Source organism: Deltaproteobacteria bacterium (assembly GCA_016875225.1).
In the GTDB taxonomy this organism is placed as follows: Bacteria; Myxococcota_A; UBA9160; order SZUA-336; family SZUA-336; genus VGRW01.
The window spans coordinates 56,540-99,505 of record VGRW01000004.1; the positions used below are offsets into that span (position 1 = coordinate 56,540).

At 70.5% G+C, this 42,966-nt stretch carries 38 protein-coding genes (1 of these 38 running past the window's edge); 20 read left to right on the forward strand and 18 right to left on the reverse strand.

The window, feature by feature from the left end:
• Nucleotides 1-134 carry the 3' end of an outer membrane lipoprotein-sorting protein gene (locus FJ108_02115; GenBank protein MBM4334695.1) on the forward strand. The gene continues 721 nt to the left of window position 1, outside the view, so only the last 134 of its 855 coding nucleotides appear in the window; the start codon falls outside the window, past its left edge; it ends in the stop codon at nucleotides 132-134.
• Here FJ108_02115 and FJ108_02120 read toward each other — a convergent pair.
• A complete protein-coding gene (locus tag FJ108_02120) occupies nucleotides 111-2,489 on the reverse strand; it encodes a hypothetical protein (protein MBM4334696.1) in 2,379 nt (792 codons plus the stop codon). The two genes, FJ108_02115 and FJ108_02120, sit on opposite strands and share 24 nt — an antisense overlap.
• Before the next feature lie 72 nt (nucleotides 2,490-2,561).
• Between FJ108_02120 and FJ108_02125 the strand changes: the two genes are divergently transcribed.
• The 4 genes from FJ108_02125 (at nucleotide 2,562) to FJ108_02140 (ending at nucleotide 6,095) form a co-directional block, all read left to right on the forward strand.
• The gene (locus FJ108_02125) at nucleotides 2,562-3,332 is read left to right on the forward strand and encodes a crotonase/enoyl-CoA hydratase family protein (protein MBM4334697.1); all 771 of its coding nucleotides are present in this window, start codon (nucleotides 2,562-2,564) and stop codon (nucleotides 3,330-3,332) included.
• Nucleotides 3,333-3,410: 78 nt separating this feature from the next.
• Nucleotides 3,411-3,833, forward strand: a complete 423-nt coding sequence (locus FJ108_02130) for a hypothetical protein (GenBank protein ID MBM4334698.1) — start codon at nucleotides 3,411-3,413, stop codon at nucleotides 3,831-3,833.
• A gap of 8 nt (nucleotides 3,834-3,841) precedes the next feature.
• Nucleotides 3,842-4,924, forward strand: coding sequence for a hypothetical protein (locus tag FJ108_02135; protein ID MBM4334699.1), 1,083 nt, complete (start codon nucleotides 3,842-3,844; stop codon nucleotides 4,922-4,924).
• A gap of 19 nt (nucleotides 4,925-4,943) precedes the next feature.
• Complete coding sequence (locus FJ108_02140; protein ID MBM4334700.1) at nucleotides 4,944-6,095, forward strand: ferritin-like domain-containing protein; 1,152 nt, start codon at nucleotides 4,944-4,946, stop codon at nucleotides 6,093-6,095.
• Here the strand turns inward: FJ108_02140 and FJ108_02145 are convergent.
• On the reverse strand, nucleotides 6,088-6,936 hold the full coding sequence (locus FJ108_02145; GenBank protein MBM4334701.1) for an SDR family oxidoreductase: 849 nt from the start codon (nucleotides 6,934-6,936) through the stop codon (nucleotides 6,088-6,090). The two genes, FJ108_02140 and FJ108_02145, sit on opposite strands and share 8 nt — an antisense overlap.
• Before the next feature lie 38 nt (nucleotides 6,937-6,974).
• On the opposite strand from FJ108_02145, the gene FJ108_02150 reads away from it, so the two are divergent.
• Nucleotides 6,975-7,616, forward strand: a complete 642-nt coding sequence (locus tag FJ108_02150) for a nitroreductase family protein (protein MBM4334702.1) — start codon at nucleotides 6,975-6,977, stop codon at nucleotides 7,614-7,616.
• Nucleotides 7,613-8,227 carry a class I SAM-dependent methyltransferase gene (locus FJ108_02155; protein MBM4334703.1) on the forward strand — a complete coding sequence of 205 codons (615 nt, stop codon included), beginning with the start codon at nucleotides 7,613-7,615 and terminating at the stop codon, nucleotides 8,225-8,227. The genes FJ108_02150 and FJ108_02155 overlap by 4 nt, the downstream gene beginning before the upstream one ends.
• A gap of 3 nt (nucleotides 8,228-8,230) precedes the next feature.
• On the opposite strand, the gene FJ108_02160 is transcribed toward FJ108_02155, so the two are convergent.
• Together FJ108_02160 and FJ108_02165 are read right to left on the reverse strand one after the other, a co-directional pair.
• Nucleotides 8,231-9,022: a methyltransferase domain-containing protein gene (locus FJ108_02160; GenBank protein MBM4334704.1), complete on the reverse strand. Its 792-nt coding sequence runs from the start codon at nucleotides 9,020-9,022 to the stop codon at nucleotides 8,231-8,233.
• A 24-nt stretch (nucleotides 9,023-9,046) separates the two neighbouring features.
• Entirely contained in the window at nucleotides 9,047-10,477 is a 1,431-nt protein-coding gene (locus FJ108_02165; protein ID MBM4334705.1) for an MATE family efflux transporter, read from the reverse strand.
• A 69-nt stretch (nucleotides 10,478-10,546) separates the two neighbouring features.
• Between FJ108_02165 and crcB the strand changes: the two genes are divergently transcribed.
• Together crcB and FJ108_02175 are read left to right on the forward strand one after the other, a co-directional pair.
• Entirely contained in the window at nucleotides 10,547-10,927 is a 381-nt protein-coding gene (gene crcB, locus FJ108_02170; GenBank protein MBM4334706.1) for a fluoride efflux transporter CrcB, read from the forward strand.
• A gap of 54 nt (nucleotides 10,928-10,981) precedes the next feature.
• The gene (locus FJ108_02175; protein ID MBM4334707.1) at nucleotides 10,982-11,383 is read left to right on the forward strand and encodes a hypothetical protein; all 402 of its coding nucleotides are present in this window, start codon (nucleotides 10,982-10,984) and stop codon (nucleotides 11,381-11,383) included.
• On the opposite strand, the gene FJ108_02180 is transcribed toward FJ108_02175, so the two are convergent.
• From FJ108_02180 to FJ108_02195, 4 genes are all read right to left on the reverse strand, one after another.
• The gene (locus tag FJ108_02180) at nucleotides 11,380-12,054 is read right to left on the reverse strand and encodes an alpha/beta hydrolase (protein ID MBM4334708.1); all 675 of its coding nucleotides are present in this window, start codon (nucleotides 12,052-12,054) and stop codon (nucleotides 11,380-11,382) included. The genes FJ108_02175 and FJ108_02180 overlap by 4 nt on opposite strands.
• The gene (locus tag FJ108_02185) at nucleotides 12,051-12,959 is read right to left on the reverse strand and encodes an alpha/beta hydrolase (protein ID MBM4334709.1); all 909 of its coding nucleotides are present in this window, start codon (nucleotides 12,957-12,959) and stop codon (nucleotides 12,051-12,053) included. Before FJ108_02185 ends, FJ108_02180 begins: the two co-directional genes overlap by 4 nt.
• A gap of 12 nt (nucleotides 12,960-12,971) precedes the next feature.
• Nucleotides 12,972-13,817 (reverse strand): MBL fold metallo-hydrolase, encoded by an 846-nt coding sequence (locus FJ108_02190; GenBank protein MBM4334710.1) that lies wholly within the window; start codon nucleotides 13,815-13,817, stop codon nucleotides 12,972-12,974.
• Between the two features lie 89 nt (nucleotides 13,818-13,906).
• On the reverse strand, nucleotides 13,907-15,337 hold the full coding sequence (locus FJ108_02195) for an MFS transporter (GenBank protein ID MBM4334711.1): 1,431 nt from the start codon (nucleotides 15,335-15,337) through the stop codon (nucleotides 13,907-13,909).
• An 88-nt stretch (nucleotides 15,338-15,425) separates the two neighbouring features.
• Here FJ108_02195 and asnS point away from each other — a divergent pair, with 88 nt between their 5' ends.
• Genes asnS through FJ108_02215 form a run of 4 tightly spaced genes read left to right on the forward strand, consistent with a single transcriptional unit; the run spans nucleotide 15,426 to nucleotide 19,912 of the window.
• Complete coding sequence (gene asnS / locus FJ108_02200) at nucleotides 15,426-16,775, forward strand: asparagine--tRNA ligase (protein ID MBM4334712.1); 1,350 nt, start codon at nucleotides 15,426-15,428, stop codon at nucleotides 16,773-16,775.
• A complete protein-coding gene (locus tag FJ108_02205) occupies nucleotides 16,775-17,542 on the forward strand; it encodes an SDR family oxidoreductase (protein ID MBM4334713.1) in 768 nt (255 codons plus the stop codon). Before asnS ends, FJ108_02205 begins: the two co-directional genes overlap by 1 nt.
• A 7-nt stretch (nucleotides 17,543-17,549) precedes the next feature.
• Complete coding sequence (locus tag FJ108_02210) at nucleotides 17,550-18,743, forward strand: NADH:flavin oxidoreductase (GenBank protein MBM4334714.1); 1,194 nt, start codon at nucleotides 17,550-17,552, stop codon at nucleotides 18,741-18,743.
• The gene (locus tag FJ108_02215; protein ID MBM4334715.1) at nucleotides 18,209-19,912 is read left to right on the forward strand and encodes an NnrS family protein; all 1,704 of its coding nucleotides are present in this window, start codon (nucleotides 18,209-18,211) and stop codon (nucleotides 19,910-19,912) included. The genes FJ108_02210 and FJ108_02215 overlap by 535 nt, the downstream gene beginning before the upstream one ends.
• A gap of 18 nt (nucleotides 19,913-19,930) precedes the next feature.
• Here the strand turns inward: FJ108_02215 and FJ108_02220 are convergent, their stop codons facing one another.
• A complete protein-coding gene (locus tag FJ108_02220; GenBank protein MBM4334716.1) occupies nucleotides 19,931-21,229 on the reverse strand; it encodes a cation:proton antiporter in 1,299 nt (432 codons plus the stop codon).
• 67 nt (nucleotides 21,230-21,296) lie between these two features.
• On the opposite strand from FJ108_02220, the gene FJ108_02225 reads away from it, so the two are divergent.
• Both FJ108_02225 and FJ108_02230 read left to right on the forward strand, forming a co-directional pair.
• The gene (locus tag FJ108_02225; protein ID MBM4334717.1) at nucleotides 21,297-22,757 is read left to right on the forward strand and encodes an NAD(P)/FAD-dependent oxidoreductase; all 1,461 of its coding nucleotides are present in this window, start codon (nucleotides 21,297-21,299) and stop codon (nucleotides 22,755-22,757) included.
• Between the two features lie 92 nt (nucleotides 22,758-22,849).
• Nucleotides 22,850-25,570 (forward strand): response regulator, encoded by a 2,721-nt coding sequence (locus tag FJ108_02230; GenBank protein ID MBM4334718.1) that lies wholly within the window; start codon nucleotides 22,850-22,852, stop codon nucleotides 25,568-25,570.
• A 41-nt stretch (nucleotides 25,571-25,611) separates the two neighbouring features.
• Here FJ108_02230 and FJ108_02235 read toward each other — a convergent pair whose 3' ends face one another.
• The 8 genes from FJ108_02235 to FJ108_02270 form a co-directional block, all read right to left on the reverse strand.
• A complete protein-coding gene (locus FJ108_02235; GenBank protein ID MBM4334719.1) occupies nucleotides 25,612-26,250 on the reverse strand; it encodes a TetR/AcrR family transcriptional regulator in 639 nt (212 codons plus the stop codon).
• A gap of 5 nt (nucleotides 26,251-26,255) precedes the next feature.
• On the reverse strand, nucleotides 26,256-28,097 hold the full coding sequence (locus FJ108_02240; protein MBM4334720.1) for an NAD(P)/FAD-dependent oxidoreductase: 1,842 nt from the start codon (nucleotides 28,095-28,097) through the stop codon (nucleotides 26,256-26,258).
• A 97-nt stretch (nucleotides 28,098-28,194) separates the two neighbouring features.
• Nucleotides 28,195-29,193, reverse strand: a complete 999-nt coding sequence (locus FJ108_02245; GenBank protein MBM4334721.1) for a prenyltransferase — start codon at nucleotides 29,191-29,193, stop codon at nucleotides 28,195-28,197.
• Between the two features lie 15 nt (nucleotides 29,194-29,208).
• The gene (locus tag FJ108_02250) at nucleotides 29,209-31,104 is read right to left on the reverse strand and encodes an ATP-binding cassette domain-containing protein (protein MBM4334722.1); all 1,896 of its coding nucleotides are present in this window, start codon (nucleotides 31,102-31,104) and stop codon (nucleotides 29,209-29,211) included.
• Between the two features lie 26 nt (nucleotides 31,105-31,130).
• Nucleotides 31,131-32,084, reverse strand: a complete 954-nt coding sequence (locus FJ108_02255; GenBank protein MBM4334723.1) for a tRNA-dihydrouridine synthase family protein — start codon at nucleotides 32,082-32,084, stop codon at nucleotides 31,131-31,133.
• Nucleotides 32,074-33,084 carry an NAD(P)-dependent alcohol dehydrogenase gene (locus tag FJ108_02260; GenBank protein MBM4334724.1) on the reverse strand — a complete coding sequence of 337 codons (1,011 nt, stop codon included), beginning with the start codon at nucleotides 33,082-33,084 and terminating at the stop codon, nucleotides 32,074-32,076. Before FJ108_02260 ends, FJ108_02255 begins: the two co-directional genes overlap by 11 nt.
• Nucleotides 33,081-34,736: a fumarate hydratase gene (locus FJ108_02265; protein ID MBM4334725.1), complete on the reverse strand. Its 1,656-nt coding sequence runs from the start codon at nucleotides 34,734-34,736 to the stop codon at nucleotides 33,081-33,083. Before FJ108_02265 ends, FJ108_02260 begins: the two co-directional genes overlap by 4 nt.
• A 32-nt stretch (nucleotides 34,737-34,768) precedes the next feature.
• Nucleotides 34,769-35,590, reverse strand: a complete 822-nt coding sequence (locus FJ108_02270; protein ID MBM4334726.1) for an SDR family oxidoreductase — start codon at nucleotides 35,588-35,590, stop codon at nucleotides 34,769-34,771.
• A gap of 200 nt (nucleotides 35,591-35,790) precedes the next feature.
• On the opposite strand from FJ108_02270, the gene ilvB reads away from it, so the two are divergent.
• Genes ilvB through FJ108_02290 form a run of 4 tightly spaced genes read left to right on the forward strand, consistent with a single transcriptional unit; the run spans nucleotide 35,791 to nucleotide 39,618 of the window.
• Nucleotides 35,791-37,476: a biosynthetic-type acetolactate synthase large subunit gene (ilvB, locus tag FJ108_02275; GenBank protein ID MBM4334727.1), complete on the forward strand. Its 1,686-nt coding sequence runs from the start codon at nucleotides 35,791-35,793 to the stop codon at nucleotides 37,474-37,476.
• A gap of 1 nt (nucleotide 37,477) precedes the next feature.
• Nucleotides 37,478-38,011 (forward strand): acetolactate synthase small subunit, encoded by a 534-nt coding sequence (gene ilvN / locus FJ108_02280; protein ID MBM4334728.1) that lies wholly within the window; start codon nucleotides 37,478-37,480, stop codon nucleotides 38,009-38,011.
• Nucleotides 38,012-38,038: 27 nt separating this feature from the next.
• Entirely contained in the window at nucleotides 38,039-38,824 is a 786-nt protein-coding gene (locus tag FJ108_02285) for an aldolase (GenBank protein ID MBM4334729.1), read from the forward strand.
• A complete protein-coding gene (locus FJ108_02290; protein ID MBM4334730.1) occupies nucleotides 38,824-39,618 on the forward strand; it encodes a 4-oxalocrotonate decarboxylase in 795 nt (264 codons plus the stop codon). Before FJ108_02285 ends, FJ108_02290 begins: the two co-directional genes overlap by 1 nt.
• A gap of 10 nt (nucleotides 39,619-39,628) precedes the next feature.
• Here FJ108_02290 and FJ108_02295 read toward each other — a convergent pair whose 3' ends face one another.
• Nucleotides 39,629-41,176: a DASS family sodium-coupled anion symporter gene (locus FJ108_02295; protein ID MBM4334731.1), complete on the reverse strand. Its 1,548-nt coding sequence runs from the start codon at nucleotides 41,174-41,176 to the stop codon at nucleotides 39,629-39,631.
• A gap of 50 nt (nucleotides 41,177-41,226) precedes the next feature.
• Here FJ108_02295 and FJ108_02300 point away from each other — a divergent pair, with 50 nt between their 5' ends.
• Nucleotides 41,227-42,873: a response regulator gene (locus tag FJ108_02300; GenBank protein MBM4334732.1), complete on the forward strand. Its 1,647-nt coding sequence runs from the start codon at nucleotides 41,227-41,229 to the stop codon at nucleotides 42,871-42,873.
• The last annotated feature ends 93 nt before the right edge of the window (nucleotides 42,874-42,966 follow it).

The window sequence follows — 42,966 nt, forward strand, 5'->3', positions numbered from 1 at the left end:
ACGACCTGTCCGAGAAGACGCAGTCGGTGCTCACCATCGAGCGCGTGGTCGACAACCCGGTGATCTCGGACGCGATCTTCTCGCCCCAGAGCCTGAAGACCGTCGACTCGCTACGCGCGGGCGCGCGCGAGTAGCGCCGGGAGCATGACCAGATCGGCGGCCAGGCAGATCAGCAGGGTCAGCGCCGACAGGTAGCCGAACTCCACGATCGTCGCGAAGCCCGAGACCGTGATCGTGAGGAAGCCGGCGATCAGCATCAGCGCGGAGATCGCCATCGGCCGGCCGACGCGGCGCATGCTGTGCAGCACCGCGGCCTCCGGCGAGTTGCCTCGCTCGCGCAGGCGCCGGTAGGTCACGAGCATGTGCACCGTGTCGTCGACCGCCACGCCGAGCACCACGCAGCCGATCATGCTGGTCGGTAGCGAGAGCGGCGCGATGCCGAAGCCGAGCATTCCGAAGAACAGGATCACCGGCGTCAGGTTCGGGGCCATCACCAGCAGGCTGATGCGCAGCGAGCGGAACACGTAATAGACCAGCAGCAGCACGGTCGCGCTCGCGAGCGCGATGCTCGAGACCTGGTTGCCCGCGAGCGCGTCGGCGCTGCGGTTCAGCACCACGGCGTTGCCCGTCACTTCGACGCGCAGCGCGGGCGAAAGATCGAGCCGCTCCACCACCGCTTCGATGCGCGCGACCAGCGTGCGCACCGCGCGCGAGCCGAGCTCGCCGGTGCGCACCAGCACGTTCGCGGCGCTGTGATTGGAGTTCGCGAAGCGGCGCAGCTCCGCCTTCGGAACCATGAAGATCAGGTCGCTCACCTCCTCGCGCGAGTTGGGAATGCGCTCCTGCGCCGGGTCGCCGTGCTCGAGGGCGCGGTTCAGCAGCCGCAACGGATCGGCCATCGAGACCGCGGCCGAAACGCCTGGCAGGAGCTCGAGCTCGCGCTGCAGCGCTTCCAGCTTGCGCAGGTTCGCCGGCTCGCGGAAGGCTCCCTCGTCGCGGCCGAAGAGCGCCACGTACAGAGGCACCGGCCCGATCAGCCGCTCGTTCACCGCGGCGAAGTCGCGCCGCACCGGCGAGTCGGCCTTGAAGTAGGTGAGATAGTCGGTGTCGACGACGATCCGCGGCAGCGCGATCAGCGCGCACACCGTGACCAGGGCCCAGCCGAGCAGGACCGGCGTCGCGTGCGCGGTGCAGACCCGCGCGAGCGCGACGAGCGCGTCGTCGAGCCTGCGGCCGAAGGCCTCCCCGATCCTCGTGGTCGCCTGCCGGCCCGTGCGGTGCGGCAGCAGCGCGAGCGCCGCCGGAATTCCGGCCAGCGAGATGGCCGTCAGCATCGAGCAGCCGAAGAACGCGAACAGCCCCAGCTCCTCGATGCCCGGAATCCCGCTCGGGACGAGCGCCGCGAAGCCGACCGTGGTCGTCACCCCCGAGAGGACCTCCGGCAGGAACACCTCGTTCAGCGTCGCGAGCGCGGCGTCGCGCGCGTTGTCGGCGTGCTCTCGCTCCAGCTCCCAGCGCGCGACGATGTGCACGCCGTAGAGCCCGCCGAGCGAGATCAGGATCGGCGCGAGCACGATCGTGAGCAGGTTGATCGGCGTGCCCGTCGCCGCGAGCAGCCCGAACGTCCACAGCACCGACATCAGACAGCCGAGCAGCGGCAGCAGCACGCAGCGCGCCGAGCCGGTGGTGACGAAGACCACGAGCGTCGCGACCACGACCGCGAGGGGGATCAGGCGCGCGAGGTCCTCGGCCATGATCACGGCGGTGCGAGACTTCACGTGCGGACGGCCCGCGAAGCGGAACTCCCGGCCGGGCGCCGCCTCGGCATTGGCGATGGTGCGGATCGCCTCGTCGAGGCCGAGATCTACGAAGGCGCGATCGCCGATCTCGTGGAAGGACAGGTTGATCGCGGCGGCCGATCCGTCGCGCGAGACGATCAGCTCGGGGTAGATCGGGTCCGCGAGCGCACGTGCGCGCAGGTCGGCGAGCGCGGCGGGGTCGCTCGGCACCTCGTCGATGAAGCGCGAGACGTCCAGCCAGTCCTTCTCCGCGTCCCAACGGTACGTCGGCACGTCGACCAGGCTCTCCGCGCGCCGCACCCCGGGAAGCTTCAGCACGGCGTGGCTGATCCGGCGCAGCGCCGCGAGGTTCTCTTGCGTGAACACGTCGTCGGCCAGCATCGCGATCACGTAGACGTCGTCGTTTCCGAAGCTGCGCGTCGCCTCGCGGTAGACCTCGCGAGCGGGATCCCTTCGCAGCATCAGCGGCTCCTCGGACGCGTCGAGGCGGACGCGCACGGCGAGATTGCGCACGTCGAAGAGGAGGAGCGCCGCGACCAGCGAGATCGCGCCGAGCCCGCCGAGCACGAGCCCGGCGCGATCGACGACCCACTCCGGCCGCGCGCGTACGAAGGCGAGCGCCGCGTAGGCGAGCGCGACGCCGACAGCGACCAGGACGAGCGGCGGGATCGGCGTTCCGGTGGAGTCCATGCAGGGCGGCGCAGGTACGCTAGCAGACGCGCTCGCGTGGTACGTTCGAGCGAAAGCTCGAGGAGGACGGCGATGGCCAGCGTTCGCTACGAGACCGATGGCCCGGTCGCGATCGTCACGATCGACCGACCGGCCGTCCGAAACTGCGTCGATGGGCCCACCGCCGCGGAGCTTGCCGCCGCGTTCCTCCGCTTCGACGCCGATGCGTCCTCGAGCGTCGCCGTGCTCACGGGTGAGGGCGGCTGCTTTTGCGCCGGCGCGGATCTGAAGGGCGTCTCCGAGGGGCGCGGCAATCGGGTCCGCGAGGACGGCGACGGGCCGATGGGCCCGTCGCGAATGCTGCTCGGCAAGCCCGTGATCGCCGCGGTCGAGGGCTTCGCGGTGGCCGGGGGGCTCGAGCTCGCGCTCTGGTGCGACCTGCGCGTGGCGGCCCGCGACGCGGTCTTCGGCGTCTACTGCCGGCGCTGGGGCGTGCCGCTGATCGACGGGGGCACGGTTCGCCTGCCGCGGCTGATCGGCCACTCGCACGCGCTCGACCTGATCCTGACCGGGCGGGGAGTGTCCGGAGACGAGGCGCAAATGATGGGCCTGGCCAATCGCCTGGTCGATCCTGGGCGAGCCCTGCCCGAGGCGGTCGGGCTGGCCCGGCAGCTCGCCGCGTTCCCGCAGCGCTGCTTGCGCGGCGATCGGCTCTCGTCCTATCAGCAGTGGCCGCTCCCACTCGACGATGCGCTGCGCCTCGAGACGCGACTCGGGCTCGAGGTGATCGCCTCGGGCGAGACCCTGGAAGGGGCGACGCGCTTCGCGCGCGGCGCCGGTCGCCACGGCTCGTTCGAGAGCTAGGAGCTTCGCGGCAAAGCACGGTTTGCCGGCGCGCGCTCGAGTGGTTTACATTGATTTCAAGATTCCGCGGAGGCATTCATGACGATCCGATTCCCCTCGCTCGAGTTCTTCCAGGCGCTGCAGCAGCGCACCAAGGAGGACAAGGCGGTCTTCGAGAAGCTCGGCACCTGCGACACGAATTTCGGCGTGAAGATCGGCAGCCAGCTGTACACGATCGACTTCGAGGTCTACGAGTGCGTGGACGTCCGGGAAGGCGGCGACCCGACGCGTCTCGACTTCGTGATCGGCGGTCCCACGGAGGTCTGGGGCGAGATGGTGAAGGCGATCCTCCAGCACGGCGGCGCCGACGCGAAGCACACCCTGAACACGCTCTCGCACGTCGGTGACGTGCTGCGGATCGAGACGAGCGACGCCGAGGGACACGACAAGTTCTACCGTTTCATGGCGTCGATCCAGGAGTTCTTCGACCAGGCCCGCCACCTCGACGTCAAGGTCGCCTAGGAGCCCCGATGTCTTACGTCGCCCCCAAGGACTACACGCAGGATCCAGAGATCGTCGCGAAGATCATGCGCACGATCTCGGGACAGCTCGAGCTCACCTGGATGAAGAACATCGGCGAGCGCGCGGCGTTCCGGCCCAGCCAGACGGCGCGCGGGCTCACGCTCGACGACATCAACCAGGGCTCGTACTCGCCCGATCACCTGCCCGAGATCGTGCGGCACAACTTCTCGATGGCGCCGCGCGGGGCGATCCTTCCCGCCGGGCTGCCGTCGCTGGGCTACCGCCTGAACCGCAAGAGCGACGTCTGGGCGGACATCGCGCCGCGGCTCTACGAGGAAGGGAAGTCGCGCCGCTGGGCGCCGGCGCACGACGTGCCCTGGGACGCGCTCGCCAAGCCCGGCCACTCCGAGGACGTCGCGATCGCGCTGCGGCAGCTCTCGACGAATCTCACCTCGGTCGGGCTGGTCGCCTGCGACACCGCCGCGTCGTTCGAGTACCGCATGAACCAGGAATTCCACGAGATCAAGTTCCTGATGTGCGTGCAGATGTACGACGCGGCGCGGATCGCCGAGGCGTTCCGGAAGCGCGCGCTCGCCGGCGACGGCCAGCTCGGCGTCGACTGTGCCGAGCTCGGCGACTTCCTGAAGACGATCTTCGTGGCCGACTCCTACGCCGAGGCGTCGGTGTCGATGAACGTGCTGCTGTTCTCGTGGGTGCAGGCGCTCGGACGGCACATCGAGTACACGGCGACGAACCGGGCGGACACGTTCCTCGGCACGCGGCTCGCGCAGGACGCGAGCCGCTTCATCGCCTACGGCGTGGCGCACATCCGCAACCTGTTGCGCGTGCGCCCGATCGAGGTGGAGCGGCTCGACAATCACCTCGATCTGGCCGAGAACGCGCTGGTCGGCGCGCTCGGGGCGCCGGCGATGATCGAGCCGCTGGTGCTGATCTCGGGCGGATTCGAGCCCGTCGTCGGGCTCTACGAGCGAACCGTCGAGGAGTACTTCGGCCGCTGCCTGGCGGCCGGTCTGGGCGATCGCAGCGCGCGCAGCCCGCTGCCCGAATTCCTGCGGATGCTCCGCAGCTGATCCGAAGAAGGGGAACCCGATGAGCTACTACGGACCCACCGACTGGCGCAGCAACTCCGATCTGGCGCTGCGCATGCGCGACATCCGCAAGGGCAACCTCGACCTCGGCTGGATGAAGGCCGGCACCGAGAAGCTGCGCTTCTCGCAGGAGAACCCCAAGCGCGGCTTCACCTACCTGGACGTGAACAAGGGCAGCTACGGCTACGACGATCTGCCCGAGGTTCCGCGCGGTCCGCGGGGCGCGGCGCCGCGCGGCGCGACCTACGACGTGAAGCACCAGGCCGACCTCGAGCCGGAGCTGAACCGCAAGTCGGACGTCTGGGCCTACAAGGTCGCGTCGTTCACGGAGGAGGCGGTCTCGCGCCAGTGGGACGCCACCACCGACGTTCCCTGGACCGACCTCGACAAGTACGAGCGAAGCGAGGAGCTCGAGGTCGCCTACGCGCAGCTCTGCACGTTCTTCACCGAGGTCGAGATGATCGCGACCGACCTGCCGGCGAAGTGGCTCTGGCGCATGAACAACCAGTTCCACGAGGTGAAGCACTTCATCGCCACGCAGGCGATCGACGAGGCGCGACACGCCGAGGTGTTCCGCAAGCGCGCGCTGGTCGGCGGAGTCGGCCTGATGGAGGCGCTGCCGCAGGCCGAGCACTCGCTGAAGGCGATCCTCGACGGCGACACCTACGGCGACGCGTCGGCGTTCATGCACCTGCTGGCCGAGGGCAACATCCTGACTATGTTCCGCTTCAGCGAGTTCATCTCGCCCACGCCCGTCGACAAGCGCATCTTCCAGCTCGTGATGCAGGACGAGGCGCGCCACGTCTCGTACGGGATGCAGCACCTGAAGTGGACCATCGACCACACACCCGAGCGCAAGGAGCAGCTGCACAGCGCGCTCGACGAGGGCGAGTCGATCACGATCAACCAGTTCGACGCCGCGCTCACCGAGTGCATGATCGTGCTCGCGGGAAAGGGCACCAAGCCGGAGCAGATCGCCGAGGGCGTGAAGATCGTTGGCCAGCTGCAGGTGAAGCAGATGCAGGAGTACTTCCACCGCCTGCGCCGCGCCGGCTTCGAGGACCGCATCGCGCGCTCGAAGTTCACGCCGATGCTGAGCCAGCTCGGGCTGACGCCGGAGTTCACCGCGAAGGCGGCCGCCGAGGTCAGCTGAGCGCGGAGAGTCCTCCGTCGACGACGAGCGACTGGCCGGTGACGTAGCTCGCCTCGCCGGAGAGCAGGAAGATCGTCGCGAACGCGACCTCCCAGCCGGTGCCCTGCCGGCCGAGCGGCACGGGCGTTCGCGCGCGCGATGGCCGCCCGCGCGTCGCGTTGCGGCCGAGCGGCGTGTCGATCAGCCCAGGGAGCACCAGGTTCGCGCGCACCGCGCGGCGCGCGCCCTCGAAGGCGACGTGGCGCATCAGCCCCGCGAGCCCCGCCTTCGACGAATCGTAGGACGGAAGCTGCGAGCCGGGGCCGAGCGCCGCGACCGAGCTGATGAAGACGAGCGACGCGCCGGGCGCGAGCCGGGGCAGGGCCTCGCGCGCGATCAGGAAGTGCGCGCGCAGGTTCACCGCGAAGGTGCGATCCCAGGCCGCCGCGTCGGTGCCGGCGAGCCTCGCTCCCGCGGCGATGCCGACGTTCAGGACCACCCCGTCGAGGCCGCCGAGCGCCCGCTCGGCCTCCGCGACGATCCGCGCGCAGGCGTCGGGGTCGCTCACGTCGCCGACGACCACGCAGCCGCGGCCGCCTTCCTTCTCGATCTGCGCGAGCGTGTCGCGAGCCGAGCTCTCGTCGCGGTCGGCGCAGGCGACCGCCGCGCCCTCGCGCGCGGCGAGAAGCGCGATCGCGCGGCCGTTCCCGATCGGAGCGTCGGGCTCGGGGCTGGGCTGTGTGCCCGCGCCCACGACCAGAATCCTCCGCCCCGAAAGCCGCCCGCGACCCGGCGCCATTCCGGCCGCCTCGGTCGGAATCGGCCCCACGATCCGATCTTCCCTGCGCGTTTGATCCGACATGTCGCCATCATACCGATCGGATCGACTAGGATCGTGGCATGGGGCCAGCCGACTTCGACCTCGCTTCGGTGGATCTGGTCCTGCGCACGACGCGCTCGGTGCGGCGCAAGCTCGACTACACCCGGCCGGTCGCGCCCGAGCTGATCGAGGAGTGCATCGAGATCGCGACGCAGGCACCGACCGGGCGGAACGCCCAGGCCTGGCGCTTCCTGGTCGTGACCGAGCCCGAGGCGAAGCGATGGCTCGGCGAACTGTACCGGCGCGCGTTCGAGCACTACGCGGCGCTTCGCGAGGCGGATCCGGACGCCGAGCCGATCAAGGCGACGCATCGGCTCCTCGCGGACCGCCTGCACGAGATGCCCGCGCTGATCCTGGTCTGCATCGAGGGCCGCCCGGAGCCGCTCTCGGTCGCGCAGCAGGTCGCGTTCTACGGCTCCGTGCTCCCCGCCGCGTGGTCGCTGATGCTCGCGCTTCGCGCGCGCGGCCTCGGCTCGACCTGGACCACGCTGCACCTGCTGCACGAGGACGAGGCGGCGCGCGCGCTGGGAATTCCCGAGGGCGTGACGCAGACGATCCTGCTCCCGGTCGGCTACACGCGCGACGCGGTGCTGCGTCCCGCCGCGCGCCGTGGTCCACGCGAGGTCACCTATTGGAATCGCTGGGGAGAGAGACGGTCATGAAGGAACGGCGACTCTACGCGCGGAGCTTCGTCTTCGCGCTGCTCGCGCTCGCGCTGGCCTCGGGCTGCGGCACGCTCAAGCGCCTGGCCTACGAGGCTCCGGGTCGCGACGCGGCGCAGCAGCCGGATCGCGTGGTCGCGGCGCTGGCATTGCCGCCGGGAGCGCTCGTCGCGGATCTCGGCGCCGGCGGGGGCTACTTCACGTTCCGGCTCGCGAACGCGGTCGGGCCCGACGGGCGCGTCTACGCCGTCGACATCGATCCGGACATGCTCGGCTACCTGCGCGACCGGGTGCGCGCGGAGAAGCGCGAGAACGTCGAGGTGATCGAGGCCGCAAGCGACGATCCCCGCCTGCCCGAGAGCGGCGTCGACCTGATCTTCCTCTGCAACACCTACCACCACCTCTCGGATCGGGTCGCCTACTTCAGCGCGCTGCACGACCGGCTGCGACACCGCGGGCGAATCGCGATCGTCGAGTACCGCTCGGGCCGGCACGGCACGCCCATGCACGTGATTCGCGAGGAGCTGCGCGAGGCGGGCTATCGGCTCGCCGACGAGCACGACTTCCTCGCGGACCAGACCTTCCAGATCTTCGTCCCGTCGCTCGACTAGGCTTCAGGCCGTTCCGGTGACCAGGAACTGCGGCAGGATCAGCAGGAACGTTCCGTCGGAGAGGGACTTCTTCAGGTCCGCGGCGAGCGCCTCGAGCGTCGCCTTCGGCAGCCGTCCGGAGGCGCGCGCGTACGACATCATGTTGAAGACGATCGGCGCGGTGAAGCCCTTGGTGTCGGCGCTGGCGACGATCTTCACCTTCACGTCGGAGAAGCCCGCGCCGCGCATCGCGCCCCAGAGCTTGCGGCCGATCAGCGGGGTCTTGTAGGCGGGCTTCGCGGCCTCGAAGAGCTCGGCGATCCGCTCCGCGCCGATCGGCTCCACCGCGAGCAGGCCCCAGTCGCTGTCGATCACGTGCGCGAGCCCTCCCGGCGTAAGCACGCGGCGGAACTCCGCGAGCGTCGCGGCGACGTCGGGCACGTACTCCATCACGTTCTTGCACACCAGCCGGTCGGCGATTCGCGCTTCGAGCGGGATGCGATCGCCGTCGGTCCGGTGCAGCTCGATCAGCGCCTCGACGCCGTCGCGCTTCGCTCGTTCGCGCGCTCGCTCCAGGAACAGCGCGTTCAGGTCCACGCCGTGCACGCGGCCGTTCGGCGCGACGCGCCGCGCCAGCTCGACCGCGAGTCCGCCGGGCCCGCAGCCGTAGTCGATCACCGTCTGTCCGGGCGCGAGCTCGGCCGGCTCGAGCAAGGGCGCGCTCTGCGGCCGCCATTCGAACATCTGCTCGTACGCGTCGATCCGCTCCGGCTCGATCTCGACCCAGTGGTCCTTGTAGTAGGTCTCGCGGTTCATGGCCGGATTCTACGCGCCGCGCGCTCAGATCGCGTGGCGGCGCGCCCAGCGACCCGAGAGCAGCCAGCCGATCATCGCGCTCGCGTTCACCAGCGCGTAGACCAGGTTCGCGATCCACATCCCCGTTGCGCCCAGGTCGGTGCGCGTGGCGAGAAGCCAGCCGAGCGGGGCTCCGACGAGGACGGCCGTCGAGACGGAGATCAGCATCGGCGAGAGCATGTCGCCCGCGGCCTGAAGCGTGCGGAACGCCACGAAGTACAGGCCGTAGAAGGCGAGGATCCCGGAGGAGTAGACGAGATACTCCTCGGCCATCCGGGCCACCTCGGCGTCGTCGACGAAGAGCGCGACGAGCGCGTGGCGGAACAGGAACACGCCGAGCGCGAGCGGCCAGAGCGCCGCGAGCTCGACGAGGGCGCTGGCCCAGATCGCGCCCCAGGCGCGCGAGAGGCGCCGCGCGCCCAGGTTCTGGCCGACCAGCGTCGCGCAGGCGTTCGCGATCGGGAAGGCGAGCATGATCGCGAGCATCTCGAGCCGCAGCCCGACGGTGTAGGCCGCCTGCACCTTCCCGCCGAGGCGGCCCGCCATGATCATGAAGAACATCACCATCAGCGAGCGCGCGAGCATGTGCGCGGCCGGCATCAGGCTGGTGGTCAGGATCCGCGCCAGCGTGGGCAGGTCCGGCACGACGTGACGGGCGCGCAGGTGCACGCGGCAGCGGCCGCTAAAGAGCATGTAGAGCGAGACCGCCGCGCCGCAGGCCCCGCCGATCGCCGAGCCGGCCGGGATTCCCGCGATCCCGATCGCCGGCAGTCCGGCGTGCCCGAACGTGAGCGCCCACTGCGAGAAGATCGAGACCGGCGTCACGATGAACGACGTGAGCATCGGCGTGGTCGCGTCGCCGGCGCCGTTCAGCACGGTCGAGAAGATCTGTCCCGAGATCATCACGAAGAAGCTCAGGAACACGATCCGCACGTAGACCGTGGCGAGCGCGATCACGTCGGGGTCGCTCGCGATCAGGCGCACGAGCGCCTCGGGAAACAGCCCGCCGGTCAGCGCCGCGACCAGCGCCAGGCCCGCGCCGAGCACGAAGCTCTGGCCCGCGACGTGCTCCGCGCCCTCGACCTGTCCGGAGCCGACGAGCCGCGAGATCATCATCTGCGAGGCGACCGTCATGCCCATCACGAAGAGCATCAGGCCCTGGCGCAGCACCTGGTCGCTCGATCCCGCGGCCGCGAGCGCGTGCTCGCCGAGCCGCCCGAGGAAGGAGAGCTCGACCAGCTGGAAGACGCCGAACGAGAAGGTCGTGGTCAGGATCGACGGCAGTGCGAGCACGAGCACGGAGACGAGCAGGCTGCCGCGCGTGTGGTCGCGGTCGCGGAAGAACGCGATCAGCGACGGGCGGGCGAGCTTCGCGTCCGACCCGACCTCGACCTCGAGCTCGCCGATCTCCCGCACCCGTGCAGCCTACCACGCTGCGCCGGGCGGACTCCCGGGCCGCGGGGCTATGCTCGGGCGATGACGGCGATGCGATTCGGGTGGGTGTGTCTCGCGGGCGGGCTCGGCTCGGGCCTGCGCTATCTGATCGGAAGCCTCGTCGCGGAGCGCATTCCGGTCCCGTTTCCGATCGGGACGCTGGCGGTGAACCTGCTCGGCTCCGCGCTGCTCGCGGCGCTGGTGTGCGCGTCGCTCGAGACCGACGCGGTCTCGCCCGAGCTGCGCATCGCGCTGGGCGCTGGATTTCTCGGCGGCTTCACGACCTACTCCGCGTTCAGCGTCGAGACGCTCGCCCTGCTGCAGGAGGGCGCGTGGGGGCTGGCTTCGGGATACGCCGCGGTCACGGTCTTCGGCTGTCTCGCGGCGTGTCTCTTGGGGCAGAGCGCCGCGCGCTGGCTCGTGGGCGGCTGACCCGCAGCGATTCGCTGCCTACTTCCGAGCGCGCCGCGAAGGCAAGCTCGGCGCGTGAGCATTCGAAGGCTCGCTTCGATCGCGCTCTCGGGTCTGTTCCTCCTGGCGCTCGGAACCTGGCTTGCCGGCGAGCGGACGGAGGTCGCCGAGCTGCGCACCTTCGACGCCGCGGGCCTCCCGCACGACACCAAGCTCTGGATCGTCGACAAAGACGGCCGGCCCTGGGTGCGGATCGCCCGTCCCGGTCGCAGCTGGGGCGAGCAGCTGCGGGCGAACCCCGAAGCCGAGCTCACACGCGGGGGCGTCACCACATTGTGTCGCGCGGTGTTCGTGACCGACGAGGCCGAGCGCCGCGCGATCGACCGGGCCTTCGCCGCGAAGTACGGCTGGGTCGACGGCTGGTACGGGCTCGTGCTGCGCCGAGACGCGGTTCCCGTGCGTCTCGATCCGCGCTAGCGGGCCGCGGCCGGCTCGTCCGAAGCGTAGAACTCCAGCGCCTGCTCGAGCTCGCAGGTCTCGACGCCGGGCTCCTCGACCACCGCGCGCAGCCAGTCGGGCCGCTCGAGCGTGCAGATGCTGATCGGGCGTTCCAGCCCCGACAAGTGCGTGGCCTGGCGGACGAACGAGGTCGCGTAGTCGGGCGGGCGAACGTCCGAGGCCAGCTCGACGAGCGCGAACGGATCCGGCGGCGTCACGGCGTTGGGGTCCGGCATCGGGATCAGCGGCGTTCCGGGTCGCGCGCTTCCGCCCGCGAGCCCGGGTCCGTCGAGCAGGATCGCGCCGCGCACGAGCCGCGGCCGCGCTCCGGCGCAGAGCAGGGCGATGTACGCGCCGAGCCCGCGCCCCACCAGCGTGGCGTGGCCGACGCGCGCGAGCGCGGCGTCGACGTCGCCGATCAGGATCTCGCTGGTGTAGCCACCGCCGCGAGGAACGCTGGAGCGGCCGTGACCGGTGAAGTCGAGCGCGAGGATCGGACCGGGCCAGCCCTCGAGCTCCGGCGGCATCCGCGATGGCGAGCGCTCGCCCAGCCCGTGCAGCAGCAGCAGGGCGCGGCCGTCGCCCGAGCGCAGCTCGTGCAGCGCGAGCTGCACGCGATTGTGCGAGAGCAGGACCGTCGCCGAGCTCACGCCAGGAACTCCAGCACCAGGTCGGCCACGCGCCGCGGGTGCTCGATGTGCACGAAGTGGCCGCAGTCCGGGAGCGTGACGATGCGCGTGCCGCGCGGCATGTACGGCGCGAGGAACTCGGCCGAGGTCCCCCAGCCCATCTCCTCCTCGACCGAGCCGAGGATCGCCAGGAGCGGCGCCGGGAAGCCGCGCATGCGCTCGAGCGACCAGTCGGGTCGCCACGGACCGAAGCCGCCGAAACGCATCGACGGGTCGATCTTCCAGCGCCAGCCGTCCGCGTCGCGCCGCGCTCCGATCGTGACCAGATAGCGCAGCCAGTCGTGCGAGAGACGCGGGTTCATCCGGCCGCGGCGGCGCGCCAGCTCGTCGAGCGTGCCGGGCTTGCGCGCGAGGTCGGCCGCGCGCCTGCGCCAGTCGAGCCAGCTCGAGAGCTCGCTGTCGAGAAGCTTCGTGCGCTCGCGGTCCGCGACGTCGGGATGGCGCCACTTGCCGGGCATCCCGTCCAGGTTCGCGAAGCGCGACACGCGGTTCGGCCGCGCCTCGGTGAGCTGCATGCACACGCCGCCGCCCTTGGAGTGGCCGACGATCGGCATCGGCTCGTGCCCGACCGAGTCCATCACGAGAAGCGCGTCGCGCAGGTCGGCCTGCCAGGAGTAGAGCGCGGCGTGGTCGGAGTCTCCGTGTCCGCGGTGATCCCAGGACACGACGCGCCAGCCGCCGTCGGCCAGCAGCGGCGCGAAGCCGTCGAAGGTGCCGGCGAAGTCGAAGCCGCCGTGCGCGAGCAGAAGCGGCCTCGCGTCGGGCGCGCCCCACTCGTAGACGGCGATGCCGACGCCGTAGGCGTCGACGCGGCGCGTCCGATCCGGGCGGCGCGCGCCGGGAAAGCGGATGACCTCTTCACTCATCGGGGTCGCGCGCTAGACCGCGAAGCGCCAGGCGTCACCATCGCGGACGATCCTGCCGGCCGTCGGCGTCGCAAAGTGAGTGCCGATCACGAGATACCCGCCCGCCGACCAGCGTTCTAGCGCGGAGCGCCGCGTCGCGCGGCCGGTGTCCTGGTTCCAGTCGAAGCTCGAGGCCCACTCGGGCTTCGCGATCTGCGAGGGGTGGTGCATCATGTCGCCGGTGATCACGGCGTCCTCGCCCACCGACGAGATGCGCACGCTGACGTGACCCGGTGTATGGCCGTGCGTCGGCTCGAGCCAGACCTCGCTCGTGAGCTTGTGGTCGGTCTCGACCAGGTCCGCGAGCCCCGCGTCGATGATCGGGCGCACCGAGTCGTCCATGATCGGCTCGTCCGGATTCACCGGCTCCTTGCCCCAGTAGTCCCATTCCTTGCGGCCGATCAGGTAGCGGGCGTTCTCGAACGTCGGAACCCAGCGGCCGCCGACGAGCATCGTGTTCCAGCCGACGTGATCGACGTGCAGGTGCGTGCAGACGACCGTGTCCACCGACTCGCGCGGGTGTCCCGCGTCGGCGAGCTGCTGCAGGAACGGACCGCTGCGCATGTTCCAGTCCGGAATCGGGCGCTTCTTGTCGTTTCCGAGGCAGGTGTCGACCAGGATCTTCCGGCCCTGCGACTCGACGATCAGCGCGTGGATGCTCATCCGGAGCATCCCGTCCGCGGTCACGAAGTGCGGCGCGAGCCAGGGGATCTTCGCCAGGTTCTCGGGCAGCGCGTCCGGGAGCACGAACCCGCCGGGCGTCGGCAGATCCACCTCGATCACCCGCGTCACCGTCACGTTCCCGATCTTCCAGCGCATCGCGGACCTCCTCGGCTCGAGTCGGCGCATGATAGCCCGCGTCGTAGACTGGCGTCTCTCCGCGGAGGATCGCGGTGCAGCGACGGGTGCTACTCCGTCGAGCTGAGCTCGCGGGGCTCCGCAGGCCGCTCGATCGGGCTGTCCTCGCGGTCGGAGAGCACGGGCCGATCGATCGAGCCCGAGGACGGACGCGCCGCGAGGATCCCCACCGCGGGCGGCGCGGCCGTGGTCCGCAGGTCGGGAAGCCACGCGAGAAGCGGAAGCGTGAGCGCCCGCGCGCCCGCGCTGATCCAGAAGAGTGTCGCGTAGCCCGCCAGGTCGATGCCCTGCGTGCCGAGCAGCCAGCCCCCCGCCGCAGCTCCACTGACCATCGCCGTGGCGCTGGCCAGGTTGAACCAGGTCAGCACGCGAGTGCGCTCCTCGGGACGGATCGCGTCGAAGAAGAGCAGGAACGTGGCGAGCTCGTGCGCGCCCCAGGCCACGCCGCTGAAGAGCTGCACCGCGAGCAGATAGTTGAAGTCGTTCGAGAAGGTCCAGAGCGCGGGCAGCGGCACGATCGAGAGCCCCGCCAGCCGCAGCAATCGCCGCGCGCCGTGCTTCGCCGAGAAGTGACCGAGCCACGGAAGCGCCAGGATCTTCGAGACGAACGACGCCGCGATCAGCGTCATGTACCCCACGTAGGAGAGCCCGAGCGCGACCTCGCCGAGCATGTACGGCGTGAAGAACGGCGCCGCGACGTGCACGCCCGTCTGCACCGCGAGCAGGTAGGCGAGCAGGCGGCGATTTCCGGGCGTCGAGCGCGGCGGCGCCAGATCGAGCCGGCCGGTCACGCGCTCGATCAACGGATCGGGCTCGCTCTGCTTCGCGAGCAGCCAGGCGGAGACTCCGCGAGCCAGGCCGGCGAGCGCGAACAGAACCGCGAAGCCGAGCAGCCGCTCTTCGTTCGACTCGAACCCGTGGAGGATTGCCCCGCCGCCGAGCAGCCCCGCGAGCAGCGCCGCCTGCCCGACGCGGCTGCGCCGCGCGAAGAAGCGCGCACGCAGACTGCGGGGGACGATCGTGCCGACCCAGGTGTTCCAGGCCGGCCCTGCCGCCATTCCCGCGGCCCAGTAGAGCGTCGCGATCGCCAGCAGCCCGAAGGCGCTGAGCCGCCCTGCGACGGCGGCCCCGACCAGAGGCGCGAAGCTCGCGGCCTGCACAGCGGCTGCGAGCACCACCCAGCGCCGGTGCGAGCCGAGACGCCGAACGGCGTAGGGCGAGACCAGCTGGAGCACCGCGCCGGCGAGAATCGGACCCGACGCGACGATCCCCGCGACGATGTCGCCGAGGCCGAGCGCGAGCGCGAACGCCGCGATGTAGGTCTCGCCGGTGCCGACCATCACGCTCGCAGCGATCGCGTCGCTGTGCACGTAGGCCAGATCGCGCCGCAGCACGGCCGCCTCGCGTGCGAGCGGCGTCTGCGGCGAACGGCGACGGCCCGAGATTCCGAAGTGCCGATCCTCGTCGGATTCCTGGGCCATTGGCGCGCCGAAGAAACGGAAACGCCCTCTCACTGTCAACGGCGCTCCGCTAGGATTGCCGCGAGGACACGGATCGGAGGAGTGCGGGGTGGCGTTCGCCAGGGTCGTGGAGCTGCTCGCGCGCGGGAGCGCCGGCGAATCGGCGGCCGTGCGCGGCTGGCTGCGCACGGCGCGGCACTCGAAGGGCGTCTCGTTCCTCGATCTCTCCGACGGCTCGAGCCTTGCGGGTCTGCAGGTCGTGGCCGGGCCGGAGCTCGAGAACTACCAGGCCGAGGTCGTCCGGCTCGACACCGGCTGCGCAGTCGAGGTCGAGGGGGAGCTCGTGCCGTCGCAGGGCAGCGGGCAGGCGCTGGAGCTGCGAGCGACGCGGCTCGTCGTGGTCGGCTGGGCCGATTCCGACTACCCGCTGCAGAAGAAGCGGCACGGCTTCGAGTTCCTGCGCACGATCGCGCACCTGCGCCCGCGCACGAACACCTTCGGCGCGGTGCTGCGGGTGCGAAACGTGGCCGCGCGCGCGGTGCACCGCTTCTTCCAGGAGCGCGGCTTCGTCTGGCTGCACACGCCGATCATCACGGCGAGCGACGCGGAAGGGGCGGGCGCCATGTTCCGCGTGGCCGCGACCGAGTTCGACGGCGAGTTCTTCGGGCGCCCCGCGTTCCTGACCGTCTCGGGCCAGCTCGAGGCCGAGATCGGGGCGCTCGCGCTCTCGAACGTCTACACCTTCGGCCCGACCTTCCGCGCCGAGAACTCCAACACCAGCCGCCACCTGGCCGAATTCTGGATGATCGAGCCCGAGATGGCCTTCTGCGATCTGCGCGGCGACATGGAGCTCGCCCAGGCGTTCCTGCGCTACGTGGTGAAGGCGGTCCTCGACGAGTCCGAGGACGATCTCGCGTTCTTCGACGAGCGAATCTCGAGCGGCCTGCGAGCCACTCTCGAGCACGTTGCGCTCAGCTCCTTCGAGCACCTGACCTACGGCGAGGCCGTCGCGATCCTGGAGCGTTCCGGGCAGGACTTCGAGTTCCCGGTGAAGTGGGGCGCGGACCTCGCGAGCGAGCACGAGCGCTTCCTCACCGAGAGCCACGTCGGCCGGCCCGTGATCGTCACCGACTACCCCAAGGCGATCAAAGCCTTCTACATGTACTGCAACGACGACGGTCAGACCGTTCGCGCGATGGACGTGCTGGTTCCGAAGGTCGGCGAGATCATCGGCGGGTCGCAGCGCGAGGACCGCGTCGACGTGCTTCGCGCGCGCCTGGCCGAGTGCGGTCTGCCCGAGGCCCCCTATCAGTGGTACCTCGACCTGCGGCGTTTCGGCTCGGTCCCGCACGCGGGCTTCGGGCTGGGCTTCGAGCGGCTCGTGCTCTACCTGACGGGAATGGCGAACATCCGCGACGTGATTCCGTTTCCGCGCGTTCCCGGCTACGCGGAGTTCTGATGGGCGTGGCCGTGGTCACGGGCAGCGCGTCGGGGATCGGCGCGGCGATCCGACGCCGGCTCGAAGCCGACGGCGCGCGCGTCATCGGGGTGGACCTGCGCGGCGCCGAGGTGGTCGCGGACCTCTCGACGCCGGCGGGACGAGAGGCGGCGGTCGCCGGCGTGCTCGCGAGCTGCGGCGGGCGGCTCGACCGCGTGGTGATCTCGGCGGGCGTCGGCACGCACGTGTCCCCGCCGTCGCTCGTCGCGGCGGTGAACTACTTCGGCGCGATCGACCCGCTCGACGGCTGGCTGCCCGTGCTTCGCGCCGGGAGCGATCCTGCGGCGCTCGTGGTCTGCTCGAACTCCGCGCAGATGGCGCCGCTCGACGACCACCCCTACGTGAAGGCGCTGCTCGCGCACGACGAGCCCGAGGCGCGGCGGCTCGCCGACGCGGGCGCGAGCTCGATCGTCGCCTACCTCGGCGCGAAGCACGCGCTCGGGCGCGCGGTGCGCCGGCGCGCGGGCGACTGGGGCCGCGCGGGCGTGCGCCTGAACGCCGTCGCGCCCGGGCCGGTGCGCACGCCGCTGCTGGCCGGGGACATGGCCCACCCGGTCACGGGCGCCGCGATCGGCAAGCTGTCGATTCCGCTCGGTCGGATCGGCGAGCCCGAAGAGGTCGCCGAACTCGCGGCGTTCCTGCTCGACCGGCGCGCGGGCTGGATCCACGGCGCGATTTACTACATCGACGGCGGCAACGACGCCGAGATCCGACCCGATCGCTTCTGAGGTACCGATGCCGCTCGACGCATTCGCACCCGCGCGCCTCGCCGATCTCACCCTGCGCAATCGCGTGATCAAGACGGCGACGTACGAGGGCATGTGCCCGGAGGGGATTCCGTCGGACGCGCTGGTCGAACACCACCGCCGGCTTGCGGCCGGCGGCGTCGGGCTCACGACCGTCGCCTACTGCGCGGTCTCGCCCGACGGCCGCACCTTCGCGGAGCAGATGTCGATGCGCCCCGAGACGGTGGCGCCGCTTCGCCGCGTCACCGACGCGGTGCACCGCGAGGGCGGCGCGGCGTCGCTTCAGCTCGGTCACTGCGGCTGGTTCACCAAGAACGCGGAGCTCTCGACCTGGCTTCCGCGCGGGCCGTCGCTCAGCTTGAACCCGTACGGGATCAGTGCGGGCCGGCCGCTGGCGCTGGCGATGAACGCGCGCGAGATCGAGGCTGTGATCGAGGACTTCGGTCGCGCATCGGGGCTCGCGCGCGAGGCGGGCTTCGACGCGGTGGAGCTGCACCTGGGCCACGGCTACCTGCTCTCGCAGTTCCTCAGTCCGGCCACGAACCGGCGCAGCGACGGCTTCGGCGGTGGCATCGACGGCCGCGCGAGGCTCTCGCTCGAGGTCCTGCGCCGCGTGCGCGAGGTGGTCGGCGCGGGCTTTCCGATCCTGTGCAAGATGAACCTGCGCGACGGCTTCCGAGGCGGGATGGAGCTTCCCGACGCGCTCGCGCTGGCGCGCCTGCTCGAGGCCGGAGGCGCGAGCGCCCTGGTGCTCACCGGCGGCTTCACGAGCAAGTCGCCGTTCTATCTGTTCCGCGGCCGGCGCCCGCTCGAGGAGATGATCGCGGCCGAGAAGAGCCGGCTGCAGAAGCTCGTGCTGCGCCGCTTCGGCACGCGCGTGATCCGCGAGTACCCGTTCGAAGAGATGTTCTTCCTGCCGCAGGCGCGCGAGGTACGCGCGGCCGTGCGCATGCCGCTGGTCCTGCTCGGCGGAATCGTCTCGCGGTCGAACGTCGAGGCGGCGATGGTGGAGGGCTTCGAGTTCGTCGCGCTGGGCCGTGCGCTGATCGCCGATCCGGAGAGGGTGCGGCGCATGGCGGGCGATGCGGGCACGCGCTCGCGCTGCAACCACTGCAACGTCTGCGTGGCCGAGATGGACATCGGCGGCGTGCGCTGCGTGCTCGACGACGGAGTGGCGGCGTGACGTTCCTCGGTCGCGCGTTCCGTCCGTTCTTCCTTTTTGCGGGCCTGCAGGCGAGCCTCGCGGTGTTGGCCTGGCTCGCGGTCTACGCCGGCGTGCTCCCGGCTCCGGGCTGGCTCTCGCATACGCCGTCGCTCTGGCACGCGCACGAGATGGTCTTCGGCTTCGTGGTGGCCGCGGCGGCCGGTTTCCTGCTCACCGCTGCGCCGACCTGGACCGGCTCGCGGCCGCCCTCGGGTGCGCCGCTCGGAATGCTGGCCGCACTCTGGCTCGCGGGTCGCGTCGCGATGTTCCTCTCCGGCGCGATTCCGCTCGCGGGGGTCGCGCTCGTCGACGTCGCGCTGCTTCCCGCGATGGCGTTTGCGATCGGCCGGCCGATCTTCGCCGCGCGGCAGCGGCGCAACTACGGCTTCCCGATCGTCCTCTCGGCGCTCGCGCTGCTGAACGCCGGCGCGCATCTCGACGCGCTCGGTCTCGCGCCCGGGCTCGCGGCGGTCTGTCTTCACGTCGGTGTCGATCTCGCGATCGTGCTGATCGTCGCGATGGGCGGGCGGATCACGCCGAGCTTCACCGCCAACGCGTTTCGCCGCGACGGCGTCGCCGCCGTCGTCGTCACGCGCCGGTGGGCCGACCGCGCCGCGGTCGTCGCGGTGGTCGGCGTGGCGCTGGCGAACCTGCTGTTTCCGCGCACGGCGGCGAGCGGCGCGGTCGCGGGGATCGCCGCGCTCGCGGTCGCGGTCCGGATGTCCGGCTGGCAGACGCTGCGCGCGCGGTACGATCCGCTGCTCTGGTCGCTGCACCTGGGCTACGCCTGGGTCGTGGTCGGGCTCTTCGCCGTCGCGCTCTCCGACCTCACCGGCGCGATTCCCTGGAGCGTCGGCCTGCACGCGGAGACGACCGGCGCGATCGGCACGATGGTGCTCGCCGTGATGACCCGCGTCGTGCTCGGGCACACCGGCCGCGGGCTTGCGGCGCCGCGCGCCGCGACGATCGCGTACCTGCTGGTGAGCGCGGCCGCGCTGGTTCGAACCGTGGGCGCACTCGTGTTCCCGGATCCCTACCTGCACGTGATCGCGCTCGCGGCGCTGCTCTGGTCCGCGGCGTACGCGGTGTTCCTGGCCCACTACGCGCCGCTGCTCTTCCGCCCGCGACTCGACGGACAGCCGGGCTAGCCGCTCGTTCGCGCGGGCTCAGGCCGCGGCGGCGTCGCGCTGCTCGGGCGCCTCGGGCTCGCCGGCGGCGCGGCCGGTGCCGACGACCAGCTCGAAGATCGGCGAGGCCATGAGGGTCGTCACGATCGCCATGATCACCAGCGCAGCGAAGAGCTCTTCGGAGATCACCCCGCGCGCGAGGCCGATGTTGATGATGATCAGCTCCATCAGGCCGCGCGCGTTCATCAGCGTTCCGATGCCGATCGCCTCGCGCGTGGCGATTCCCGTCGCGCGCGCGGCCAGCGTGCAGGCGACTCCCTTGCCGACCACCGCCGCGAGCAGAACCGCGAGGCAGACCCCCCAGAGCGCCGGCGAGTCGAGCAGCGTGATCTTCGTGTTCAGCCCCGAGTAGGTGAAGAAGAGCGGGAGCAGGAGCGCCACGGTGAGCGGCTCGATCCGGGCCGTGAGCGCGCGAACGACCGGGCCGCGCGGCATCGCCGCGCCCATCACGAACGCGCCGAAGACCGCATGCAGGCCGATCAGGTCCGTGAACCACGCGCCCAGCGCCATCAGCGCGAGTCCGGCGACCAGGCCGGCGTCGACGAGTTCGCCGTCTCGGATCAGAAACCGCTGCGCGCGGCGCAGCAGCGGGCGCACGATTCCCAGCGCCACCGCGACGTACGCGATTCCGCCGCCGATGTTGTAGCTCGCGTGGCTCCAGTCGCCGTCGAAGCTCGCGAGCACCACCGCCAGCAGGCACCATGCGGTGGCGTCGTCGATCGCGCCCGCGCCGAGCGCGACCGTGCCCATGGTCGTGCCCGCAAGCCGCTTGAAGTGGATGATCCGCGCGAGCATCGGGAACGCGGTGACGCACATCGAGGCGCCGAGGAAGAGCATCGCCTCCGGCAGCGAGGTGCGCTCCGGAAAGATCGCCGTGTGTCGAAACAGCAGCCAGGCCAGCCACGCGCCGAGCGCGAACGGAGCGGCCATTCCCGCGATCGAGACCACTGCGGCGCTCCGCATCCGACGCTGCACGATGTCGATGCGGAACTCCATTCCCACCACGAACATGTACAGCGCAAGGCCGAGCTGCGAGGCCTTGAACAGGTAGCTCTGGGTGTCGCGCGCCGATTGGCTCGCGTCCCAGGGGAAGAGCCAAGCCTGGGCCTCGGGCAACAGCAGCCCGAAGAGGGAAGGGCCGAGCATCACGCCCGCGATCATCTCGGCCACGACCTGCGGCTGGCCGAGCCTGGCGGCGACGGCGCCGACGACGCGGCAGAACGCCAGGATGCAGGCGAGCTGAAGGAAGAACTGGACCGCGAGCCCGACGTTGTTCATGGGCGGCGCGAGTATAACCGCGCCCGCGGCTCTGGTAGCATCCGGTGCGAACCGGAGGGAGGAAGAGATGTCGGCCCAGCGTGAGCTTCGTTTCGCAGTCATCGGCGCGGGAATGTCGGGGATCCTCTCGGCCATCAAGCTCGAGGAGGCCGGTCTCACCAACTACGCGATCTACGAGAAGACCGAGCGGCTCGGCGGGACCTGGCGCGAGAACACCTACCCCGGCGTGGCCTGCGACGTGCCATCGCACCTGTACACCTATTCCTTCGAGCCGAACCCGAACTGGACGCAGCACTTCGCGTCGGGCGGTGAGATCCAGAAGTACTTCGAGGGCGTCGCCAGCAAGTACGGCGTCGACAAGCAGATCCAGTACGGGCAGGAGCTCGCGCGAGCCGAGTTCCGCGACGGTCGCTGGCAGCTCGAGATGAAGTCCGGCCTTCGCGATCAGGCCGACGTGGTGATCGCGGCGACGGGCGTCCTGCACCACCCATCGCTGCCCGAGATCGCGGGGCTCGGCAGCTTCAAGGGCGCCTGCTTCCACAGCGCGCGTTGGGACCACCGGGCGAAGCTCGACGGCGCGCGCGTGGGCGTGATCGGCACCGGCTCGACGGCGGTGCAGATCGTCTCCGCGCTGGTCGACCGGGTGGCGAAGATCTCGGTGTTCCAGCGCACCCCGCAGTGGGTGATGGCGCACGAGAACCTGCCCTACAGCGAGGCGGAGCGGGAGAACTTCCGCCGCAATCCGCAGCTTCTGCGCGAGATGCACGCGAACATGTCCAGCCTGTTCGCCGGCATGTTCGCCAACGCCGTGGTCGACGCGAACTCCGCCGCGATCCAGGCGATCGAGGCCGCTTGTCTCGCGAACCTCGAGAACAACGTGAAGGACCCGGTGCTGCGCGAGAAGCTGCGGCCGAGCTACCGCGCGGCCTGCAAGCGGCTGATCTTCTCGCCCGACTTCTACACGGCGATCCAGAAGCCGAACGCGGAGCTCGTGACCGACGCGATCGAGCGGATCGAGCCCGCGGGCGTGCGCACGAAGGACGGGCGGCTGCACGAGCTCGACGTTCTCGTGCTCGCGACCGGCTTCCGCGTGGATCGCTTCATGCGGCCCGCGCAGATCGTCGGACGCGGCGGGCTCGCGCTCGACGAGGCCTGGGCAAAGCGGCCCAGTGCGTACCTGGCGATCTCGATCCCCGATTTCCCGAACCTGTTCATGCTGAACGGACCCAACGGCCCGGTCGGGAACTTCTCGCTGATCGAGGTCGCGGAGCTGCAGTTCGGCTACATCCTGCAGCTCGTCGAGCAGCTCCGCTCCGGAGCGTGTCGCGAGATCAGCCCAAAGCGCGACGTGACGGAGAAATACGAGGCCGAGCGAAGCGAAGCGGCGAAGAACAGCATCTGGACCACGGGCTGCCGCAGCTGGTACCTCGACGACCGCGGAATTCCCGGCAGCTGGCCGTGGCCGTTCGATCGCTTCCGCGCCGAGATGGCCCGGCCCAAGCTCGAGAGCTTCGAACGCGTGAGCTGATCGCGCGTACGACAGGCGTGCCGGGATCGGCACATTTGCGACAGGCGTGAAGCGACGCAAAGCCGCGGAGCGGCGAGCCCGATAAGCCTCGAATGCCGCGCACATGGCTGCTGCGCATGCGAGCGTTTCCCTGGGGTGCGAACGCGCTGGTCGCGGTTGCATATCTGATCGCCGCGCAGCTGGCCTGGCTCACGCCGACTTGCGCCGACGGAATCGCGCCGATCTGGCCGGCGGAGGGCGTCGCTCTGGCCGGCGCGCTGATCTGGGGCGCGCGCGCGTGGCCCGGGCTGTTCGTCGCGATCGCGGGCACGGGCTTGCTCATGCCCACCGCGCTGCTGGAGCCGCTTCCGCGCCTGCTCGCCGCGCTCGCGTACGGGGTTGGCGCGACGCTCGCGACCCTCGCCGGTGCGCGCCTCGCGCGCTTCGCCGCGTCGGGCCGCGACATCCGCGGGCTCGACGCCTTGCCGTGGATCCTGGTCGTGGCCGCCCCAGCGACGGCGCTTCTCTGCGCCTCGTACGGGACCGGCCTGATGTACCTGGCGGGTGCCACTCCGCGCGACGTCGTGCTCGAAACCGTTCTCGCCTGGGCGAAGTCGGAGCTGCTCGGGGGCATGGCCTTCACGCCGATCGCGCTGGCGCTGCTCGGAGCGCGCACGGGCTGGACGGTGCGTGTCGCCGCCGTCATCGGCATCGCCGCGAGCCTCGCGGGCTGGGGCGCGCTCAACCGACTCGAGGTCGACGCCGCGGCGCACCGTCTGGAGAACGCGGCCGTCGAGCGCTCGCTCTCGATCCAGCGCGGGTTCGCGGTCGTGAGCGACGCGCTCGACGCCCTGGCGGGGCTCTACGACGCCTCCGCGACCGTCTCGCCCGACGAGTTCGAGGCGTTCAGCGACCGCCTGCTGGACCACGCCTGGTCGGTGCAGGCGTTCGCGTTCGCCGAGCGCTCGGTTCGCGCCGGCGAAGTCCACTTCGCCATCTCCGCCATCTCGCCCCGCACGGAGAACGAGCCGCTCCTGGGCTACGAGCTGACCTCGTCCCCCGAGATCGCGGGTGCGATCGAGAAGGCGATGCTCGCGCGCGACATCGCGGCCTCGCCCGCAATCCTTCTGCCGCACGAGGTCGACGCGAAGCCGACGCACCTGATGCTGATGCCGATCTACGACGGGGGGAACGACCCGTTCGCAGGCGTCGGAGAGCTGCGCGGCTTCGCGCTCGCGATCGTGAAGATCGGTCCGCTGATCGACGAGCTTCTGGCCGACTGGCTTCCCGTCGGGCTGGACATCCTGGTGACCGACGCACCCGGCCCCGAAGCGCGCGTGGTGCACCTGGGCTGGGACAGCACGCGCGAGACGCCGCTCGGGCCGGAGGACGCGACGCGCATGCTCTCGCTCTCGCCGGAGCAGGCGATCCGCAACTCGCTGTACTTCGGCGACCGCAGCCTGCCGTCGGTCTGGGCGCCGGCTCCCGCCTTCGTCGCCGCCACGCGATCCTGGAACCCGCTCGCGGCGCTGATCGTCGGCTGGGTGATCACGGCGCTGCTCTCGAGCTGGCTGCACCTGGTCGGCGAGCGCACGCGCCGGATCGAGGAGCTGGTGCTGGAGCGCACGCGCGAGCTGGCCGAGACGAACGCGTCGCTTTCGGCGGCCAACCGCGCCAAGAGCGAGTTTCTGGCCAACGTGAGCCACGAGGTCCGCACGCCGATGACGGCGATTCTCGGCTTCGCCGACTCGCTGGCCGAGCAGGATGTCGGCGCCTCCGAACGCGCGGAGCTGGTCGACATCATCCGCCGCAACGGCCGCCACCTGCTCGCAATACTGAACGACGTGCTCGACCTGTCGAAGATCGAGGCCGGACGCATGCGCGTGGAGCGGATCCCGTGCTCGCTGCGCCAGATCGTCGACGAGACGCTCTCGCTCCTGCGAGTACGCGCCGAGCAGAAGGGCCTGGAGCTGCACGTGGAGTGGGCGCTTCCGCTGCCCGCGCGGATCCAGAGCGACCCGGTGCGCTTCCGGCAGATCCTGAACAACCTGGTCGGCAACGCGATCAAGTTCACGGAGTCGGGCTCGGTGCGCGTCCGTGTCGGGCTCTCGGACGACCAGCTCGTGGTCGACGTCGTCGACACCGGAGTCGGCATGACCGGCGAGCAGATCGCACGGATCTTCCAGCCGTTCACGCAGGCCGATGCTTCGACCACCCGCCGCTTCGGTGGCACGGGTCTGGGACTCGCCATCTCCAGACGCATGGCGCAGCTGCTGGGCGGCGACATCGAGGCGAGCTCGGTGCACGGCTCGGGCAGCCATTTCCGCGTCTCGCTCGATCCCGGATCGCTCGCGGGCGTGGAGTGGCTGGCCGAGGTCGCTGCGCCGCCCGCACCCGCTGCGCCGACGGTGGAGACGACGGCGCCCGCGCTACTGCGCGGCCGGATCCTGCTGGCCGAGGACACCCCGGACTCGCGCAGGCTCGTGCGCCACCATCTGGAGCGCGCGGGCCTGCGCGTCGCCGTCGCCGAGAACGGCGTCGAGGTGCACCGGATGGCGCTCGAAGCGCTGCTCGCGGGCGAGCCCTACGACGTGGTGCTGATGGACATGCAGATGCCCGAAATGGACGGCTACCAGGCCACGTCGCGCCTGCGCGAAGAGGGCTACCGCGGCCCGATCGTCGCGCTCACCGCGCACGCGATGACCGGCGAGCGCGAGAAGTGCATCGCCGCCGGCTGCGACGACTACGCCACCAAGCCGATCGACCGCGCAACGCTTCTCGCGACGATCGCGCTGCACCTGGAGAAGGGGAGCTGCTCGGCTCGGCAAAGCTGAGACCTCAGGCGACCTCGCGGTGCGGCGGATCGCGCGGCCCTTCACGGCCGCGCAGAGCGCGGGACCGGCACGCCCGCGTCGCGCAGGATCGCCGTGAGCGTGCGCTTCATCAGCGCGCGCACCCTCGCGACGGAGTGTCCCCGGCCGTGGCGCAGATGGGCCCAGAGCAGCGGGGCCATCGTCGCGGACATCGCCTCTAGCACGTCCGCCCGCTCTGGCGCGGGCAGGCCCTCGAGCTCGCGGCGGAACAGCCGCTCCACATCCTGGTGTTGGAGTCGCAGTCCGTCCTGCGAGACGCGCACGGCCTGCTCCGCGGCGGGGCCGAGCAGCGCCTGCGCCGTGAGCGCGCGCGAGAACGGCGCCGTGGCTTCCAGGAACCTCGCGCGGACCCGCACCAGCTCGTCGATCCTGCGCGCGATCGGCTCGCGCTCGGAGATCTCCTCCAGGAACGGCGCGCAGCGCTGCATTCCCACTTCGACCATGGTGTCGTAGAGCTCCGCGAGATCCGCGAAGTGGTTGAAGATCGACCGGCGCGAGACGCCCGCGCGCTCGGCCACCTGATCTGCGCTGGGCTGGAGCACCCCCTCTTGCAGGAGGTCCAGACAGGCCTCACAGATGGCCAGGCGCGACTGGGCCGTCCGGCTCGGCCGGCCGAGGTCGTCCACGGCGTTCGAGGACATCGCGGCTAGCGGAGCTCCAAGCCCTCGAGTTTCGCGTCGGCACGCCAGTTCGCCAGGATGCCGAAGAACTCGATCGAGCCGCCGCCGTAGAAGCCGTTCTGCACCGACAGCTCCGAGCTCTTGCCCTCGTTGTTGTAGTAGCCGGGCGTGCAGTTCTCGAAGAAGTCGCCGACGTTTCGCGCCTTGGCGATGCACTGCTTCACCCAGGCGTCCTCGCCGGCCTCGCTCGCTTCGATCGTGCGCGCCGACTTCGCGCGCTCGTTCGAAAGGATGTAGGCGATGTGCTTGGCCTGCTCGTCGAGCAGGTGCGGGTAGCTCGCCGTGAACCCGGCCTGCGGGTTGCTCATGATGAAGGCGTTCGGGAAGTCGCGCACGTGCATGCCGTGCAGCGTGCGAATGCCGGTCGACCACGTCTCGGCCAGCGTTGCCCCGCTGCGACCGATCATCGTGAGCCCGGCGCGGCGCGAGTAGTCGGTGCCGACCTCGAAGCCGCTGGCGTAGATCAGGCAATCGACCTCGTACTCCTGCCCGCCGACGACGACGCCCTTCTTCGTGACGCGATCGACGCCCTTTCCCTTGGTGTCGACCAGCGTCACGTTCGGCCGGTTGAAGGTCTCGAGATACTCGTTGTGGAAGCAGGGGCGCTTGCAGAACTGGCGGTAGTAGGGCTTGAGCGCCTCGGCGACCCGCGGGTCCTTGACCGTGGCGTCCACGCGCGCGCGGATCCCCTCCATCTTCTCGAAGTCCGCGAGCTCGACGGCGCGAGCGATCGCATCGGGCGAGGAGAGATCGGTATTGCGGCCCTGCTGCAGGCCGACGATCAGCTTGCTGATCAGCTCGGTCCAGCCGTCGTTCACCAGGTTCTCGGTCTGCGGAACGCCGGAGACCAGCGCGTTGAAGTTGTCCATCCGGTGCTGGTGCCAGCCAGGCGCAAGCGTCTTCACCCACTCCGGGTCGGTCGGCGGGTTGATCTTCAGATCGATCGACGACGGCGTGCGTTGGAAGACGTAGAGCTTGTCGGCCCACTCACCGACGTGCGGCACGATCTGAACGGAGGTTCCGCCGGTGCCGATGATGCCGACGCGCTTGCCGCGCAGACCGGTCAGGTTCCCCTCCGAGTCGCCGCCGGTGTAGTCGTAGTCCCAGCGGCTGGCGTGGAAGGAGTGGCCTTCGAACTCCTCGATTCCGGGAATGCCGGGCAGCTTGGGCATGTTCAGCGGCCCCGTCGCCAGGCAGACGAAGTGGGCCTTCATGCGATCGCCGCGGTTCGTCGTGATCACCCAGCGTGCCGCGGCCTCGTCCCAGCGCAGCTCCTGCAGCCGGGTCTGGAAGCAGACGTCGCGGTACAGGTCGAACTTGCGCGCGATCGCCTGGCTGTGCTCGAGGATCTCGCGCCCGTCGGAGTACTTCTGCTTCGGCATGTAGCCGACTTCCTCGAGCAGCGGCAGATACGTGTACGACTCGATGTCGCAGGCGATGCCCGGGTAGCGGTTCCAGTACCAGGTGCCGCCGAAGTCCGAGGCCGCGTCGATGATGCGGATGCTCTGCACGCCCGCCTGTCGCAGCCGCGCGCCCGCGAGCAGCCCGCCGAAGCCGCCGCCGAGGATCAGCACCTCGACCTCGTCGAAGAGCGGTGCGCGCTCGAAGCCGGGCTTCGCGTACGGATCGTCGAGGAAGTGGGCGAACTTTCCCTGAACCGCGAGGTACTGCTCGTTGCCGTCGGCGCGCAGGCGCTTGTCGCGCTCCTCGCGGTACTTCCGGCGCAGAGAATCCGGGTCGAATCCGATCTCGGCCACGGCCCCGGCTGCGGTCTCTTCCACGGTCCGGTCGTCGCGTTCGCTCGCCATCGCGCATTCGTCCTTCTGGTTGGGTCCGGCCATCATTGCACCCTGAGTGCAAAAGGTGCAAATGGCCGGGATCGGCCCGCGGGCGCCGCCAGAGCCGCTAGAGCCGCGACAGGAGGATGTCGCCGAGCAGGCCGACCAGGAACAGGATTCCGAAGCGGCGGTTGTACCAGAACGTGACCGCGACGAAGTAGAGCGGCCAGACCCCCTTCGGAAGCTCGGGCGGGGCCTGCTTCGGCCGCGGGTGGCGGTAGGTCGCGAACACGCGCCGCAGCGAGGGCGCGGCCGCGAACGGGATCAGCATGGCGGGCGTGAAGTAGCCGATCGCGACCAGGTACGCGATCACCGCGAACTGCGCGACGAGCATGGCGAGAACGGTGAAGCGCGAGCGCCGCTCGCCCAGGATCACCGGCAGCGTGCGAATCGACTTCGCGCTGTCCGCGTCGAGCTTGTCGATGTGCTTGCCGAACAGCACCGCGGTCGGGCCGAGCGCGTAGGCGATGCTCGCGACCGCGACGTGGTGGCTCCACTCACCCGTGATCACGTAGTAGCCGCCGCCGACCATCAGCGGCCCCCAGACCGCGAGCACCGCCGGCTCGCCGAGCCCGACGTACTTCAGCGGCCAGGTGTAGAAGAGCACGAAGAAGGCGCCGGCGCCGAGCAGGATCAGGACGATCTCGCCGCGAAGCGCGACCAGCCAGGCGCCGACCAGGAGCGCCGCGCCTCCCGTGAGCGCCGCGTAGAGCAGCAGCTGCTTCACGCTCAGGAACCCGTCCTGGACGGTCTGCGGTCCGTACTGGGTGCGGAAGTAGTTGCCCTCGTCCACGCCCTTCCAATAGTCGGTGAGGTCGTTCACCAGGTTGTTCGTCGCGTGCGCCAGGCAGAGCCCGAGCGTCACCAGCGCGAAGAGCAGGGCGTCGAACTTCCCCGCCTTGGCTGCGAGCAGCCCGGCGAAGGCCGCGGAGGTGAAGGTCATGATGATCACCGCGGAGCGGGTCGCGATCAGCCAGCGCGAGACGATGTCGAGACCGTCCCAGTCCTGCTTGCTGATGCGCGGCATGACCGTGAGCGCCTTGCCCCACATTTCGACGTTCGGCATCGGATCTCCTCGCTTTCACCGCGCAGTGTAACTCCGCAGCCGCTCCTCGAGCTCGTTCCACTTCCGGTAGGCGGCTTCGATCTCGGCCTCGAGGGCCGAGAGGCGGGCGTGGACGCGCGCCTGCTCGGCCGCTTCGGCCCGGTAGAACTCGGGCGTGCAGATGCGCTGGCCGAGCTCGGCCTGCTCGCGTTCGAGTGACTCGATCCGCGCGGGCAGCTGATCGAGCTCGCGCGCGTCGTTGAAGCCGAGCTTGGCGGGCTTCGCCTTGGGGGCTTGCACGGGCTTCGCGGCGGCAGCGGGCCGGGAGGCGGCCGGGACCTGTACCGCGCGCTGGCGCAGCCAGTCGCTGTAGCCGCCCGCGTACTCCTGCACGCGGCCCGCGCCCTCGAAGACCAGCGTCGACGTGACCACGTTGTCGAGGAACGCGCGGTCGTGCGAGACGAGCAGGAGCGTGCCGCCGTAGTCGACCAGCAGCTCCTCGAGCAGCTCCAGCGTCTCGATGTCGAGGTCGTTGGTCGGCTCGTCCAGCACCAGCAGGTTGGCGGGCTGCGCGAAGAGCCGCGCGAGCAGCAGCCGGTTGCGCTCGCCGCCGGAGAGCGCCTTCACCGGCACGCGCGCGCGATCGGGGCTGAACAGGAAGTCCTGCAGGTAGCCGATCACGTGCCGGCGCTGGCCGTTCACGTCCACGTACTCGCGGCCCTCGGCGATGTTCTCGAGCACGGTCTTCTCGAGCTCGAGCACCGCGCGCAGCTGGTCGTAGTAGGCGATCTCGAGCTTCGTGCCGAGGCGGACCCGGCCCGAAGAGGGCGCGAGCTGCCCGAGCAGGATGCGCAGCAGCGTGGTCTTGCCTGCGCCGTTGGGCCCGACCAGCCCGATCCGATCGCCGCGCATGATGCGCAGCGAGAAGTCGCGCACGATCGGCGCTGCGCCGAAGTCGAAGCTCACGTGCTCGGCGCTGGCGACCAGCTTTCCCGAGGTCGGGCCGTCGTCGAGCGAGAGGCGCGCCTTGCCCTCGAGCTCGCGCCTGCGCGCGCGCTCCTCGCGAAGCGCCACCAGCGCGCGAACGCGGCCCTCGTTTCGCGTGCGGCGCGCCTTGATGCCCTGGCGGATCCAGACCTCCTCCTGCGCGAGCTTCTTGTCGAAGAGCGCGGCGTGGCGCGCCTCCTCCTCGAGCGCGGCGGCCTTCCGGGTCAGGAACTCGGGGTAGCTGCACGGCCACGACGTGAGCGCGCCGCGGTCGAGCTCGACGATCCGGGTCGCGAGCCGCGCAAGAAGCGCGCGGTCGTGGGTCACGAAGAGCACGCCGCCGCGGAACTCGAGCAGCCGGTCCTCCAGCCACTGGATCACCTCGATGTCGAGGTGATTGGTCGGCTCGTCGAGCAACAGCAGATCCGGCTCGCGCACCAGCGCCTGCGCCAGAGCCACGCGCCGGCGCCAGCCGCCCGAGAGCTCGCCGATGCGCGCGTCGGCGGGAAGCTCGAGCCGGGCCAGGATCTGGTCGACGCGCTGGCCCAGGCTCCAGCCGTCGCGGACCTCGATCTCGTGCTGCAGGGTCTCCATTCGCGCGAACAGGGCCGGGTCGCGCTCGACGTCGTGCGCGACGCGGTGGAACTCCGCGAGCAGCTGCCCGATCTCGGAGAGCCCCGCCGCCACCGCGTCGAAGACGGTCTGCGCGCCGTCGAGCGGCAGCTCCTGGGAGAGCGTCGCGATCGAGAGCGCGGGCGCGCGCCAGACCGATCCCGCGTCGGGCACGACCTCGCCCGCGACGATCTTCAGCAGCGTCGACTTGCCCGCGCCGTTGCGGCCGATCAGGCAGACGCGTTCGCCCGCGTCGACCTGCAGGCTCGCGTGCTCGAGCAGTGCCTGCCGGCCGTAGGCGATCGAGACGTCTTCCAGGGAGAGCAGCGGCATGGGGCGGGGAGCATAGGACGGATGCGTCAGACTTCGAGAGCGAGCCGGCCGAGCCGCGCGAGCAGTGCATCGCCGTCGCGCTCGCGCAGGTAGCCGGCGCGTGTCGCCGCGTCCGGCACGAGGCCGCCCGCGGTCCAGTAGCGCAGCAGCTGCTTCAGGCGCGAAGCGATCGTGCTCGCCGGCCAGGAGCGCCGGGCGCGCAGGGTGTCGGCGTACTCGAGCAGGAAGCGCGCGGCCTCGCCGCGCGAGACGCGCCGGCCGCTGAAGATCCACGGGTCGGCCAGCGCCCCGCGCCCGACCATCGCGAAGCTCGCGCCGCTCTCGCGGCGCATGCGCTCGAGCTCGGCGAAGCTCGTGATGCCGCCGTTTCCGCACACGGGGATCGACACCGCGCGCACCGCGCGCGCGATGCGCGTCCAGTCGACCGCGTCGCAGTACGCCTCGGCGCGGGTTCGGCAGTGCAGCGTGAGCAGGGCCGCGCCGCCGGCCTCGACGGCGCGCGCCAGGTCCTCGACGCGCGCGGCGTCGTCGAAGCCGGCGCGAAGCTTCGCGGTGACGGGCACGCGCACCGCGGTTGCGACGGCGGCGACGATGCGCTCGATCGCCGCGGGGTCGCGGAGCAGCGCCGAGCCGGCGCAGCCCGAGATCGCCCGCTTCGCGGGGCAGCCGAAGTTCAGGTCGACGAGCGGCGCGCCCGCGTCGACGGCGTTGCGCGCGGTCTCGGCGAGGTGCGCGAGGTCGTTTCCCATGAGCTGCAGTCCGACCGGCTGCGCGAATCGCGTGGGGCCGAGGTGGCGACGCACGACCGAGCGCGGGATCGCCGACACGCTGATGCGCACGAACTCGGTGAAGGCTCCGCCCAGCGCGTCGGCCGGGTTGCGAGCCAGCACCAGGTCGCGGAAACACGGCTCGGTGACGCCCTCCATGGGCGCGAGCAGGGCCGGGGCGGTGAAGGGCAGGGCGGAAGCGCTAGTCGACACGGACCACGAGCTTGCCGAAGTGCCCCGCGGCCTGCATGGCGCGGAACGCGTCGGGGGCGTCCGCGAAGGCGAACACGCGGTCGATCACGGGCTCGAGCCGGTTCGCGCCGAACGCGGCGTTCATGGCGCGGAACATCTCCGCGCTGCCCACGTAGATGCCCTGCACGCGCAGGCTCTTCTGCAGCGCGTTCAGCGGATTCACCTTGCCCTGGAAGCCGGTCAGCACGCCGATCAGCCACACGCTTCCGCCGTGGCTCGCGGCGATCAGCGACTTCTCGAGCGTGCCCGCGCCGCCGACCTCGACCACGTGATCCACGCCGCGACCGTCGGTGAGCTCGAGCACTCGCTGCTCCCAGTCCGGCTGCGCGCGGTAGTTCACGGTCGCGTCGGCGCCGAGCGCGCGGGCCCGGGCCAGCTTCTCGTCGCTGCTCGAGGTGACGATCACGCGCGCGCCGTGCAGCTTCGCGATCTGCAGCGCGAAGAGCGACACGCCGCCCGTGCCCAGCACCAGCACCGTCTCGCCCGCCGCGAGCCGGCCCTGCGCGACCAGCGCGTTCCAGGCGGTGAGCGCCGCGCACGGCAGCGTCGCGGCCTGCTCGAAGCTCCAGCCGGGAAGCAGCGGCACAGCGCCCTCCTCGCGCAGAAGCGCGTGCTCGGCCAGCATGCCCTGGAGCCGCCCGCCGAGCGCGGTCTCCATCGCCTCGGCCGTGATCGGCCCCGCGTCCCAGCCCTGGAAGAACGTGCCGGCGACCCGGTCCCCGACACGGAAGCGTGTCACGTCGCGCCCGACCGCGACCACCTCGCCCGCTCCGTCGGAGCAGGGCACGAGCGGCCAGCGGTCGCGGTCCGCGTAGCCGAGCACGTGCAGCAGGTCGCGGTAGTTGAGCGAGACCGCGCGCACGCGCACCAGAAGCTCGCGCGGCCCCGGCGCCAGCGCCGGCCGCTCGCACGCGACCAGCGCGCCGATGCCCCCGTCGCTCCGGATCTCCCAGGCGTTCACGAGTTCCCGGAGATCTGCAGCACGGGGGCGGGCTTGCTCTCGAGCAGGCCCGCGTAGAAGTCGTTGCCCTTGTCGTCGGTGACGATGAACGCGGGGAAGTCCTCGACCTCGATCTTCCAGATCGCCTCCATGCCGAGCTCCTCGTACTCCTGCACGCTCACCTTCTTGATCGAGTGGTCGGCGAGACGCGCGGCCGGGCCGCCGATCGAGCCCAGGTAGAAGCCGCCCCACTTCGCGCACGCGTCGCGGACCTGCTTGCCTCGGTTGCCCTTGGCGAGCATCACCATGCTCCCGCCCTGGCTCTGGAACAGGTCGACGTAGGAGTCCATGCGGCCCGCGGTCGTCGGTCCGAACGAGCCGGACGCGCGGCCCTTCGGCTGCTTGGCGGGGCCGGCGTAGTAGACCATGTGGTCCTTCACGTACTGCGGCAGGCCGGCGCCGGAGTCGAGTCGCTCCTTCAGCTTCGCGTGCGCGATGTCGCGCGCGACGATCATCGGCCCCGAGAGCGAGAGCCGGGTTCCGACCGGGTGTCGCGAGAGCTCGGCCAGGATCTCGCGCATGGGCCTACGCAGGTCGATCTTCACGACCTCGCCGCCGAGCTCGTCGTCGGTCACTTCGGGCAGATACTTCGCGGGGTTCGTCTCGAGCTGCTCGAGGAAGACGCCGTCGCGATTGATCTTGCCCAGGATCTGGCGGTCGGCCGAGCACGAGACGCCGAGCCCGACCGGGCACGACGCGCCGTGTCGCGGCAGGCGGATCACGCGCACGTCGTGCGCGAAGTACTTGCCGCCGAACTGCGCTCCGATTCCCGTCTCGTTGCAGAGCTTCTGCACCTGCTCCTCGAGCGCCAGGTCGCGGAATGCGCGCCCGAGCTCGTTCCCGCGCGTCGGCAGGTCGTCGAGGTAGCGCGCCGAGGCGAGCTTCACGGTCTTCAGCGTCTGCTCGGCCGAGGTGCCGCCGATCACCAGCGCCAGGTGGTACGGCGGGCAGGCCGAGGTGCCGAGCGAGCGGATCTTCTCGGACACGAATTTGGTCAGCGACGCGGGGTTCAGCAGCGCCTTCGTCTCTTGGTACAGGAAGGTCTTGTTCGCGGAGCCTCCGCCCTTGGCCATGAACAGGAAGCGGTACTCGTCTCCCGGCTCGGCGTAGAGGTCGATCTGCGCGGGCAGGTTCGTGCCGGTGTTCTTCTCCGTGTACATGTCGAGCGGCGCCATCTGCGAGTAGCGCAGGTTGCGCAGCTGGTACGCCTCGAAGATCCCGCGCGAGAGCGGCTCGGCGTCGTCGCCGCGCGTCCAGACCTGCTGGCCCTTGTACGCCATCACGATCGCGGTGCCGGTGTCCTGGCAGCTCGGCAGCACGCGGCCCGCGGCGATGTTCGCGTTGATCAGCAGCTCGAGCGCGACGAAGCGATCGTTCTCGCTCGCCTCCGGGTCCGCGAGGATCTTCGCGAGCTGTGCCAGGTGGCCGGGTCGGAGCAGGTGAGAGACGTCGTCGAGTGCCTCGCGCGCGAGCAGCGCGAGCGCCTCGGGCTCGACGGCGAGCACGTCGCGGTCGGCGAAGCGTTGGATCGAGACGTGCTGGCTCGTGAGCTTGCGGTACGGCGTCTCGTCGTGACCGTGCTCGAAGATCGGCTGGTAGGTGAAGTCGGCCATGCGCGAATCCTAGCGGCAGGCCGCGAGCCTCGTCAGCCCGGCTCGACGGCCGACGCGGCCTGCAGCGCCTCGATCGCGCGCCGGAAGTTCGGCTGCCCGGTGTGCGCAGTGAGCGCGCCGTCGACGACCAGCATCGCGCCCGAGACGTAGGACGCGTCGTCGGAGAGCAGGAACGCGACCGCGGCGGCGATCTCCTCGGGCCGGCCGATGCGGCCTGCGGGGATCAGGCGCTCGTACTCGTCGATGATCGCGGGAACGGCTTTGAGCCCCGCGATCAGCGGCGTGTCGATCGGGCCCGGGCAGACCGCGTTCACGCGGATGCCGTCGCGCGCGTGGTCGACCGCGAGCGACCGGGTCAGGTTCACCACCGCGCCCTTGGTCGCGTTGTAGGCGGGGATCGAGTAGTCGGCGAACAGGCCAGAGATCGAGGCGGTGTTCACGATCGCGCCGCCGCCGCCGCGCTTCATCAGCGGGATCGCGGATCGGCAGGCCGAGAAGATCGAGTGCACGTTCAGCTCGAACAGGTCGCGCCACGCGGAGGGCTCGATCTCGGTGGTGGTTCCGAAGGCCGCCGCTCCGGCGTTGTTGAAGAGCAGGTCCAGCCGGCCGAAGCGGCGCTCCGCACCGGCCACGAGCGCCGCGACCTGCGCCGGATCGCGGACGTCGCAGGGCGCGAAGCCGACCCGATCGCTCTCGCCGCCCAGGTCCTTCACCAGCGCCGCGCCCGCGTCGCGGTTGATGTCCGCGAGGATCAGCCGCGCGCCCTCGCCGGCCAGGCGGCGGGCCGTCGCGGCCCCGATCCCGGAGGCCGCTCCGGTGAGAATTCCGACCTTCCCCTGGAATCGAGCGGCCATTTTCGCCTCCTGGATGCCTGTGTTTCGAGATCCGGAACCGTAGTCGAAGCAAAGTTCTCCGGTCAACTGCGAAGTTCTTGGCAATTTGACGCAAGTCGAGGTAATTTGGCCGCTCGAATCTCAAAGTTCGAGAGAGCGCACTGCGACCGCAGGGCCACGGGAGACCAAGTTTGAGCAAGAAGATCCCTACCGGCGGGGAGATGATCGTCCGGTGCCTCGAAAGAGAGGGGGTCGAGTACATCTTTGGCCTCTCCGGCGGAGCGGCCCTACCGATCTTCGACGCTTTGTCCGACTCCAAGATCAAGCTGATCCTGGTTCGCCACGAACAGGGCGGCACGCACATGGCCGACGGGTACGCGCGCGCGACCGGCCGGCCGGGCGTGGTGCTGGTGACCTCGGGCCCGGGCGCGACCAACACCGTCACGGGGGTGCTCACCGCGCAGATGGACTCGGCGCCGCTGATCGTGATCAGCGGGCAGACCATCTCGCCCATGCTCGGCAAGGACGCGTTCCAGGAGGCGGACGTCACCGGCATCACCTACCCGGTGGTGAAGCACTCCTATCTGATCAAGAGCGCCGACGAGATCCCGCGCGTGATCCGCGAGGCGTTCCACATCGCGACCTCCGGCCGGCCCGGACCGGTGCTGATCGACGTGCCCAAGGACATCGGTCAGGGGCCGTGCACCGCAGCGTTCACCGACGCGCTCGATCTGCCGGGCTACACCGTTCCGGGTCGGGGCGATCCCGAGCGCATCGCCGAGGCGGCGCGCTACCTGCGCGAGGCGAAGCGGCCGGTGCTCTACGTCGGCCACGGCGCGGTGATCTCCGACGCCGGCAAGGCGATCACCGCGCTCGCCGAGAAGCTGCGCGCGCCGGTGGTCAACACGCTCCTCGGCAAGGGAGCGGTCGACGAGACCCACCCGCTGAACCTCGGCATGTTCGGCATGCACGGCACCGCCTACGCGAACAAGGCGGTGGTCGACTGCGACCTGATCATGGCGATCGGCGGCCGCTGGGACGACCGCATCACCGGGCGCGTCACGGATTTCTGCCGCCGCGCGGTGAAGATCCACGTCGACATCGACGCGGCGGAGTTCGGCAAGATCATCCGGCCCGACGTGTCGATCCACGGGGACGCGCGGCTGGTGATCGAGGATCTGGTGCCGCAGGTCGAGATGGCCGACACCGCGGAGTGGCTGGCGCAGATCGTGCGCTGGCGCAAGCAATTCCCGCTCAAGTACCCCAAACAGGGGGGATTGCGCGCGCAGCACGTGCTCGACCGGCTGAACGCGGTCACCAAGGGCGACTCGATCCTGACCACCGACGTCGGCCAGCACCAGATGTGGGCGGCGCAGTTCTGCCTGACGCGTAGCAACCGCGCCTGGCTCTCCAGCGGGGGAGCGGGCACGATGGGCTTCGGCTTCCCGGCGGCGATCGGCGCGCAGTTCGCGCAGCCACACAAGAAGGTGTGGGCGATCGTGGGCGACGGCGGCTTCCAGATGACCTGCTCGGAGCTCGCGACCGCCTGCGTGAACAAGCTCCCGGTGAAGTGCCTGATCATCAACAACAACTACCTGGGCATGATCCGGCAGTGGCAGGAGATGTTCTACGACAACCGCCTCTCCGGCGCGGATCTCGAGGGAAACCCGGACTTCGTGAAGCTCGCACAGGCCTACGGCGCCAAAGGCCTGCGGATCCGCCGCCCGGCCGACGTCGACCGCATCCTGCGCGAGGCGCACGCCTGGGACAAGGGGCCGTGCGTGGTCGTCGCCGAGGTGGTGAAGGAGGACAACGTGTTCCCGATGATCCCCGCCGGCGCGTCGCTCTCGGAGATGTTGATCGAGAAGCCCAAGCACCGGCTCGAGAAGCCGTCGGGGAGCACCTGAGATGGCCGCTCCCGCGCTCGCGCCGGCGCCGTCCCCGGCGCCGCGACTCCCGCTGCACACGATCTCTCTGTTCGTGAACAACAAGCCCGGCGTGCTGGTGCGCGTGTGCCTGGTGTTCTCGCGCCGCGGCTTCAACATCGAGAGCCTGGTGGTCTCGGCCGGCGCCGAGGGGCGCTTCTCGCGCATGACGATCGTCTGCTCGGGGGACGCCGAGGATCTGGACCAGATCATCAAGCAGCTCGCCAAGCTCGTCGACGTGGTGCACGCGATCGACCACACAGGCGACGAGAGCTACGAGACCGAGATCGCGCTGGTGAAGCTCTTCGCGCCGCTCGACAGCCGCACGCAGATCCTGCAGGTCGCGGAGCACTTCAAGGCCAAGGTGGTCGACTACGGCTCGGACTCGCTGATTCTGCAGGTGCACGGCCCGAGCGAGAAGCTCGACGCCTTCGTCGATCTGCTGCGTCCCTTCAAGCTGGCGGAGCTGGTGCGCTCCGGAAAGCTCTTGATGGCGCGCGGCGTGCGCGTGACCTGACCGGATTCGACCCGAAGGAGAACGACGATGACGGCGGGCTCGACGCCCTCGCTGAAGCCCCGCTGGGCGGCCGGCGAAGTCACGCTCGGCGCCTGGTGCATGATGCCGGGCGCGCTCGGCGTCGAGACCGTAGGTCGGCTCGGCTTCGATTGGGTCCTGGTCGACATGCAGCACGGCTGCATGGACTACACCGGCGCGCTCGACATGATCCGCGCCGCGGACCTCGCGGGCGTGCCCGCGATCGTCCGTGTGCCCTGGAACGAGCCGGGCATCATCGGCCGCATGCTCGACGCCGGCGCGCTGGGAATTCTCGTGCCGATGATCCAGACCGCCGACGACGCGCGCCGGACGGTCGACGCCTGTCTGTATCCGCCTCTGGGGCGCCGCAGCTTCGGCCCGATCCGCGTCGGCACGCGGGACGGCGGCGGCTACTTCGCCACGGCCAACTCCCGAGTCGCCGTGATCCCGATGATCGAGACCGCAGAGGCGCTGGCCCACGTGGAGGAGATCGTGGCGGTGCCCGGTGTCGACGCGGTGTTCCTGGGCCCGTTCGACCTTTCGGTCGCGCTCGGCCTGCCACCCGGCGACAACGACGGAAAGCCCGAGTTCGACGCCGCCATCGCGCGCGTGCTCGACGCCACGCGAAAGGCCGGCAAGGTCGCCGCCGTGCTCTCGAACGCGGTCGTGGCGCCACGCCGGGTGGAGCAGGGATTCCGCATGGTCTCGGTCACGACGGACAGCGTTGCGCTGGCGACGTCGAGCGCGGCGAGCCTTGCCGCGGTGCGCGAGAAGATCTCGAGGGAGAAGCGCTGATGCTGGACGACGCCACGCGAGCCAGGATCGCGGACGAGCTGCACGAGGCGCACCGGACCGGCAAGCCCGTGCCGCGCCTCACGGGCGCCTATCCCGAGATCGAGATCGAAGACGCGTACCGGATCCAGGAAGCGTTCATCCGGCGCAGGGTCGAGGCCGGACGGAGGATCAAGGGCTACAAGGTGGGCCTCACCTCCAAGCCCATGCAGCAGCTGGCCGGGTCGAGCGAGCCCGACTTCAGCGCGATGACCGACGACCTCTTCCTTCCCGAGGACACGCCGATCCCGCGCTCGCGCTTTCTCTCGCCGATGGTCGAGATGGAGATCGCCTTCGTCATGAAGGAGCGGCTCGCGGGGCCGGGCGTGCTGCCCGTCGACGTGCTTCGCGCGACGGATTTCGTGCTGCCTGCGATCGAGATCGTCGACTTCCGCGTGGCGCGCGGGCCGGGCTTCAACATCATCGACACCGTCGCCGATCTCGCCGCCTGCGGCGCGGCCGTGCTCGGCGCGAATCCGCGCCGGCTGGATCAGATCGACATCCGCCGCGTGCGCGGCGCGCTGTTCAAGAACGGCGAGGTCCTGCAGCAGGGCGAGGCGTCCGCGGTGCTGGGCAACCCGGTCACGTCCGTCGCCTGGCTCGCGAACAAGCTCGGCGAGTTCGGAGTCGTGTTCGAGCCGGGCCAGACGATCCTCACCGGGTCGTTCGTGCGCATGGTGCCGATCGACGCGGGCGATCAGATCGAGTGCAGATTCGACCAGGGGCTCGGAAACGTCGCGTCGAGCCTGACTGCCTGACGGTTCGCATCTAGCGGCCGAGGATCCACGGGCCGAGCAGGCTCACGACGGCGACGATCACGGCGATCCCGGCCAGGTCCAACACGATCCCGTGTCGGATCATCCGGGCCAGCGGAATCCGCCCCGAGCCGTAGACGATCGCGTTGCACGGGGTAGAGACCGGCAGCATGAAGCCGAGCGACGCGCCGAGCGTCGCGGCCACCGCGGGCAGGACCGGGTCGATCCCGGCGGACTGCGCGAAGGCGATCACGACCGGCACGACCATGTTCGCCGACGCGGTGTTGCTGGTGGTCTCGGAGAGCACCGTCGCGAACGCGGTCGAGAGCGCGATCAGCCCGAAGGCGGATTGCACGCCGAGCAGGTCGGTGAGCGAGCGCCCGAGCGCCTCGGCCAGGCCCGTCTTGAACGCGAGCGTGCCCAGCGCGATCCCGCCTCCGTAGAGGAACACGATCCACCAGTCGATCGCGAGCGCCTGGCGCCAGGGCAGGGTGAACTCGTTTCGACGCAGATCCGTCGGCAGCACGAAGAGCAGCCCCGCGCCGAGCAGCGCGACCACGCCCTCGGGAAGGTGCGTGACCAGAAAGCCGTACGCGGGCGAGTCCTGCCCGGCGGTGAGCGCGACGGCCCCGGGCAGGACCCAGAACAGAACCGTGGCCGCGAAGGCGATCAGCGTGTTCCGCTCGCCGCGCGACCAGGCGCCCAGCGCGGCGCGCTCGCCCCGGATCAGCTCCGCGGCGCCGGACAGGCGCAGGCCCCGGGGTGTGCCCGCCCGCGCGAGGTCGACGAGCATGATCGAGATCAGCAGCGCCACGACCGGAAGCCCCAGCGACATCCAGGAGAAGAAGGGCAGGTCGACGCCGAGCTCGCGGCGGATGAAGCCGAGCCCGATCAGATTCGGCGGCGTGCCCACCGGCGTCGCCAGGCCCCCGATCGACGCTGCGAATGCGTTGGAGAGCAGAAGCGCCGTGCCGAAGCTCGCCGGCAGGCTCGCGCCGGCGCGGCGCTCGAGCGCGCCGAGCAGCGCGACCCCGATCGGGAACATCATCGCCACCGTCGCGGTGTTGCTGATCCACATCGAGATCGCGCCAGCCGCGCAGGCATACGCCACCAGCACGCGTCCGGGGCTCTCGCCGACACCGGGGAGCGCCAGGATCGCGAACGCGAAGCGCCGGTCGAGGCCGTGGAAGAAGATCGCCTGCGCCAGCATGAAGGTCCCGATGAACAGGAAGATCAGCGGGTCCGCGAACGGCGCGAAGGCGACCGAGGCGGGCGCGACGCCGAGCACCACGGCGAACGCGACGCCGAGGAACGCGGTCATCGCCATCGGGATCGCCTCGCTGACCCAGAGCACGACGACCGCGCCCATGATCGCCGCCAGGCGGTGCGCTTCCGGGGCGAGCTCGAGCGGCGCGAGCCAGAGCGCGGCGAAGACCAGCGGCGCCAGCACGAAGCCCGCGCGCTCGCGCGCGATCTCGAAGCCGGAGCGCTCGGCACCCTCCGGAACTCCCGCCTCGCGCTCCATCCGCTGCCCCCCGACCCCGACCGCCGCGGCTAGCATACCGGCGCTCCGGGATTCAGGCAGGCGAGCCCGCGGTCGATGCCCAGCGTATGGGTCTGCAGTCCGACGCCGTGGCGCTACTGTCGCTGGTGTCCGAACTCATCATCGCACTGGATGAAGAGCAACGGATCATCGCTGCGAACGCGGCCGCAGAGCTGCGACTCGGGCATTCCCGCGCAGCGCTCGAAGCGAAGCCGATCGAGTCGCTGCTCGCGCCGGGCTTCGCCGGAGCCTGGCAGGAGATGCTCGCGGAGGTCCGTGCGGCCCCCGCCGGCGCGAGCCGATCGCGAGAGGGGGAGCTGAAGCTCGCCGGGAGCGGCGGCGCCGCACTCCCGGTGCTGGCGATCCTGCACCGGCTCGAAGCTCCGCAGCAGGCCAAGCTCGCGCTCGTCGCGCGCGACGCCGCCGAGCGCAAGGCGCTGCGCACGGAGCAGGGCCGCGTCGAGGTTCTCGAAGAGGCGAACTCGGCGCTTCGCGAGGCGATGCTGCACGCCGAGCAGTCGACGCGCGTGAAGAGCGAGTTCCTGGCCAACGTGAGCCACGAGATCCGCACGCCGATGACGGCGATCCTCGGTTTCACCGAGGAGCTTCTCGACCAGGCCACGAACCTTTCGGCTTCACGCGAGACGATCGACGCGCTGAACACGATCCAGCGCAACGGCGACTACCTGCTGACGCTCCTGAACGACATCCTCGACCACTCCAAGATCGAGTCCGGCCGGCTCGAGCTCGAGCGCGTCTCGTACTCCCCGATCGCGATCGTCCGCGACGTCGCGCGGCTGATGCGCGTGCGCGCCGAGGCGAAGGGAATCCCGTTCCGGGTCGAGTTCGAGACCGAGCTACCGACCCGGATCGAGGGCGACCCGACGCGCGTGCGCCAGGTCCTGATCAACCTGGTGGGAAACGGTCTGAAGTTCACCGAGGTCGGCTCCGTGCGGCTCTCGGCCGCGCTGGTCGAATCGGCGGGCGCCGCCCGGATCGTCTTCGAGGTGGCCGACACCGGAATCGGGATCTCGAGCGCGGATCGGGCGCGGCTGTTCCAGCCGTTCCGCCAGGCCGACGGATCGACCACGCGGCGCTACGGCGGCACGGGTCTCGGGCTCTCGATCTCGAAGCACCTCTGCGAGCTCATGGACGGCTCGATCGAGTTCGAGAGCCAGCCGGGCCGCGGCACGACCGTCCGTGTCTCGCTCCCGACCGGGCCGATCGAGGGCGTCGAGCGAACGCGCCCCACGGAGGAGAGCGCCGACACTCCGCGCGGTGACACCCCGCGCGTCGCCGTGCCGCGCCTGTGCGGACGCGTGCTCCTGGTCGAGGACGGCGCCGACAACCAGCGCCTGATTCGGCTCCTGCTCGCCAGGCTCGGGCTCGAGGTCTCGACCTGCGAGAACGGCCAGCAGGGCGTCGAGCGCGCGCTCGCCGCGCGCGAGGCCGGAACGGATTTCGATCTGATCCTGATGGACATGCAGATGCCGATCATGGATGGCTACACCGCGACGCGTATCCTGCGCAGCCGCGGCTACACCGGCTCGATCGTCGCGCTCACGGCCCACGCGCTGCACTCGGAGCGGGGCCGCTGCCTGGCGGCGGGCTGCGACGCGTTCGCGACCAAGCCGGTCGAGCAGCGAGACCTTCTTCTCGCTGCTCTCGCGCTACCTCCGCCCCAAGGAAGAAGTCTAGAAGCGGTCCCAAAATAGATGTTGCGCTACGGTGTAGCCAACGCGAGTTCGGGCAGCGGGTGCTGACGCGAGACTCGTCTCCCCTTTCGAAGGGGGAGGTGCGTGGACCCC

Bases quoted from the DNA above. Each gene is read 5' to 3' on its own strand.
- FJ108_02245 (MBM4334721.1), bottom strand. From the start codon at position 29,193: ATGCCGAACGTCGAAATGTGGGGCAAGGCGCTCACGGTCATGCCGCGC.
- FJ108_02290 (MBM4334730.1), top strand. From the start codon at position 38,824: ATGCTGGACGACGCCACGCGAGCCAGGATCGCGGACGAGCTGCACGAG.
- FJ108_02140 (MBM4334700.1), top strand. From the start codon at position 4,944: ATGAGCTACTACGGACCCACCGACTGGCGCAGCAACTCCGATCTGGCG.
- FJ108_02160 (MBM4334704.1), bottom strand. From the start codon at position 9,022: ATGAACCGCGAGACCTACTACAAGGACCACTGGGTCGAGATCGAGCCG.
- ilvN (MBM4334728.1), top strand. From the start codon at position 37,478: ATGGCCGCTCCCGCGCTCGCGCCGGCGCCGTCCCCGGCGCCGCGACTC.
- FJ108_02220 (MBM4334716.1), bottom strand. From the start codon at position 21,229: ATGAACAACGTCGGGCTCGCGGTCCAGTTCTTCCTTCAGCTCGCCTGC.
- FJ108_02240 (MBM4334720.1), bottom strand. From the start codon at position 28,097: ATGGCGAGCGAACGCGACGACCGGACCGTGGAAGAGACCGCAGCCGGG.
- FJ108_02250 (MBM4334722.1), bottom strand. From the start codon at position 31,104: ATGCCGCTGCTCTCCCTGGAAGACGTCTCGATCGCCTACGGCCGGCAG.
- FJ108_02210 (MBM4334714.1), top strand. From the start codon at position 17,550: ATGCCGCTCGACGCATTCGCACCCGCGCGCCTCGCCGATCTCACCCTG.
- FJ108_02285 (MBM4334729.1), top strand. From the start codon at position 38,039: ATGACGGCGGGCTCGACGCCCTCGCTGAAGCCCCGCTGGGCGGCCGGC.
- FJ108_02125 (MBM4334697.1), top strand. From the start codon at position 2,562: ATGGCCAGCGTTCGCTACGAGACCGATGGCCCGGTCGCGATCGTCACG.
- FJ108_02225 (MBM4334717.1), top strand. From the start codon at position 21,297: ATGTCGGCCCAGCGTGAGCTTCGTTTCGCAGTCATCGGCGCGGGAATG.
- FJ108_02265 (MBM4334725.1), bottom strand. From the start codon at position 34,736: ATGGCCGACTTCACCTACCAGCCGATCTTCGAGCACGGTCACGACGAG.
- crcB (MBM4334706.1), top strand. From the start codon at position 10,547: ATGCGATTCGGGTGGGTGTGTCTCGCGGGCGGGCTCGGCTCGGGCCTG.
- FJ108_02235 (MBM4334719.1), bottom strand. From the start codon at position 26,250: ATGTCCTCGAACGCCGTGGACGACCTCGGCCGGCCGAGCCGGACGGCC.
- ilvB (MBM4334727.1), top strand. From the start codon at position 35,791: ATGATCGTCCGGTGCCTCGAAAGAGAGGGGGTCGAGTACATCTTTGGC.
- FJ108_02135 (MBM4334699.1), top strand. From the start codon at position 3,842: ATGTCTTACGTCGCCCCCAAGGACTACACGCAGGATCCAGAGATCGTC.
- FJ108_02205 (MBM4334713.1), top strand. From the start codon at position 16,775: ATGGGCGTGGCCGTGGTCACGGGCAGCGCGTCGGGGATCGGCGCGGCG.
- FJ108_02185 (MBM4334709.1), bottom strand. From the start codon at position 12,959: ATGAGTGAAGAGGTCATCCGCTTTCCCGGCGCGCGCCGCCCGGATCGG.
- FJ108_02150 (MBM4334702.1), top strand. From the start codon at position 6,975: ATGGGGCCAGCCGACTTCGACCTCGCTTCGGTGGATCTGGTCCTGCGC.
- FJ108_02270 (MBM4334726.1), bottom strand. From the start codon at position 35,590: ATGGCCGCTCGATTCCAGGGGAAGGTCGGAATTCTCACCGGAGCGGCC.
- FJ108_02145 (MBM4334701.1), bottom strand. From the start codon at position 6,936: ATGTCGGATCAAACGCGCAGGGAAGATCGGATCGTGGGGCCGATTCCG.
- FJ108_02190 (MBM4334710.1), bottom strand. From the start codon at position 13,817: ATGCGCTGGAAGATCGGGAACGTGACGGTGACGCGGGTGATCGAGGTG.
- FJ108_02195 (MBM4334711.1), bottom strand. From the start codon at position 15,337: ATGGCCCAGGAATCCGACGAGGATCGGCACTTCGGAATCTCGGGCCGT.
- FJ108_02300 (MBM4334732.1), top strand. From the start codon at position 41,227: ATGGGTCTGCAGTCCGACGCCGTGGCGCTACTGTCGCTGGTGTCCGAA.
- FJ108_02130 (MBM4334698.1), top strand. From the start codon at position 3,411: ATGACGATCCGATTCCCCTCGCTCGAGTTCTTCCAGGCGCTGCAGCAG.
- FJ108_02295 (MBM4334731.1), bottom strand. From the start codon at position 41,176: ATGCTAGCCGCGGCGGTCGGGGTCGGGGGGCAGCGGATGGAGCGCGAG.
- FJ108_02155 (MBM4334703.1), top strand. From the start codon at position 7,613: ATGAAGGAACGGCGACTCTACGCGCGGAGCTTCGTCTTCGCGCTGCTC.
- FJ108_02230 (MBM4334718.1), top strand. From the start codon at position 22,850: ATGCCGCGCACATGGCTGCTGCGCATGCGAGCGTTTCCCTGGGGTGCG.
- FJ108_02120 (MBM4334696.1), bottom strand. From the start codon at position 2,489: ATGGACTCCACCGGAACGCCGATCCCGCCGCTCGTCCTGGTCGCTGTC.